Below are 55,558 nucleotides of genomic sequence, written 5' to 3' on the forward strand. Positions count from 1 at the left end.
CCGTCATGCTGACCGACCCCGATGTGCAGTCATCCACCCCGCGACCGACGCAGACGAACCTCTCGGGGCGGCTCGGCACCGGTGCCATCGTCTTCATGGTGATCGCCGCTGCCGCGCCCCTGACGGTGGTCGGCGGCAACGTACCGCTCGCCATCGCCGGCGGCCCCGGCGCCGGAGCCCCCGTGGGCTTCGCCCTCGCCTCCCTGATCCTGCTGGTGTTCGCGGTCGGCTTCGTCACCATGACACCCCACGTGCCGCAGGCCGGCGCCTTCTACGCCTACGCCACCCGTGGCCTGGGGGACCGTGTCGGAGTGGGCACGGCCGCCGTCGCGCTCGTCGCCTACACGGCGGTCCAGGTCGGCGTCTACGGCTATCTGGGATGGGCCGTGAACGATGTCCTCCACTCCTTCGGCGGGCCGACCCTGCCCTGGTGGGTGTGGGCGCTCGCGGCACTGGCCATCGTGGCCTTCCTCGGCTACCGCCATATAGACCTCAGCTCCAAGGTCCTCGGGGTCGCGCTCGTCCTGGAGATCGCGGTGGTGCTCGTCCTGGACGCGGGGATCTTCGGCCGGGGCGGCGCCCACGGCGTCAACGTCGAGTCGTTCACCCCGCATACGGCGTTCTCCGGCCCGCTGGGCGTGGCCGTGCTGTTCGCGATCACCGGATTCATCGGCTTCGAGGCCACCGCCGTCTTCCGCGACGAGGCCCGCGACCCGGAGCGGACCATCCCGCGGGCCACGTACCTCGCCGTCCTGATCATCGGCGCCTTCTACACGCTGTCCTGCTGGGCGCTGGTCCTGGCGGCGGGCACCGAGGACGCCACGGCCGTGGCCCAGAAGACCCTGGACGGCCAGGGCAACATGCTCATGGACACCGCCCAGACCTACGTCGGCACCGCGCTGCGGGACGTCATGCAGGTCCTGCTGCTCAGCAGCCTCTTCGCCTGTGTGCTCTCCTTCCACAACGTCATCGCCCGCTACACCTTCACCCTCGCCCGCAAGGACCTCCTCCCGGCCCGGCTGGGCGCGGTCCATCCGCGCCACCACTCGCCGTCCGTCTCCTCCATCGTCCAGACCGTCACCGCGCTGGTCCTGGTCGTCGCCTGCGCCGCCATCGGACTGGATCCGCTGGTGGGCGTCTTCGGCTCGATGGCGGGGGTGGCGACGGTCGGCATGATCGTGCTCATGGTCATCACCTCCGTCGCCGTGGTCACCTTCTTCGCGCGCAACGCCGAGCTCTCCTCGGGCAGGCGCTGGCAGACCCGGATCGCGCCGCTGCTGGCCGTGGCCGGACTGCTCACCGCGATGTGGCTGGTGTTCTCCAACTTCACGCTCGTCACCGGCGGTGGTGTGGGCGTGAGCACCGTCCTCGCCGTCATTCCCTTCCTCGCCTTCATCGCCGGTCTGGTCCGAGGGCCCGGCGCCGCACGCGGGCGGATGTGAGACGCCGCGCCCCGCTCGGCCGCCACGACAGCCGAGCGGGGCGTCAGGGGTCCTTGCACTATGCCCGCGCGACCCGGGCGGGCATAGTGCAAGGACCCCTCAGAGCGCGGTCCGCTCCACGGGGATCCACAGCTCCGCGTCCGCCCGCGCCGCGTCCTGGGACAGCCGGGTGCGCAGGATCTCCGGGCCCGGCCTGCTCTGGTACGGGTTGGACGGGAACCACTGGGTGAAGACGTCCCGCCACAGATACTGGAGCGCTTGCGGGAACGGCCCGGAGTTCTCGAATACGGCCCATGCCCCCGCCGGAACGGCGAGCGCGTCCAGGCCCTCCGGAGCGCCGGCCCCGGTCACCACCCCGTGGTAGTAGTCCAGTTCGGTGCCCTCGGCCCGGCTCGGGTCGAGGTTGTCGCTCACCCCCAGGATCCCCTCCGGCTCCTGATCCGACAGGGCGGCGATACGCCGCATCGTCTCCTCGTCGATGCTCCGGATGAACTCCGCGATCCGCGGATTCACCCCCTCATGGACGAGCGGGACACGGACCTTCTTGCCCACCACATGGAATCGCTCCTTCTCCACGACCCGGTATCGCATGCTGCTGCTCCCTTCGACAACGAGGCGGAAGGACATCCGCGGCTGGGAGTTCACGGCGGCACCCGCTCGCCGGGCCTCGCCCGGACCCACACCGTGCATGGCCCGGAACGCACGCGCGAACGCCTCTCCCGAGCCATAGCCGTAGCGCACCGCGATCTCCAGGAGCGTCCGCTCCCCGGCGAGCACCTCGGCCCCCGCGACGGTGAGCCGTCTGCGCCGGATGTACTCCGACAGCGAGATCCCCGCCAGCGCGGAGAACAGCCGGCGGAAGTGGTACTCCGACGTCACCGCGATCCGCGCCAAGTCGGCCACCTCGATCCGCTGATCGAGCCGCGACTCGATGTGGTCCAGGGCCTCGTTCAGCCGCTCCAGCACCTCGGTCTCCTTCCCTGACGCCCCTCACGCTAGGAAGTCCACACCCTGCCGGACCCGACATCCCGTGCCCGCTCCGGTCGGGTGGGCCGGATCGCCAAGGGCCGTCCCCGCCGCCGCTTTCCCCGGACTCGGTCGCGGGTTCATCCGTACGCCCGTTCGGTCACCGTTCCATCACAACGCATTCACGGCACTCCCACCCCGCCGCCCCCGCGCCGCATGATGCACCCCACCACACGCACCTGGGAGAGACATGCGCACCCGCACCGTCGAAGCCGCGGCACTCATCGCCATCAGCCTGCTTCTGACCGGCTGTTCCACCGGCGGCGACGCACGCGAGAAGACCACCCCGAGCGCCACCCCGGCCGCCGCCGAGAAGGCCGAGATCACCCGGCGCTGTGTCGATGCCATCGCCGACCGGGCGGCCGCCCACAAGGGCGGAGCGGTGCGCTCCCACCCCGTCCCCGAACCGTGTGCCCGGCTGTCGGACGCCGACTATCTGGACGCCTATATGGAAGGTCTCGAGCAGGCGCACCGCGCCGCGCGGAAGACATCTCAGAGCGAATCGGCCAAGCCGTCCGACGACTCGGGGCGCTGATCCGAGGCCCGGTCCGCCGCCCGGTCCAGATGGTCGGCGCAGGAGACCCGTGCGCTCGACCGGGAGCCGTCCGGGCAGAGGACGTTCTCCCAACTCGTCGTCGAGATATCCGCATCCCGCAGCCGCGCACCGCGGAGATCGGAGTCGGACACCGTGGCTCCGGCCAGATCGGCGCCGCTCAGATCCGCTCCGTTGAGGCCGACATGGGTGAGGGACGCCGCCCGCAGATACACGCCGTCCAGCCGTGCGCCCTCGAAACTGACATCGGTGAGCAGACCCCTGCCGAGCCTGGCGCCGCTCAGATCGGCGCCGCGCAGATCGACCTGCGAGAGGGTGGCGGAGGTGAGGTCCGCCCGCCGGAGGTCGGCGCCCCGCAGATCGACGTTCTCCAGCGACACCGCGGCCAGCCGTGCCGCGTAGAGATTGCCGCGCCGCAGATTGGCCTCGGACACCAGTCCGGTCAGGGTGGACCGTTCGAGATTCACGCACCGCAGCTTCTTCTGCCACAGGTCGCCACCGGCCACGGTGCGGCTGGAGAGATCCTTGCCCGTACGGCCGGAACAGCTCCGGCCGTGGGCGTCGTCCTCCCCGCACCCGGCGAGCAGGGCCGAGGACAGGGCGGCCACGACGAGGCAGGAGAGCGAGCGGGGCCACCGCGTGGTCATGGGCCGACCCATCACGCTGTCAGACGCCGATCAGATCCACCAGATCGTCGGCGTGCTCCTCCTCTTCCTCCAGGATCGACTCCATCAGCCGGCGGGTGGTCGGGTCGTGTTCGCCCAGCCAGCGGATGATCTCCTGATAGCTGGCGATCACGATGCGCTCGGCGAGCAGATTGTGCTCCAGCATCGCCTTCAGGTCGTTGTCGGGCGGTGCGGTGTAGTCGGTCTGGGCGCGCTGGGTGAGCGAGGAGGGGTCGAAGTCGGGGTCGCCGCCGAGCTGGGAGACGCGTTCGGCGGCGCGCAGCGCGTGCTGCATCTCCTCCTTCGCGTGCTCGGTGAACTCCGAGGACACCTGGGCGCGGTCAATCCCGCTGGCCGAGATGGCGTGGCGGGTGTAGCGCAGCCAGCACACCACCTCGGTCGCGATGACGTCATTGAGGATGCCGATGACCCGGTCCTTGTCCAGCCCGTAGGCGTCCGTGACCGGTCCGGCCGCCATCTTCTGCCGGGCCTCTTCACGGATCTTGGTCACGTCCAGCACGAAGTCGTCGCTCATCGGTGCCCTCTCTGCTCTCCTCGGGTTGGGCGAGTGTTCCCCGCCGGGCCCGGAGGGGCTCGGGCAGGGCGGGAAGATGACTGGATCGCCGCACAGCGCCAGCCGATCGGCGGTATCGGCCGATGGCGCCGCGTCAGAAGTGGCCGGCGGATGTGAGGCCCAGGTGCTCGTCTCCGACGTCGCCCGCCTACGAGTTCGGCGCCGGCCAGGAACCGCCCTGGCCGGCGCCGATCACTCCACTGCGGGGTCAGCCCGCGTGGCCGGGCTCCGCCACCTTCGTGCCCGCCGACAGCACCCGGTCCGGGCGGATCGGCAGGTTGCGGTGGCGGACGCCGGTGGCGTGCCACACCGCGTTGGCGACCGCCGCCGCGGCCCCCACGATGCCGATCTCGCCGATACCCTTGATGCCGACCGGGTCGTCCGGGTCCGGGTCGTCCACCCAGTCCGCCTCGATCAGCGGCACATCGGCGTTGGCGGCGAAGTGATAGCCCGCGAGGTCGGGGCTGACGAGGCCGCCCGAGGCCCGGTCCCGGATCGCCTCCTCGTGCAGGGCCATGGAGATGCCCCAGGTCATCCCGCCGATGAGCTGGCTGCGCGCGGTCAGCGGGTTGACGATCCGGCCCGCCGCGAAGATCCCGAGCATCCGCCGCACACGGACCTCTCCGCTGGTGATGTCCACGGCCACCTCGGCGAACTGCGCGCCGAAGGAGTGCCGTTCCTTACTGGCCAGGGCGCCGATCGCCTCGGTGGTGTCGGATCGCGCGGTGATGCCCTCGGGCGGGATGTCGCCGCCCAGGGCCAGCCGCCCGCGCAGTTCGTCCACCGCGATCGCCACCGCCCACGCCCAGGAGCGGGTGCCCATCGAACCACCGGCGAGCCACGCCGGACCGAGGTCGCTGTCCGCGATGACCACCCGGACGCGCTCCGGATCCACCTTCAGCCCGTCCGCGGCGACGAGGGTGATGGCGGTCCGGGCGCCCGTGCCGATGTCCGCCGCGTTGATGCGCACGGTGAAGGTGCCGTCCGCCTCCGCCGTCACCGCCGACGTGGACGGTGCGGCGCCGGAGTGGAAGCTGGCCGCCGCCATACCGGTCCCGAGCAGCCACCGGCCCTCGCGGCGCACCCCCGGACGGGGGTCCCGGTCCGCCCAGCCGAACCTGCGGGAGCCCTCCTCGTAGCAGGCGACCAGATTGCGGCTGCTGAACGGCAGGCCCGAGACGGGGCCCCGGTCGGGCTCATTGCGGACCCGCAGCGCGATCGGGTCGATACCGGTCTTCTCGGCGAGCTCGTCGAACGCGCACTCCAGCGCGAACGAGCCCGGTGCGTCGCCGGGCGCGCGCATGAAGGTCGGTGTCGGCACATCGAGCCGTACGACACGGTCGCTGGTGTGGTGCGCCTCGGCGTCGTACATCACGCGCGCCATCGTGGCGCCCCGCTCGATGAACTCGTGGACGGTCGAGGTGACGCACTCGGACCGGTGGTCGAGCACCCGCAGCCGCCCCGACGCGTCGGCGCCGAGCCTGACCCGCTGTGCGGTGGGGCTGCGGTAGCCGATGGTCGAGAACATCTGGCGGCGGGTCATGACGACGCGGACCGGACGCTGGAGCATGGTGGCGGCCATGGCGGCGGCCACCTGGTGCGGGCGGACCGTCTTGGAGCCGAAGCCGCCGCCGACGTGTTCGGACCGCACCCGTACCGAGGCCGGGTCGAGGGAGAAGATCTGCGCGAGCTCGGCGGCCACCATTGTGCTGCCCTGGTTGGAGTCCAGGACCTCCAGCCGGCCGCCGTCCCAGTGGGCCGTCGCCGCGTGCGGCTCCATGGGGTTGTGGTGCTCTTCCGGCGTGGTGTACTCGGCGTCCACGACGAACGTGGACGCGGAGAGCTCGGCCTCGACGTCCCCCTTCGTCGCCTCCGCGGGCCCGAAGGGCGAGTCCGCGGGGGTGTACATATCGGGGTGTCCGCCGAAGAACGCGCTGTCGTGCTGCTCCTGGTCGTACCGGACCACCAGGGCTTCCGCCGCCTCCCTGGCCTGCTCGGGCCGTTCGGCGACGACCAGCGCCACCGGCCAGCCCATGAAGGGGACACGGTCGTTCTGGAAGACCCCGAGGATCGGGTCGGGCCGCCCGATCGTGCCCATGTAGTCCAGGTTGACCCGCGGGGCGTTCTCGTGGTGGAGGACCGCGAGGACACCGGGCATGGCGAGGACCGCTTCGGTCTCCACCGAGCTGATACGGCCGAGGGCGACGGTGGACAGCACCATCCAGCCGTGGGCGAGGTCGGGCAGGGGGATGTCGCCCGCGTAGCGGGCCGCTCCGGTGACCTTCTCCCGGCCCTCCACGCGGGTGCGCGCGGCGCCGAAGGCCCCCGTCCTCGTGGTGGCTCCGGTCGTCGTGGTCATCGGGCGGCCTCCTCGGCGAGTTCGGTCAGCTGGGCCACGACGAGGTTGCGCATCAGCGGCACCTTGTATCCGTTGTGGGGCAGGGTCTCGGCGGCGGCCAGTTCCGCGTCCGCGGCGGCGGCGAACGCCTCGGCGGTCGCCGGGCCCCCGGTCAGTGCCCGCTCGGCCGCCAGGGCCCGCCACGGCCGGGGAGCGACCGCCCCGAAGGCGAGGCGGACATCCTGGACGACCCCGTCCCGGACGTCGAGGGCGGCGGCGATCGAGCCGATCGCGAAGGCGTAGGAGGCGCGCTCGCGGACCTTCCGGTACCGGGAGTGGGCGGCGACCGGGGCCGGGGGCAGGCTGACCCCGGTGATCAGCGCGCCGGACGGCAGCGCGGTCTCCAGATGCGGGGTGTCACCCACGGGAAGGTAGAAGTCCGCGAGCGGCAACTCGCCCGGCCCGTCGGCGGTTTCGTAATGTACGACGGCGTCGAAGGCGGCGAGCGCGACCCCCATGTCCGAGGGGTTGGTGGCCACACAGTGCTCGGAGGCGCTGAAGATCGCGTGGTTGTGGTGCTCACCCTCGATGGCCGGGCAGCCGCTGCCGGGCAGGCGCTTGTTGCAGGGCCCCGCCACATCGGTGAAGTAGCCGCAGCGGGTGCGCTGGAGGAGGTTCCCGCCGACGGTGGCCATATTGCGCAGCTGCCCGGAGGCACCGGCCAGGACGGCCTGGGTGAGGGCCGGGTAGCGGCGGCGTACCTCGGGGTGGGCGGCCAGATCGCTGTTGGTGACGGTGGCCCCGACGTGCAGGCCCCCGTCCGGCGTCACCTCGATGTGGTCCAGGGGGAGCTCACGTATGTCGACGAGCCGTCCCGGCCGCTCCACGCCGGTCTTCATCAGATCGACCAGATTGGTGCCGCCGCCGAGGAAACGCGCGTCGGGATCGGCGCCGAGGACGGCGATCGCTTCGGAGACTTCGAGGACGCGCTGGTAGCCGAACTCCTTCATGCCACGGCCTCCTCGGCTCCGGTCGCGCGCACCTCGGCCGCCCGCGCGACCGCCTGCACGATCGACACATAGGCGCCGCAGCGGCACAGGTTGCCGCTCATCCGCTCCCGGATCTCGTCGGGGCTGAGGGGCGGGGGTCCCGCTTCGGGGCTGACATCGGCGGTGACGGCGCTCGGCCAGCCCGCCTCGTGCTCCTCGAGCACGGCGAGGGCGGAGCAGATCTGCCCCGGGGTGCAGTAGCCGCACTGGTAGCCGTCGAGGTCGAGGAACGCCTGCTGCACCGGATGCAGCTGATCGCCTTCGGCGACGCCCTCGATCGTGGTGACCTCGCGGCCCTCGGCGGCCACCGCGAGCTGGAGACAGGAGACGGTCCGGCGGCCGTCGAGCAGCACCGTACAGGCCCCGCACTGGCCCTGGTCGCAGCCCTTCTTGGTCCCGGTGAGGTCGAGATGCTCACGCAGGGCGTCGAGCAGGGTGGTGCGGTGGTCGACGGGCAGCGTGTATTTCTCGCCGTTGATGTTCAGCGTGATGACGCTGGACGTCGATGGGGCCATGATCAGCCTTCTTTCGCGGGTGGGGTGCGCGTTGAAGTCGTCCGATGGATGGGGCCGGGGCCCAGGTGGGGGTCCCGGAAGTGTGTGATGCGCGACAATGCCGGTCAGCGCTCGGTTTCGGCCATCCACACCGGCCGGTTCTGCCGGTAAGGTAAGCCTATGCGGACAGCTGTCCGCTGTGCATGAAAACTTAGCGGACAGCTGTCCGGTGGGCAAGGCGGGCGCTATGCGATATCCGGAAGGAGGACGAGTGCGGGCAGACAGGCACGCACGTCTGCGCACGGACGCGCAAGCGAACCGTGAGCGCATCCTGGAAGTGGCGCTGGCGGAGCTGACGCGCTCGGCGGATGTCCCGCTGAGCACCATCGCCAAGAAGGCGGGCGTCGGGCAGGGGACGCTGTACCGCAACTTCCCCAGCCGCGAGGCCCTCGTACTGGAGATCTACCGCCATGAGATGCGGCAGGTCGCGGACACCGCGGTCGAGCTGCTCCGGACCCGCGCGCCGGACCAGGCGCTGCGGGAGTGGATGGGCCACCTCGCCCGGTTCGCCATGGCGAAGGCCGGTCTGGCCGACGCGCTGCACAAGGCCATGAGCGCATTCTGCGGCCAGGAGAAACCGGGGGACGGCCAGATGACCGAGGCCGTGGCGCTCCTGCTGCGGGCCAACGAGGAGGTCGGCACCATCCGCCCCGGCGTCACCACCGACGACTTCCTGCTCGCCATCGCCGGCCTGTGGCAGATCGGCCTCGCCGACGACCGGCAGGCGCGTGCGAAACGGCTTCTGGACCTGGTCATGGACGGGCTGCGCGTCGGTGCGCCCGGTGCGGCCGGGCCGGGGACGACGGCCGATACGGCGGGCTGAGCCCGGCCTGAGGCCGCCGACCGGCGGGGGCACGCCACAGACCGTGCCCCCGCTGGAATGTGTGCATCAGCCCGGGGCCGGAAGCGCGGTGCGGGGCCGGGGCGGGAAACCGGCGGTGTGGTAGCACTCGTCGATCAGGGACATGGTGGTCAGCGCGTCCTCCGCGTGCAGCGGAAGCGGTGTGCCGTGCCGCAGATGAGTGGCGTACGCCTCCAGCTGGTACGTGTACGAGGAGCGCTTGCCCAGCTCCTCGGTCCGCTCACCCGTGGGCGTGCGCACCAGGACGCGGTCGTCCAGATGAGGCTGGACGAAGTTCACGGCCGTGGCCTCGCCACGCGAGCCGACCACCCGGAAGCTCATGCGCCAGTCGCCGTGTGCCATATGGCAGCGAGCGGATCCGGTGGCACCGCCCGGGAAGGCCAGCTCCGCGTCTCATCCACGTCCGGCGCGCCGTCCCGGGCGCCGCCCCGGGCCGTGACCAGGCGCGGCGGACCACCGGCCCAGGGGGCGAGGGTGCGCTGGGCGTGCAGGCTGTAGCAGCCCAGGTCCATGAGAGCGCCCCCGGCCAGCGGGAAGGACCAGCGGGGGTCGGACCCGGGCGGAGCGGGCATGGCGACCATCGTCTCGACATGCCGGAGCTCTCCGAGCTCGCCGGAGTCGAGCAGTTCGTGGAGGCGGCGGGTGACGGGGTGGAAGAGGTAGTGGAAAGCCCTCCATGAAGACGGTGCCCGCCTTGGCGGCGGCGTCGCGCACCTCGGTGGCCTCCTCGGTGTCGCTCGCCGAGGGCTTCTCGGTCAGTACGTGCTTGCCCGCGGCGAGGGCGGCGAGGTTCCACGGACCGTGCAGGCTGTTGGCCAGTGGGTTGTAGACGACCTCCACCTCGGGGTCGTCGATCACATCGGCGTAGGAGTCCAGCACCCGCTCGACGCCGTGCTCGGCGGCGAAGGCTTCGGCCCGGCCGCGGGAGCGCGCGGCCACCGCGACGAGGCGGTGGCCGCACACCCGGGCGGGGCCGACGATGGAGAGCTCGGCGATCCGGGCGGCGCCCAGGATCCCGATGCGCAGCGGCTCGGCTGGCGTCATGCCTTCCGTACCTCTTCCATGTTCACGGGGCGGTGTTCACGCAGCGACAGGGTGCATGCCTCGGCGATCCAGCCTGCCTCGACCGCGTCGGCGACGGTACAGGGGGAGGGCCGCAGACCGGCCGCGACCTCGGTGAAGGCGGTGAGCTCGGCCCGGTAGGCGGTGGCGAAGCGGTCCATGAAGAAGTGGTGCGGTGCGGCCCCCGGGAAGGTGGCGCCGGGTTCGACGGAACGCAGCGGCAGCCTGTCCTCCAGCCCTGCGGCGACGCTGTCCGCCATGCCGTGGAGCTCCAGGCGGGCGTCGTAACCACGGGCGTTGTGCCGGGTGTTGGAGACCACGGCGAGGGTGCCGTCGTCGAGGGTGAGGAGAGCGGAGGCGGTGTCGACGTCTCCGGCGGCCGCGATGTACTCGGCGCCGCGGTTGGCACCTGTCGCGTAGACCTCGGTGACCTCGCGGCCGGTGATCCAGCGGACGATGTCGAAGTCGTGCACGGAGCAGTCGCGGAAGATGCCGCCGGAGACGGCCACGTAGGCGGCCGGGGGCGGCTCGGGGTCCAAGGTGGTGGACCGTACGGTGTGCAGCGGCCCGAGCTCACCGCTGACCACCGCCTTCCGCGCCGCCACGTACCCGGGGTCGAAGCGCCGGTTGTAGCCGATCTGGACCTCCACACCACTGTCCTGGACCGCGCGGAGGACGTCGAGGCTCTCCTCGATCGTGCTCGCCACGGGCTTCTCGCAGAAGACCGGCACGCCCGCCCGCACGGCGGCGAGGACGAGCCCGGGGTGGGCGTCGGTCGCCGCGGCGATCACGACGCCGTCCACGCCCGCGGCGAGCACGGCCTCCGGCGATTCGACCGCGCGGGCGCCGAACCGCTCGGCGGCGGCGGTGGCGGCCGCGGCCACCGGGTCGGTGACCACGAGGGAGTCCACCGAGTCGAGTGTGGACAGGGTCTCGGCGTGGAAGGCGCCGATCCGGCCCAGGCCCATGATGCCGATGCGCATGGGGAGTTGTTCCCTTTCTGATGGTGCGGGTTCTGACGGTGCGGGTCGGCGGGTCGGCGGGTCAGCCGGGTCGGCCTCGCGCATGCCCGGCCAGAAGTTCTCAGCTTCGGCCCAGCTGTAGATGATCACACTCACTGGGCGACTTCCATCAAGGCGGACCCGGTACACCCCTTTCTTGCTCCCCCCGGCGCAACCGGTCCACCGCGGCAACGCGGCATCCCGCTCCCAGTGCGTCACGCACGAGCCCCGACAGGTCTTCGATGTCCGCGAATTGCCGCATCCGCAGAACCTACTGAAGACATCTCCGCGCGTGCCACTGGATACCTCCTCCGCAGCCTTCGACTGCCGACGAACGGCCGACGCCCGGGAGGCCCTCCCAGCGACCGTCGGCAAGCAATCCCAGGTCGGTAACGATCAGCACGCGCTGAAAGGCCCCCCAATGCCCTCATCCGCTACGTCACGGACAACCACCGCCACGCAAACACACAGGTCAACAGCATGCCGAGTCGGCGAACTCAAGATAATCCAGGAGCAATTCAGCCACGAGCACGCCAGCATTACCGCGATCTACACCTGCGTCGGCTCGGGCATCCCCACGGTCGCCAGCCGCACCGCGGCCATCCGGCAGCACGTCCTGGAGACGACCTGCGGAAGAGCCATACGGCGCCCAGGGAGGCGTTCTCGCCAAAGGGATCCGACCGTGACGTCCGGGACACCTTCGGCGTTGCAGTCACCCGAGGCGACCGCCGCGCCGAAGGTGTCGCCCGGCTCGGCGACGCCCGGGAGACCCACTCGCCGAGCGCCAGGTCGTCGTGGCCGTCGCCGTTGAAGTCACCGGCAGCCAGGGCGGTCACGCCGGCGTTGTCCGTGTTCCAGGAGTTGGCCATCTCGGATCGGTCGGCGTCCCACTTCCACCGGCGCACGTGAGACTGCGTGTTGGGGTTGCGTGCGATCCAGTACGCCACGGCCAGGCCCTCCGTGCCGTCGCTGTCGAAGTCGCCGGTGGTCAGGACGGGGGGGCGCGGCCGCCCATGGGGGCGGCGACGGTGGTGATCATGCTGTCTTCACCCTGGATGACACGAGCGACGACTTTGCCCGTGCCGCCGATCACGATCTCCTTGTTGCCGTCGTTGTCGTCGCCGGTCAGCTGGGCTGCCGCGACCGGTGTGCCGTACGCAGCCGACGGCGACGGCCCGGTCAGGACCGTCGCCCCCGCCGCCCTTAGCGGCGAGGATGCGCGCGATGGCGCCACGAGTTTCGTAGCCGGCCCGCGATGTCCAGACTTCCGGACCGGTGACCTGTACGAGGCCAGCGAATCCCTGTGGGCCGGTGAGGTCGGCTCGGGGCCCTGCCGATGTTTCCATCGGTGGGTTTCCCCGAGCGGGCTCAGGAGGGCGTCACGAAGAGATCGATCTCAGCCGGTGTGCCGGGAACGAGTTCGTACTTCGCGAAGTCGGTGACGCCCTCTGCGCGCAGTACCTCTTCGTCGAGGAAGAAGTTGCCCGTGCATTCGGTGCTTGGGCGCGTGAGGACGGCGTGCGCCGCATCGGCCATGATCTCGGTAGAGCGGCAGCCCGCCCGGCCGAGACCGAAGACGGCGGAGGCGGCTGTGTGGATCATCGTTCTCGGCCACAGTGCGTTGACGGCCACGCCGCCGGTCCGTAGTTCTTCCGCCAATCCCAGCACCGTCATGCTCATCGCGAACTTCGACATGGTGTAAGCGGTTCGGTTCGCGAACCAGTCGGCCCGCAGGTCGATGGGTGGTGCCAAGGTCAGGATGTGCCCGTTGTCGGAACGTTCGAGGTACGGGATGCAGGCCTGCGACGCGGCGAACGTCCCCCGCACATTGATGTCAAACATCAGATCGAACCGTTTGAGCGGCGTGTCCGCGGCCCGCCCGAGGAACACCGCGCTCGCGTTGTTCACGAGCACGTCGATACCACCAAAGTGGCGGACGGCCGACGCCACCGCCTCTGCGACCTGGTCTTCCCGGCGTACATCGAGCGTCAGCGGGAGCGCCCGCCCGCCCGCCTCCTCGATCTCAGTCGCCACCGAGTGGATGGTTCCCGGGAGCTTGGGGTGCGGTTCGGCCGTTTTGGCAGCGATGACGACGTTGGCGCCGTCTGCGGCGGCCCTGAGCGCCATGGCACGTCCGATGCCACGGCTCCCGCCGGTGATGAAGAGCGTTCTGTCCTTCATGGAGGTCACGCTTGGCTCCGATCATTGGTCTCCGGCTTGAGTGGCCGACCGGCACGGCCGAGATACTGGTCGCGAAGCGCGAATTTCTGGATCTTCCCCGACGCGGTCTGGGGAAACTCGGGAACGAACTCCCAGACCTCCGGGATTTTGTAGCTGGCGATGCGGCCTGTGCAGTGGCTGATCAAGTTGTCCTGTGTGAGCGGCGCGCCCGGCCGGGCTCGGACGAACGCGGCCACGATCTCTCCCCATTCGGGGTGGGGCAGCCCTACGACGGCCACGTCAGCGACCGTGTCGTGGGTGAAGAGGAGTTCCTCGATCTCGCGGGGATAGATGTTCTCGCCACCGCGGATAATCATGTCCTTGATCCGTCCCTTGATGCACACGTATCCCGCCGCGTCCATGCTTCCCAGGTCGCCGGTATGGAGCCAGCCGTTTTTGTCGACGGCTCGGTCCGTAGCCTCCGGATCCTCGAAGTAGCCGCTCATCACGCAGATGCTCCGGGTACAGATCTCACCCAGCTCACCGAGGGCTGCCGGCTCGCCGGTGTCCCGGTCGGCGATCTTCACTTCCACGTGTGGCAACGGCCGCCCCACTGTCTCCGCCCACTGTGGATGTGTGTCGCCCGGGACGGTGTGGGTCACATAGGGCGCCGTTTCCGTCTGTCCGTAGCCAATCCCCACGTCGACGCCGAAATCGCACCGTGCCCGTCGGATGAGTTCGAGCGGCACCGGCGCGCCACCCAGTGTTGCGAGCCTCCAGGAGCTGAGATCACGCGCTGCCGTGTGCTGGGCGTCCAGCATGCGGATGAGCATGGTGGGCACGGACAGCAGAAGGGTCCCGTGGTGGTGTTCGAACAGGTCCAGCATGAGGTCGGCGTCGAACTTCGGCGGCAGCACGTGGACGCCACCGGTTTGCAGGGCGCCCAGTGTGACGAGCCCACAGCCGGCCGTGTGGAACAGCGGCATCGGATTGACCCATACGTCCTCCGGGGTCGCTCCGATCGTCTCCGCGTAGAGACGGCCGTTCATGGCAAGGGCTCGGTGGGAAAGCACGGCGCCTTTGGGGAAGCCGGTCGTCCCGGACGTGTATTGGATCTGCGCCGGGTCAGCGGAGCTGACCTGCGGCAGACGGGCAGTTTTGCCCGAGGAGAGGGACATGAAGTCGGCCCACTGGTCCAGGGATTGTATGAATCGGAGCTCGGGTAGTTCCTCGGCCGCACTCCGCGCCATGGCCAGCAAGTCGCGTGAATGGAGACGCGGTTGGACGAAAATGCCCTGTGCCCGCGACTGCCTTAGGACGAATTCGAGTTCAGCGGAGCGATAGGCGGGGTTGACGGTCACCAGAGTGATTCCCGCCAGCGCCGCTCCCATCTCCAGGAGAACCCACTCGGGCCTGTTCGCGGACCACACGGCCACCCGTTCACCCGGGCGGAACCGGGTCAGCAGAGCGCGCGCCACCGCCTCCGAGTCGCGAAGAAGCTGAGCGTAGGTCCAGGTACACGCGCCGCTGCTGACAATGCCTTCCACGAGTGCGGTCCGAGAGGGCCAGCGGACAGCTGCCTTCCGGAGTGCGTCACCGATCGTGTGGTGGGCATCGGGGGGTTCGGGAATCGCGGGCCAGTACGACACCATTGTTTCGTGGTCTGTCGGCGACACGTCTCCGTCATCCCTTCGGGCGATCGGGCGAGGTGGGCGTGGGCCGGCCGGTCCGGGGCCGCCGCCTGATGCGGTCCGCGTGCCTGTCGAAGGCCCGCACCGGAGGAAACGAGTCCGGGTCGATCACCACGTCCAGCACGGTCACCGTGGTGGACGCCAGGGCATCCTTCAGTTGTGGCTCCAGTTGGTCCGGGTCGGTGATCCGGATGCCGGCGGCCCCGACGGCCCGTGCCATGGCGGCATGATCGACGGGCTGGAAGTCGATACCGGTGGTCGTCTGCCCGAAGGCGGCCATCTCCGCGTGCCCCTGTGCGGCGAGCACCTGGTTGTTGAGGACGATCAAGGTCAGGGCGAGGTCCTCACGCACGGCTGTCTCCAGCTCGGACCAGACGTGGGCGAATCCACCGTCGCCGACGACCGCGACCACACGGGCATCGGGAGTCGCCAGCTTCGCCCCGAGTCCCAGGGGGAGACCCCATCCGAGTCCTGCCAGGCCGCGAGGCAGGACGAACCGCTGACCGGCCCGCTTGGCCGTCAGGTGGCTCGCCACCCAGAACGAGGAGTAGCTCGCGTCCGCGACGACGATGTCGTCGGGGACGAGCAGCTCGTCCAGCTCACGCAGGAGCCTCTCCGGAGCGATGGGCCGGGCGTCGAAGGGCACCGCGGCCTCGATCTCATCGGCGCGGCGTCGACGGCCGGTGGCGATGCGATGGCGGAGACTTTCCGCGGCTCGCTGTCGCCGCGTGAGGTCGCATCCCGCCAAAGCGTCCGCGAGGTCGCTGAGGGCCGATCGCGCGTCGCCCACGAGCCGCAGCGCCTCGTAGGTGCGGCCGACCTCCACCGGGTCCATGTCGATGTGGATGTACGTGGCGTCGGGCGAGGTGAGGGTCCACCCCTCCGTTCCGTTCTCATTGGTCCGCGTTCCCACCAGCAGGACGACGTCGGACTGCTGGATGAGCGGCAGATGGTGGTGTGCCGGGCCCCCCTGTCCCGTCACGTTCGCCGCGACACCCAGCGACAGGGTGTCCAGCTCGCTCACCGCTCCTTTTCCCATGTTCGTCGTCACGACGGGGAGGTGCGCCAGGCGTTGCAGGGCGGTCAGTTCCTCCACCGCGTCCGACAGGTGCACGCCGCCACCTGCGACCACCAGGGGTGAGCGGGCCTCGGCGACAAGACGAGCCGCCTCCGCGACCGCGGTGGCCTCGGGCCGGGGCCGGTCGAGCGGAAACGCGCCCAGGTCACGCCTGCGGCCGAAGCGCGGGGGCACGGCCGGCGCCTGCAGGATGTCCTTCGGGAGCAGCAGCACGACAGGGCCGGGACGGCCACTGTTGGCGACCGTCAACGCCATGTCGACGTTGTCCTCGACCCGTGAGGGGTCGTCGATTCGGCGTGTCCACTTCGAGACCCCGGCGAAGAGCGCGAAATGGTCCAGTTCCTGGAAGGCGTTACGGTCCCGGTCGGATGCGGGTACCTCCTGCACCAGGACGAGCATTGGGACCGAAGCCTTCAGGGCTTCCGCCATGGGCGGCACCATCAGGGTGGCCGCCGGGCCGTTCTGAGCGGCGACGACCGCGACGCGACGGCCGACCCGTGCGAAGCCGTCGGCCATCGCACCCGCGGCGTTCTCGGTGCGGTACAGGATCTGACGGATGCCTATGCGCTCTGCTGCCAGCATCAAGGCAGTCGGGTTGCTCTGACCAAAGATCGATGTCACCCCGTGCCGGGCAAGGGCGCCGGCGAGTGCGTCAGCGACGGTGTCACTCATGAGCTTCCTCCTCATCGCAGGTTTCAGAGTATGAAATATAAGTCAATAATTGAAGTGATGCGGGTGCGCGGTACGCCGGGGCTTCCCGGCCAGGGGCGCAGCCTGCTCGTCAGGCGCGTGTTCTCCGCGTGCTAGTTTCATAATGTGAACATGCGGTCAAGCAAGCAGCCGCCGCTCCAGACGGTCGAGCGCGCGCTGAACTTTCTCGAGTGCGTCGCAGGACGGGAATCGCCGCCCACGGTTCAGCAGGTCTCGTCGGAGCTGGGCTTGAACATCACGACGTGCTACCACCTGATGCGGACACTGATCGGTCGTGGTTATCTCGAACGACGACCGGATCTGACACTCACCCTCGGCCCGAGCGTCGGGGCACTGTTCAACCAGTACCAGCGCAGCTTCAACGTCAGCGAGAAGGTGTCTGCACTCGTGACGGACCTGGCGCGGAAGTCCGACGAGACAGCCTTCTTCTCCACTCTGGAGACCAATGACCGAGTGATCCTCAAGGTGCTTGTCGAAGCATCGCAGCCCCTGAGGGTCAGTGGTCTGTACGTCGGACTGACGGGCAGGGAGTACATGAGGGCCGCGGGCAAGGCCGTCCTCGCCCACCTGAGCCCCGTTCAGCAACGGGAGATGGTACTCAAGGACCTCGGTGAGTTCACGAAGGCCCAGCAGCGGGACCTGCTCGCGGCTCTGGACCATGAGTTCGAGGTGATTCGCAGCCAGGGCTGGGCAGCGGACGCGCAGGAGTCGAGCCTGGGAATCTCCGCCATCGGCTCTCCCGTGTTCGGCAAGGACGGAAAGGTGTACGGCGCCGTCGGCATTGTCGCCCCGACGACCAGGATGGCCCGCTCGCACTCCGAGCGGGTCCGGGAAGTCATGGACGCCGCCCGTCAGGCAACCGAACTCCTCAGCAGCTGACAGTGAGGGGCACGTACGTGACGGAGCGGAAGTCCGCGCGCCGCCACGCACGCGTGGCATACCGAGAAGCGGTGGCACCGCCTCGTCGTTCGTGGCGCGTCAGAGCCCGACGATCACCGATTTGGTCTCGAGGTAGTGATCAAGCACCTCATCGCCCTTCTCCCTGCCCCAACCACTCTGCTTGTAGCCGCCGAAGGGCGTCTCCGCCGCGAAGACGTGGTAGGTGTTGATGTGTACCGTGCCGGCCTTGAGACGTTTCGCGAGGCGGTGGGCCTTGGAGATGTCGGTCGTCCAGATGCCGGCGGCGAGGCCGTAGACGGTGTCGTTCGCCTGCGCAGCGAGATCGTCGATGTCGTCGAAGGGCAGAGCCGTCACAACGGGGCCGAATATCTCCTCACGAACCAGTCGGTGGTCCGGGTGCGGGCGTGCGATCACGCTCGGCTGTACGAAGAAGCCGGGCCCCTCCATGAGTTCCCCGCCGGCGAGTACCTCACCGCCGCACTCGTGACGCAGCTCCAGATACCTGCCGACACGATCCTGATGCTCCTTGGACACCAGCGGGCCCATCTGTGATTCGGGGTCCATCCCGTACCCCACCTTGATGCCGGAGGCGTAGGAGGCCAGGGCCTCGACCACCCGGTCGAACTGTGACTCCTGCACGAACAGCCGGGATCCGGCCGAGCAGACCTCCCCCTGGTTGTAGAACGCGCCCAGGGCAGCGCCCTCGATGGCGGCCTCGATGTCGGCATCGGCGAAGACGATGTTCGGCGACTTTCCCCCGAGCTCCAGCGAGACCCTCTTCAAATCGCCGGCTGACGCGCGGACGATCTCCCTGCCGACCTCGGTCGACCCTGTGAAAGCGATCTTGTCGATGCCGTGGTGTCGGGCCAGGTGGGCGCCGGCTGTCGCACCGAAGCCGGGCACGATGTTGACGACCCCGGCGGGAAGCCCCGCTTCGATGAGCAGTTCGCCCAGGCGAAGCGCGGACAGAGGCGTCTGCTCGGCCGGCTTCAGCACCACGGTATTGCCTGCCGCCAGGGCCGGTGCGAGCTTCCACGCCGCCATGAGAAGGGGCACATTCCAAGGAATGATCTGTCCGACGACGCCGACCGGCTCACGCACGGTGTACGCGTGGAATTCCTTGCCCGGCAGGTAAGGGACGGACGGGGCGATCGTGGCGCCTCGCAACCGTGTCGCCGCGCCGGCCATGTAGTGGAACATGTCGACGGCCAGGGGCACCTCGACCTGGAGCGCCGCGCTGAAGGGCTTGCCGTTGTCGAGGCTTTCCAGCTCGGCGAACTCCTCCGTGTGCTCCGCCAGCAGATCACCTATTCGATGGATCATGCGGCCACGCTCGCTGGGCGACAGACGGGACCAAGGACCGTCGAGTGCGCGGCGTGCGGCCGCGACGGCGCGGTCCACATCCTCCGCGGATGCTTCGGCGACCTCGACGAGGGGCTTGGCCGTGCCCGGGTCCACTGTAGTGAAAGTGCGTCCGTCCGCGGCGCCGACGAACTCTCCGTCGATGAGCAGCTTGACCGGCTGGGACAGGAAGCGCGTCCGCCGATCGGCTGCCAGTGTTACTGACATCCTCATCTCCTTACCGCGACAGCACGATTGCGTCTTGGGCGCCGACCGTACGGCCGAGATGTTGGCGAAATGTTGGTGCCGGGGAGACCGAGGCGGCCAGGCGTCCTGCCAGCAGGGTGAAGAGCGGATCCTCCCGGGGAGTGCGCTCCATCACGGTGCGAAGGACCTCCTCGTCCCAAGGGAAGATGCCGGCATACCGAAGGGCGTCGGCAGCGCACCCTGTCAGGAGCAGGCGATTACGAAATGCGACGCATACATGGGTGCACATCTCCCGGAGGTACGGCGAGGCCGAGCCCGGCAGCGGCTCTCCACGAAGCAGATCGAGGGCCTGACCGGTTTCACCCGCCGCGAGGTGTCCGAGTGCTCGGGACAGGTCGAGATCCACCTCCGCGTTCAGCCGGTACGGCCGACCGAGCAGCAGGTCACCTCCCAGGAGTGACCGCAGTTTCGACAACTCGGCCCGCAGTGTTGTGAAAGCGACGCGCCGGTCGCCGTACAGGTGACTATGCAACTCTTCGAGGGAGACACCGCCGGGCCTCGTCGCGAGGATGGCGACGATCTCCGTCTGCCGCGGGGAGACGGGAACGGGTGCTCCCCGCAGGACCACGTCCGGAGGGCCCAGCAGGCGTATGACCAGCTTCGGCCGCTCTCCGGAGCCGGAGGCCGTCGGTGCTTCCTGAGCGTCCTCGACCATGAGCGCGACGCTGCGCGCCAGTGCCGCACCCATCGGCACATGGTGGTTCCACGGAGCGGCAATGTTCACGACCCCGCCCGGAGCACCGGTGTCCCGGGCACGTAGGGGCACTGCCCAACAGGTCCAGTCGTGGAGTTCCCGAGCGGCGTGCTGGGTTGCGAACACCTGGGCGGGACAACCGGTACGCAGTGCGAGGCTCACGGCATTCGTACCCATCACATGCTCTGCCCAGATGCTCAGGGGTACCGCGTTCACACGCTCGGCTCGTTTGAGCATCTCCCGGCCCGCCGACGTATGGATCAGTGTTCCTGTCGCATCGGCGATCGCAATGAGGTAGCCGGATTCCACGGACACTGCGCGAATGTGCGGTTCCAGGTGGCGGACCGCCCTGTGCAGCGCCGAGCCGGCGTCACTCGTGGCCGGCCGGTACGCCGCGGCGGTCGTCGTCAGCGGCGCGCCGAACGCTTTGGTGCGGCCCCAGCTGTCGCGGATGTCCCGTGGCAGTGCGGGCGTAGCCCCCTCACCAGCCGACCCGAAGAACGCCGCCCAGTGGGAAGCCCATGTATCGCGCAGGGCACGCAGTTCCGGGGCTGAGGGCACCGCCCGTCCTGTGAAAGATCCCATAGTCGCTCTCCTCGCCCGCGCAATTCAATATATGAAATCAATGGCATATATTGACATGGGGTTAACCGCGACCATACACTCAAAACGGTGTGGTGGATACCACGTCTCGCCATCCAGCGGAATCGGGACCGAGCCGGAGCGACGCACCGGCGACGCGCTGCGGCTTCAAGCGGAGGATCTCGGAGTCCGCGCTCCGGGAAGGTATGGGACCGTGCTGAGCCCAACGAAGACGTCGGTTGCCGCCCGACGCGGTGGCACCTCGGGCGCCTCAGCCGAGGCGGACGACTGCGGAAGCACCCCGCGACAAGCCGAGGTACGGCAGTCGGCTGGTTCGGTACCCGCGCCCCGTGCAAGAGCCTTCCGCAATGTCCCCTTCGTGAGTCCGGCTTGTGACTCTTCGAGTACCCCAGCAGAACGACTCTCCACGCAGAAAGAAGCGCACCATGAACACAGCCCACCAGATCCAGGTGGCAGGGACCACCCTGCACGTGGACGACACCGGCGAGGCGTCACTGGAACCGGTCGTCTGTCTCCATTCACTCTTCCTGGACAACCGGATGTTCGACGGTTTCGCCGAAGCGGCCGCGGGCGCCGTCAGGCTGATCCGCCCCGACTTCCGCGGTCAGGGCCGGAGCGCCGGAACAGAGCGCGATGCCGTCACCATGGAGCAGTGCGCCGGAGACATCACGGCCCTACTTGATCGACTCGGCGTCTCCCGGGCTCACCTGCTCGTCTCCTCCATGGGCGGAGACGTCGCGGTACGGCTGGCCGCGTACCGTCCCGACCTCGTGAAGTCAATAATCTTCCTCGGCTCCTCCGCGAGGCCTGAACCCGCCGACAAGCTCGATGCGTACATGACGTGGATCGAGGACGTCACCCGGAACGGCTTCACGGGCGAGCGGCTCGACTTCCTTGTACAGGTCATGTTCGGGGCGTCGACGCGCGCCTCGAGCGAGATGAGGGAGACAGTCGCCTTCTGGACGGATCGCCTGGCTGAGCTCTCCCCTGCCCTGAGGCCGGCTATGGCCGGTGTCGCGTTGCGGGGAAGCGCCACCAATCTCCTGTCCGACGTGCGGGTCCCGACGCTGGTCATCAGCGGTGAGGAGTGCCCCGCACGGCCGCCGGAGTGGGCCAAGGAACTCGCACATGGCCTGCCCGACTCGGAACTGGTGATGGTGCCGGCCGTCGGACACAGCCCTCTGCTGGAACGGCCTGACTTCGTGATTCCGAAAGTCTTGGACTTTCTGCGAGCACATGGCTGAGCCGGTTCCGCCTTCACCGGGCCGATTGGTCGGCCCCGCTGCGCACCGAGACCGAGAGAAGTGACCTCATGACGAAAGTAATCCCCACCGCCAACGGCCTGATACGGCCCGGCGATCTCGGCAGGACCCTCGTACACGAACACGTCTTTGTGCTCGGCGAGGAGTATCGCAACAACTACCAACTGGACTGGGACGAGGAGGAGAAGGTCCGCGAAGCGGTCCGGGACCTGCGCGAGCTCAAGAGTCTTGGGGTCGACACCATCCTCGACCCGACGGTCCTCGGCCTCGGACGTTACATTCCTCGCATCCAACGGATCGCGGAGCAGATCGACCTCAACATCGTCGTCGCAACCGGGCTCTACACCTTCAACGACATCCCTCACCAGTTTCACTACCAGGGACCCGGCCTCATGTTCGACAGGCCCGAGCCCCTGACTGAACTGTTCGTGAAGGACCTCACCACCGGAATCGCGGATACCGGCGTTCGCGCCGGGTTCCTGAAGTGCGCTATCGACGAGCCGGGACTGACACCGGGAGTCGAGCGCGCGATGCGGGCGGTGGGACAGGCGAGCGTTGAGACGGGAGCCCCGATCACCGTCCACACGAACGCGGTGACCCGATCCGGCCTGGTGGCACAAGCCGTCCTGGAGAAGGAAGGCGTTGACCTGTCGAAGGTGATCGTCGGTCACTCGGGGGACTCCGACGACCTCGACTACCTGACACGGTTGGCGGAGCGGGGCTCTCTGCTCGGCATGGACCGGTTCGGACTCGATCCGTTTCTGCCCTTCGCCCGACGCGTCGATGTCATCGCCGAACTCGTGCGCCGGGGCTTCGTCGAAAGCCTCGTGGTCTCCCACGACGCCTCCTGTTTCATCGACTTCTGCGATCCCACGGCCAAACGGGAAATGCTGCCCAACTGGAACTACCGCCACATCAGTGAAGACGTACTCCCCGCTCTGCGGGAGCGCGGACTGAGCGAACAGGACATCGACACCATTCTCGTCGCCAACCCCCGACGGTACCTGGCCGGCTGAGGCCACCTCGGGCTCGGCAGCCGACGAGGCCCGGAGCACGGAACGGAACCGACCGGATCATGTTCACCACTCACCCCGTCCTCGGAGACAGCACGAACACCGCGCCCGTCGCCTCCTGGCCACTTCGTCCTGAATCTCTCTCCGCGTCCCGGGCGCGGCGGCTTGTGGCCGGGCAACTGAGCGACTGGGGACTGGAGAGTCTCACAGCCACTGTGCGGCTGCTCGTCAGTGAGACGGTCACCAATGCGGTTCGTCATGCCCCCGGCCCCATTCGGCTCAGCCTCTACAGGTACCCGATCGCTCTGCGGTGCGAAGTCGAGGACACCAGCCCTCGTGCGCCACACCACAGCCCAGCGCGGGACGAGGCCGAGAACGGCCGTGGCCTGGAGCTCCTGGACGCGCTCACTGATTCCTGGGGAAGTGACCCCACCAGGGACGGCAAGATCGTCTGGTTCGAACTGGCACTGCGCGGCACCAGCCCGGCGGAGTGACCGAGGCCCGGCCGAGCCGTCGATCGAGCCACCGCGGCCTCCTCGCGCCAGTCGTCGCCGGCGCCGTGGAAGGCGCGCTGGACGGCGTCCTCGCCCTCGGTCCCGGTCCAGCCGATGTTGAGGCCGTTGACGCGGACGCGGTCCCAGCGGTGGGCGTGGGCGGCGTTGCGGGTCAGGCCCGCGAGCCCGGCCTTCGCCGCGGAGTACGGCGTCAGGTGCGGATATCCGCCGTGTGCGCAGTTGGAGATGATGTTGACGATCGTGCCCGGGGCCTTCCTGGCCACCATGTCGGCGACGGCGGCCTGCATGGCGAAGAACGGGGCGCGCAGGTTGATCGCGATATGCGCGTCGAAGAGGTCGGGCGTGGTGTCCAGCAGTGTGCCGCGCGAGGTGAGCCCGGCGGAGTTGACCAGGCAGTCGATCCTGCCGTGGGCCGCCACCACCCGCTCCACGCTGCCCCGTGCCTGCGCGGGATCGGCCAGATCGGCGCGGAGGAAGGCGGCCGTGGCCCCCTGGGCCGTGAGCTCCTCCGCCAGCGGCTCACCGACGCCGGGGCGACGTCCGGTGAAGGCCACCGTGGCCCCTTCGCGGACGGCGGCGCGGACGATACCGGCGCCGACTCCCTGGCTGCCGCCGTTGACCAGGACGATCTTGTCCTCCAGCAGTCCCATGAACGGTCCGCCCCCTTCAGCTCTGGCGGCGCTCGGCGCCGGACCGCAGCTCGGCGCGCAGGGCATCCGGGGTCCGGTCCCCCTCCAGGGCGCGCCGGACGAGGTCGGCCTGGGAGTCCGGGGCCAGGCCGTCCACGGGCGGGTCGAGGTCCAGGTTGGTGGGGAAGGGGTAGCCCTCGGCGCAGGCCGCGACCACGTTGTGCAGCCACTCCTCGGTGGCGCCTTCGGCCTTGCGCCGCCGCAGCACCGGGAAGACGGCGTTGACCACCGCCTCGCGGTCGACGGTCTCCATGGCTCGGCCGAACGCGGAGGAGATCTGCAACAGGTTCGCCATCCGCCGGATGTCCGCGGAGCGATTGTGCCCGGCGGCGTGGAACAGCGCGGGGTTGAAGAAGACCGCGTCGCCCGCCTCCAGTGGCAGCTGGACGTGGTGCTCGGCGAAGTAGGCCATGAACTCCGGGCGGCGCCAGGCCAGATAGCCGGGTTCGTACGTCTGTGAGTACGGCAGATAGAGCGTCGGACCGGATTCGACGGGCATGGCGCAGTGGGCGACCGCGCCCTGCAAGGTCAGGGCGGGGGAGAGCCGGTGGACATGGGCGGGGTAGGCCGCGGCCCGCGCCTCGGAGAGGAAGCCGAGGTGATAGTCGCGGTGCACGCTCTGGGCCGCGCCACCCGGGTTGACCTGGTTGATCTGTGAGGTGATCTGGTAGCCGGGGCCCAGCCAGGCGGTGGCGACCAGGGCGATGAGGTCATTGGCGTAGTAGTCGGCGAAGACCTCCGGTGCGGTGCGGGCCAGCTTCTCCAGCGCGTTCCAGACCCGGTCGTTGGCGCCGGGCTTGGCGAAGTGGTCACCGCGGGCGGTGCCCGCCGCCCGCTCCTCCTCGATCAGCGCCGTGAACGCCTCGGTGGCCCGGCCGAGGACCGACGAGTCCGGAAAGGCACCCTTGAACACCACGATGCCGGGGCCGTCCAGCAGGGCGTGTACCAGCTCCGCCTGCGCCTCCCGGCGGCCGGGCCCGGTGGCGGCCCGGGCCCGCAGGCGCTCGCCGTCGTAGACGGGCACGTTCTGCTCCACGGCGTCGGCGCCGGGGTGGTCGCCGGGGTCGGTGGTCCGCTCGACCAGGGCGCGGAAGGTGTCGAGGGCGCAGTCGGCCGCACTGAGCCAGGTCTGGGACCTCGGGGCGACAACGGACATGATGTTTTTCGATCCTTCCCGTGGGCTGCGGCTTTCTGTCAGTGTTGTGATCGGCCGAGCATCGGGCAATCCTCAGCAACCCATCAAAAACCCCTCAGGGAGGCGTACCGATGGCCCATCCGTATCCGATCCGGGAGATCGCCCGGCAGGCGGGCCTGAGCGAGGCCACCGTCGACCGGGTGCTGAACGACCGCGGTGGTGTGCGCGAGAGCACCATCCGCGAGGTCCGCCAGGCGATCAAGGACCTGGACCGGCAGCGGACCCAGGTCCGCATCGGCGGCCGCACCTTCATGATCGACATCGTGATGCGGGCGCCGGAGCGCTTCTCCTCGGCGGTCCGCGCCGCCCTGGAGGCGGAGCTGCCCTCGCTGCGCCCGGCGGTGATGCGGTCGCGCTTCCACTTCCGCGAGACCGGTCCGGTGGAGGAGCTGATCGCCACGCTGGACCGCGTCGCGGCCCGCGGCCAAGGCCGGGCGGCCGCCCTCCTCCAAGGTCACCGGACAGCGCCGCGCCGGGTCGGTGGAAGCGGAGGGCTGAGAGCCGATACGCCGGGGGTCCGGTGCCCTCTGCGCTCCCTCGATCAGTGGCCCACCGCGAGACTCAACAGAACCGGCTCAGACGAATTGCTGGATCACCAGCACGGTCGCGCTCGCCACCGCGAGCACCATGGCGATGCCCCTGGTGCGCCGCATGTCCAGTCTGCTCGACAGCGGGCGGGCCAGCAGCACCCCGAGCGCCGCGGCCGGGGCCAGCAGGACGGTGTGGCACAGGCTGTATGTGTGCACCGCCCCCGTCGCCGCCAGGGTGGCCAGACTCATCACCGAACCGGCCAGGAAGAACGCGCTCATCGTGGCACGCAGCCGCGGTCCGCTCAGGCGCTGCCAGACCATCGCCATCGGCGGCCCCCCGATGGAGGTCGCCGTGCCCATCAGCCCCGACACCAGTCCGGCCAGCAGCACCGACCGCCGTCTCGGCGCCGGTACGAAACCGCGCAGGCTCACCGCCACACCCGCGAGGACGACCGCCGCCACCAGGAGGGCGAGGTGCCGGGCGGGCAGCACGGCGACCAGCGCCGCGCCGCCCACCGCGCCCGGCAGCCGGCCGGCCAGCGCCCACCCCGCGCCCCGCAGGTCCAGATGTCCGCCCTCCAGGACCAGCACCGCGGCCGTGACCCCGGTGGCGAGCAGCAGCACCACCACCGGGGTGAGCGACGGATCGAATATCGCGATCACCGGGGCGGCCAGCAGGCCGAGCCCGAAGCCGATGGAGACCTGGAGCAGCGCCCCGACCGCCACCGTGACGAAGAGCAGGGTGAACTCCGGCGGGCTCATGCTTCCATCGGCCCGGTGCCCAGCGGGAAGTGGCACAGACCCTCATGCGGCTCCTGCCCGGTGTCCGCCGTGCCGTCGCGGACGACGACCGGGGGAGCGACTTCGGCGCACCGGGCCTCGCTCTTCCAGCAGCGGGTGCGGAACCGGCAGCCCGACGGGATGTCGTACGGGGACGGGATCTCCCCGCGCAGCTGGATCTCCTCGTCCCGCTCCCGCCCGGAGACGTCGAGTGTGGGCGCGGCGGACATCAGGGCGGCGGTGTAGGGATGCAGGGGGCGGTCGAAGACGTCCTCGGTGGGGCCGTGTTCGATGACCTTGCCCAGGTACATCACCGTCACCCGGTCGGAGACATGCCTGACCACGGACAGGTCATGGGAGATGAAGACATAGGAGACACCGAGCCGTTCCCGCAGCTCGGAGAGGACATTGAGCACTTGGGCCTGCACCGACAGGTCCAGCGCCGACACCGGCTCGTCGCACACGATGAGGTCGGGGTCGAGCGCCAGCGCGCGGGCGATGCCGATGCGCTGCCGCTGCCCGCCGGAGAACTCGTTCGGGTAGCGGTGGGCGTCGCTCTCCCGCAGCCCGACGAGGGACAGCAGCTCACGGACCCGCCGCTCCCGCGCCGGTGCCGTGGGCACGATGTCGCGGTGGGTGCGCCACGGCTCGCCGATGAGGTCGGCCGCGGACATCCGGGCGTTGAGCGAGGCGAAGGGGTCCTGGAACACCATCTGCACCCGGCGCCGCCAGGCCGGCAGCTCCTTGCCCTTGAGGGTGAACGGATCGGTGCCGTCGAAGCGCACGGTGCCCGAGTCCGGCCGCTCAAGACCGAGCACCACTCTGGCCAGGGTGGATTTGCCACATCCGGACTCGCCCACCAGCCCGAGCGTCTCCCCGCGCTCGACCCGTACATCGACTCCGTCCAGCGCGGTCAGGCGCCGGCGGCCATGACCGAACGACTTGGTCACACCGCGCACTTCGAGCAGTGGCGGGGGAGTGGCCGAGCCGTCGGCCCGCGGGTCGGCGGCGGTCGCGGTGAGGGGCGTCTCAGACACGGTCGAGCTCCTCGGAGAAGTGGCAGGCGGCCGAGCGTGCGGCCCCGACGGACAGCAGAGGAGGACGTTCCCCGGCGCAGCGCTGCCCGGCCAGCGGACATCTGGCCTGGAAGACACAGCCGGACGGGACCGCGCTCAGCTCGGGCGGGCTCCCCGGTACGGCGGGCAACGGGCGGCCTCTGACGGCGTGTTCGGGGACCGAGTCGAGCAACCCCTTGGTGTACGGGTGACGGGGGCGAGAGAAGACCTCCGCCACAGGGCCGGTCTCCACCACATTGCCCGCGTACATGACCACGACATCGTCCGCGCGCTGGGCGACCACCGCCAGATCGTGGGTGATCAGCACGAGCGCCATGTCCCGTTCGGTCTGGAGGTCCCGCAGCAGCCGCATGATCTGCGCCTGCACGGTGACGTCGAGCGCGGTCGTGGGCTCGTCGGCGATCAGCACATCGGGGTCCAGCGCGACGGCCATCGCGATCAGCAGCCGCTGGCGCATACCGCCGGAGAACTGATGCGGATACGCACGGGCCCGCAGCCGCGGCTCGGGGATGCCGACGCGGGTCATCAGCTCGACCGCCTTCTCCCGGGCATCGCGCCGCGACAGCCCGCGGTGGATGCGGAACGGCTCGGCGAGTTGTCTGCCGACCGGCTGTACCGGGTTGAGCGCGGTCAGCGCGTCCTGGAACACGATCGACAGCACGGGGCCCGCGAGCTTTCTGCGGCCCGCTCGGCCCAGCCGCAGCACATCGGTACCGGCCACCTTCACGGAGCCGCCGGTCACCTCGGCCGTCGGATCCAGCAGCCCGGCGATGGACAGCGCGGTCATCGACTTCCCGCAGCCGGACTCGCCCAGCAGCGCCAGGGTGCGCCCCTTGCGCACGCTGAAGCCGACGCCGTCCACGGCGCGTACGGTGCCCGAGGGGGTGCGCAGATCGACACAGAGCCCCTCGACCTCGAGTGCGGGACCGCCGGTCTTGGCGGGCGAGGGCAGGGTGGAGGACTTCACGCGATCATCTCCGAGGGGACGGCGGCCCGGTCGCCGCGCCGCTTCCTGGGCAGCGTCAGACGCCAGCGCTGGGCGGGGTCGGTGGCCAGGCGGACCCAGGCGGCGAGCACCGTGGCCGACACCGTGGTGAGCACGATCGCGACACCCGGCAGCACGGCGATCCACCAGGCCGTCTGAAGGTACTGGCGCCCTTGGGCCACCATCAGCCCCCAGCTCACATCGGGGGGCTGGATGCCGATGCCGAGGAAGCTCAGGCTGGACTCGGTCAGCATGACGAAACAGAAGTCGAGCGTGGCCACGGTCAGCAGCGTCGGCAGCGCGATCGGCAGAATGTGCCTGATGATGATGTTCCGGCTCGGGGTGCCGAAGGTCCGGGCCGCGTCGACGAACAGACGGCTCCTCAGCTCGGCCGACTCCGCGCGGGCGGTGCGCAGATAGACCGGGACGCGTGCGATGGCGAGGATCAGCACGATGTTCATCGCGCTGGGCGCGAAGACATACAGCACCACCACCGCGATCAGCAGGGACGGGAAGCTGAGGATGACATCGGCGACACGCATCGCCACGTTCTCGCGCAGGCCCCCGTGGTATCCGGCCCACAGCCCCAGCGCCGAGCCGATCAGCAGCGAGCACAGCACCGCGGGCACCGCGACGGACAGCGTCGTCCCGGCGGCGTCCACCAGCCGGGCCAGCACGCTGCGCCCCAGCACATCGGTGCCGAGCAGCCCGTAGAAGCCGTGGTCGAGGGAGGGCGGGCGCAACGAGGCGCGGAGGTCCTGCCGTACGGCCCGGTCCCCGATGAACAGCCGGCCGAACAGCGCCACGAGGAACACCACGGCGAGGATGACGGCCGCCACGGCCGCGGCCCGGTCCCGGCCGAGCAGCAGCCACCAGCGGGGCGGACGGGTGCGCGGCGGGGCGGCGGCCGCGCCGGACGAGCGGTCCGCGGAGTCGGCGGCGGGGTCGGTCATGGTGGCTCCTTCGCTCACGCCGGCACCGCCTGGCGCACTCGGGGGTCGATCAGGGCGTGGCAGACATCGACGAGGATGTTCAGCGCGAAGATGGTCACCGCCGTGAGCAGGACGGCGGCCTGCAACACCGCGAAGTCGCGCTGCAAAATCGAGTCGATCATGAGCTTGCCGATCCCGGGCCAGCCGAAGATCGTCTCCACGACCACCGCGCCGTTGACCAGACCGACGGTGAGATCCCCGGCCACGGTCAGCACGGGCGTGATGGAGTTGCGCAGGGCGTGCCCGAACACCACGCGCTTGGGGTCGGCGCCCTTGCTGCGCGCGACCTTGACGTAAGGCGCGGACAGCGCGCCGACCATGCTGCCGCGCACCACCTGCACCAGCACGCCGAACGGGCGGATCAGCAGGGTGGCGATGGGCAGCACCCAGATCTCCGGGCCGCCCAGGGTGCCGGAGGTCGGCAGCCAGTCCAGACCCACGCCGAAGACCAGCACACCCACGATGGCGAACCAGAAGTCGGGGATGCTGGCCGCGGTCATCGACAGCAGCCCCGCGATCCGGTCGATGACCGAGTTGGGCCGGTAGGCGGCCAGGCTGCCGACCAGCAGGGCGCCGAGGATCGCCAGGAGCATGGTCATCCCGGCGAGTTGGAGCGTGACGGGGAACGCCTTGAGCACCATCGACCCGGCCGACTCCCCGGTGCGCAGCGATGTGCCGAAGTCGAGTTGGGCGGCGTTGGTGAGGTAGTCCCACAGCTGCGCCGGAATGGAGTCGTCGAAGCCGTGGGCGGCGGAGAATTCCGCGCGCTGCTGGGCAGTGGCGCTCAGCGGCAGGTAGAGGTCGACGGGGTTGCCGGTCAGCCGGGCCAGGCAGAACACGCCCAGCACCACGAACACCAGCGGGATCGCACTGGAGACGATGCGCTTGCGCAGGAAGGACGTCATATCAGTGCCCCCGTGCCGTCGCGGGGCTGACCTCGGCCAGCCGCATCTCGTCCCCGGTGGCCGAGTCCGGCCGGTAGCGCACCTTCGGCGACAGCCCGAGCAGCCCGCGCATATGGGCCAGGTAGGCGTACTGCACAACCGTCTTGTTCTGGTAGGAGAGCACTTCGGCGAACGCCTTCTGCCGGGCCTTGCCGGACAGCGCGTCCGCCGCGGCGATGCGCCGGTCGAGCTCCTTGGTGCCGAACGTGGACTGGGGGCCGTCGCTTTGCAGGTACTGACTCGTGGTGAAGGCCGCGTCCCCGGCCTGGTTGCCGTGCATGATCAGCAGCGCGATCGGCCCGACGCCACGGGGCAGCGGGCGCAGCTGGTACTGGAGATGGGTGGCGGTGTCCGCCATGCGTATCCGCACGTTCAGCCCCACCTTCGCCATCTCGTACTGAAGCGCCTCGGCCACTTCCGCGATCCCGGCGAACATGCCGTTGCGCGCCACGAGGGTGATCCGCCGGTGTACCGGGACGCCGTCGGCGGCCGCCTGTTTCACCAGCGCGCGGGCGGCGGCCACTTTGTACGGGGCGGGGGCGAGGTCGTCGTTGTGGCCCACCACACCGGGCGGGACGAGTTGTGCGGCGGGCTTGGCCAGTCCGCCGAGAAGAGCCTCGATGATGCCCTCGCGGTCGACGGCCAGGCCGATCGCCTTGCGCACCCGGATGTCGTTGAGCGGCGCCTCGCGGCCGTCCAGCCGCAGGGCGGTGGTCTCGTTGTTGGGGTAGGCCACGGTGTTGCCCTGGTCGGCGCTGGTGTGGTCCAGCGCCGTCGCGATATCGGCCTCGCCCTTGTCGATCATCGCGGCCCGGACGCTGGCGTCGCTGCGCCAGACGTATCTGGCCCGGGGGTAGGCGGGCGCCTTCCCCCAGTAGTCGTCGTTGCGGGCGAGGGAGATGGAGACACCGGTCTGCCATGCCTTGACGGCGTAGGGGCCGGTCCCGACCGGGATGCGCACCTTGGCCTCGGTGCTGGTGGTGTGCGGCACGATCTCGACGAAGCTGAGCCGCAGCGGGAGGATGGGGTCGGTCTTCTCGGTGGTGACGGTCAGCCGGGTGGGGCTGACAGCGCGCACATCGAGCTTCTCGTCGCCGAAGACATAGCCCTCCACGTTGCAGGCGAGATCGGAGTTGACGGCGCGGTCGATGGAGAAGGCGGCGTCCTTCGCCGTGAACGGCCGCCCGTTCTGGAAGTTCACACCGGAGCGGATGTCGAAGGTCCATGTCCTGGGCTTCGTCTGCCGCCAGCCGGTGGCCAGCAGCGGCTGGAGCCTGCCCGAGGTGGGGTCCCGTTCGACCAGCGGTTCGGTGATGTTGGAGCGGACCACGACACCGGTCGCGGTCAGCGATGACTCGCAGGGCTCCAGCGTCGGGGGTTCCTGGGTGAGGACCACACGCAGGGTGCGGCCGTCCGCACTGCCGGCATCACCCGCCGTGTCACTGTTCGCCACGGCGCACGCGCTGGTCAGCAGCATCGTGACCGAGGCCAGAAGGGCGAGAACGGTACGGGCCCGACCCCGTTCGGGGCGCGGGCCGGAGGGTGTGGAGGGTACGGAGGACTTCATCGTCGGCGTATCTCCGAGGGTGCTGGCGGGTTGCCGCCCGAGAACGACGGTCGACATATGGTGTTGTCTACACTTGCGTACCCGGTCTGCATTTGTGGACGCCGAAGCTAAACCTGAGGTGCCGGGGCGTCAAGAGATCTGACAACAGACGCAGATGGGGAGCGCCGCGGCCGGAACAGGCCGAGCATTGACAGCCTCAAGGATCACATGCACAAATGAAGACAGCGGCTATATATGAGGACGGTGGACATGGTCAGGACGGCTGCCCCCGATGGTGACCGCGCGCTGCGCATCATGCTCAACCACCGGATCCTGAGCAGGTTCACGGAGCGGTTGCGGGCGCGGATCGAGGGGCCGCACGAGTGGCTGGACGCCTCGGACTGGGACGCGGCGCGGATCTCCGACGCCATCGCCTCCGTCGATGTGTACGTGGGCTCACAGCTCGCCGAGGACCATGCGCGGCGCGCCCGGCGGCTGCGCCTCGTGCATGTCGTCGGCGCGGGCTACGACGGCATCCCCCTGGAGGCGCTGGGGCCGGATGTGATCGTGGCCAACACCCATCACCACGGCAAGTCCATCGCCGAACACGTCCTGATGTGCGTTCTGATGCTGTCCCGGCGTGTGCTCGCGGCCGATCGGGAGCTGCGTGCCGGGCGGTGGCGCAACGTGGCCGTCGATTCCACGCTGCCCTTCGGGGACACCCTGCGGGGCCGCCGGGTCGGAGTCATCGGCTTCGGCGAGACGGGGAGGGAGATCGGCCGGCTGTGCCAGGCGGTCGGCCTGGGGGTGCGGGCCGTGCGCCGCGATCCATCGGCCCCGCTGCCGGACGATCTGCGCCCCGACTGGGTGGGTGGCACGGAGCGGCTCCCGGATCTGCTAGCGGACTCCGACATCGTCGTGGTCACCGTTCCGCTGAGCCCCGCGACCCGCGGGCTGATCGGCCCGGCCGAACTGGCCGCGATGGGCCCGCACTCACTCCTCGTCAATGTCGCCCGTGGCCCGGTCGTACAGGAGGAGGCGCTGTACGAGGCGCTTTCGGCCGGCACCATCGCCGGTGCCGCCCTCGATGTGTGGTGGTCGGGTCCTCCGCTCGCGCCGAGCGGCCTGCCGTTCCACACCCTGCCCAATGTGGTGATGACACCGCACAATTCGGGTCACACCGAGGAGACCTTCGCCGCCCGGGCCGTGGACATCGCGGCCAATATCAACCGCCTGGCGGCGGGGAGCCCCCTCGGCAATGTGGTCAGGGGGCGATGATGAGGTGGCTGATCAGGCCCTGGTCCAGGGTGAAGCGATAGCGAAGGTCGACGGTGCCACCGGGGAAGTTCCCCTCCAGCCGCTGGGTGACGGTGCAGCGGTCCGGGCCGTCCTGCTCGGCCCCGAGGAATGCGGTGGTGTAGGTGTACTCGGAGACGGCGCGGTCCAGCCATCGCTCGATGGCCGGGATCCCCTCGTAGGTGTGGCCGCCGTCGACGACCGTCGCGTCCGGCGTCAGCGAGGCTGAGGCCGCCTTCACATCGTGCTCGTTGTGCGCCGTCAGATACCGCTTGACGACGTCGGGCAGATCGGTGGCGGCGAAGAGCGTGGTGTTGTCGGTCATGGGCACAGATTCGCCGAGATCCAGTCGTCGCTCGGCGTCGCGCCGAACCTGCTCAGTGCCCGGCTCAAACTGCTCGTGGAGGCCGGGGTGTTGCGTACGCGGACCTATCAGGAGCCGGGCAGCAGACATCGGCTGAGCTACCACTTGAGACCGGCCGGGGAGGAGCTGCGGATCGTGCTGGCCGCGCTTCAGCAGTGGGCCGACCGCCACCGCCCCCGCCCGTCGGGCCCCTCGGCCCTCCGCCGCGTGCGCTCCACCGGTGAGGCGGTGGGCGTCGGGTTCGTCGACGAGGAGGGCCGGGAGGTGCCGTACGCCGACGTGGACTTCATGGTCGATCCGGCGTCGGGGGGCTGATCCGGTTCCATCTGGATGCCACTTCAGTAGTCAGTGCCCGGAGAGAGGAAGCACGATGGACATCAAGCTGATGAGCCGGCCCACCCCGCTGGAGGCCGCGCCACGGCTGGCCCGTGCGATCGGGCTGGAGCCCGGTGATCTGTGGGTCAAGCGTGACGATCTGATCGGGCTGGGCGGCGGGGGCAACAAGGTCCGCAAGCTGGAGTGGACCGCCGGTGCCGCCCGCGCCGAAGGCGCCACCACGCTGGTGACCAGCGGAGCCGCGCAGAGCAACCACGCGCGTCTGACGGCCGCGGCCGGGGCACGGCTGGGCATGGACGTGGTCCTCGTCCTCGCCGGTGCGCCCAGTGAGGGGATGACCGGCAACATCGTGCTCGACGGCCTCTTCGGCGCCCGCGTCGTATGGGCGGGGGAGGTGAACGAGGCGGAACTCGCGGCCGCCGTGGAGGACGTGGCCGGGGAACTGCGCGAGCGGGGCGCCCGGCCCGCGGTGATCCCCTTCGGCGGATCCAGCGTGCTGGGCGCCCGGGGCTACGCCGAGGCGGGGGCGGAGCTCCTGGAGCAGGCCCCGGATCTGTCCACGGCGGTCGTGGCGGTCGGATCCGGCGGCACCATGGCCGGTCTTGTCCACGCCCTCGGCGCCGAGCGGGTGCTCGGGGTGCACTGCGGGGCCGTCGCCGATCCCGAACGCACCGTAGGACACCTGGTCGATGGACTGGCCGGACGGCCCGTGGCCACGTCCCTGCGGCTGCGCCTGGACCAGGTCGGCCCCGGCTACTCCGCGCTCACCGAACCGGTCATGGACGCCATCACCACGGCGGCCCGCACCGAGGGCATCGTCCTCGACCCCGTCTACACCGGGCGCGCCCTGGCCGGTCTCATCGCGGCCGTCCGCGATGGCCAGGTGCGGCCCGGACAGCGCACGGTCTTCCTGCACACCGGCGGTCTGCCCGGTCTGTTCGGGCACCCCGAGGCGCTGGAGCGGGCGCGTTCCGCCGTGGCCGACAGCGCCGTACGGCGGCCCCGCGGCTGAGCGCCGCCCCGGCCGCGGCCGGTCGGCCTCTGTGGTGCGGAGGTCACTCCGTTCCTTCCGTGGTGTCGGCGACCGTTCCCTCCGCGGTGTCGGCGACCGCGTCGGCGCAGGTGGCGAGGCGGCGGGCCAGGGTGTGCACATGGTCGCGCAGGGCGTCCGGATACTCGATCACGAACGGGAGGTCCAGCCAGGCGAGTACGGAGGGTACCCACTCCAGCCGCTCGGCCCGAAGCCGGACCCGCACCCATCTGCCGCCTTCCTCCTCCCGGGAGGCGGCTGATGGCCCGGCCGTCTTCGCCAACTCCCCACCCGCCTCCGCCCCGGCGTCCCGCGCCGGGGCGTCCGTGAGCTCCCGCACGGTGGCGAGTCCGGGCGGGAGCCGGTGGCGGACCTGCTCGACCGTGCCCTGGACCCGCAGCGACACCTCGTGCAGATAGGGCACTCCGGCGAGCCCGGACAGCACCCGCCCGGCCGGGTCGAACCCCTCGGGCACATCGAACGACCCCGGCAGCGCCGTCGCGGTCTCGATCCGGTCCAGCCGGAACGTGCGGACCTCGCCGCTGTCCGAGTCCGCCCCCGTCACGTACCAGCGCCCGGAGTGCGCGACGATCCCGTACGGATGCACGGTGCGTTCGCTGCGCCGCCCCTTCCAGGCGGTGTAGCCGATGGCGACGGGCCGGCGGTTCCGCGCGGCCTCCGCGAGCATCAGCAGCACGCTCGTCTCCGGGACGGCCATGGGGCGGGCCGGGGCGGTGAAGTCGGCGGTGGCCAGCAGCGCGTCCAGGCGGCGGCCGAGCGCCTCGGGCAGCACCCGGCGCACCTTGGCCGCGGCGCTCTCCGCCGCCGCGACGGACGTGGTCACCAGCCCGGCCCGGCGGCCCGCGACCAGGCCGAGCAGTACGGCCAGCGCCTCCTCGTCAGTGAGCATCAGCGGGGGCATCCGGAAGCCGGGGGCGAGCCGGTAGCCGCCGTAGCGGCCGCGCACCGACCGGACCGGGACGTCCAGGTCGATCAGGTGGCCGACGTAGCGCCGGACGGTGCGCTCGTCCACGCCGAGCCGGTCGGCCAGGTCGGCCACGGTGCGGGTGCCGCCGGCCTGGAGGATCTCCAGCAGGGCGAGCACTCGGGCGGTGGGTCGGTTCATGCCCGGAAGTATCCCGCGAATACCGGGCGGATGCTGTCCGGTATCCCTTCTAGCGTTCGGGCCATGGCGACTTACGTACTCCTTCCCGGGTTCTGGCTCGGGGCCTGGGCCTGGCGCCCGGTGGCGGACGATCTGCGCGGCCGCGGGCACGATGTCCACGCGCTCAGCCTGACCGGGACGGGCGAGCGGGCGCATCTGGCCCGGCCCGACACCGACCTGGAGACACACATCACCGATGTGCTCAACCTGATCCATTACGAGGACCTGCACGATGTGGTGCTGGTCGGGCACAGCTATGCCGGTGCGGTGGTGATCCCGAGCGTCGCGGACCGGATGCCGGAGCGGATCAATCGGCTGGTGTTCATCGACAGCGGACCGCTGCCGGACGGGATGTCCCACAGCGAGTTCGTCCCGCCGGAGGAGCGGACGCGCAACGCCGAGCTGGTCCGTACCGAGGGAGACGGCTGGCGGCTGCCGCCACCGCCGTGGCGGCAGCTGGCCTCCGATGTGGCCGGGCTGCCCGGCGACACGCTCGAACGGCTGGTGCGGCTGTCGGCGCCGCAGCCGTGGGCCACCGCCACCACCCCGGTCCGGCTGACCGAGGCGTGGGAGAAGCTGCCCCGGCTGCATGTGCTGTGCAGCTTCCCGGTGGAGGAGGTCCAAAAGCGGATCGCCACCGTTCCGGCCTTCCGTCATATGGCGACCGAGGGCTGGGCGTACCGGGAGCTGCTCGGCTGGCACTGGCCCATGTTCGACCGGCCCGCCGAACTGGCGGCGATCCTGCACGAGGCGGCCTGACGAGCACCCCGGCCGTCGGCCCCTGACCACACGGCCCGCCGCACGGCGGGCCGTGTGGTCTTTCCCGGCCCAAGAGTGATCGCTTCCAGATTCGCCTGCGTTCGACTCTAGACAGGACTGAACATGTATGGCTAACGTCCGGACATGCCTAAACAGGTCCTCAAGCATCAGCGCATCGCCCGTGTCCTGGCCCGCGAGATCCACAGCGGCGCCCTGGAGCCGGGCAGCAGGCTGCCCGGCGAACACGCGCTCACCCGGCGCTTCGCGGTCAGCAGGGCCACCGTTCGCCAGGCGCTGGACGAGCTCAGCAAACAGGGGCTGATCTCCACGCACGCGGGCGTCGGCTCGTTCGTCACCTTCGACGGCGGACTGCTGGACAACCGCCTGGGGTGGACCAGGGCGCTCGCCGACCAGGGCGCTCAGGTCACCACCGAGGTCCTCCGTCTCGAAGCGGTGCGCGATGCCCGGCTGGCCGGGGAACTCGGCATCGAGGGCGCCGAGTTCATGGCGCTGGACCGGTTGCGTGTGCTGCCGGAGGGCACTCCGGTCGCGCTGGAGCGCAGCAGGGTTCCGATGGTCGCGGCCCTCGCCGACATCCCGCTCGGCGGGCTCCTCGACGGTTCGCTGACCAAGACCCTCGCCGCGGCCGGCATCCGCGCCACGCACGGGGACGAGTGGGCGTCCGTGCGGCAACTGGCCGCCGACGAGGCGACCCTGCTCCGCCGCCAGGAGGGGGAGGTCTGGCTCAACACCCGCCGGGTCAGCCGCGGGGCGGATGGCCAGATCGTCGAGCAGGTGACCAGCCTGCTGGACCCCGCCCGCTTCCAGCTGCACCTCGGCTTCGGCGAACAGCCCCAATGAGGCGGCGCCGAACGGGCCCCGACGAGGCAGCCCCGAACAGCTCCGACGAGGCGGTCCCGAGCGGCTCCGACGAGGCAGCCCGCCCGCATGGCGCGGCCCCGAGCGGTGGTCCCCATGGGGCAACCCCGATGAGACCGCACGCGGCAGCGCCCGCCCATGCCCGACGTACCGCCTCCGCGCACTGACCTCCGCGCACTGACAGGAAGACCGAATGAACCACCAGCACGACCGCGCGCTCGGCGCTCTCTACGGCCTGGCGATGGGCGACGCCCTCGGTATGCCCACCCAGATCATGTCCCGGCGGTCCATCGTCGCCCGCTTCGGCACCGTCACCGGTTTCGAACCCGGCCCGGAGGACAACCCGGTGAGCGCCGGAATGCCCGCCGGTTCGGTCACCGACGACACCGACCAGGCCGTTATCGTCGGGCGGCTGCTGACCGGGTCCGGCGGGCGGATCGAGCCGCTGCGGCTCGCGCACGAGCTCCTGGAGTGGGAGCGCGCCATGAAGGCCAAGGGCTCCTTCGACCTGCTCGGCCCCTCCACCAAGGCCGCCCTGGAGGCCGTCTCCCGCGGCGTACCGCCGGAGGAGGCGGGCAAGTCCGGTGCCACCAACGGCGCGGCGATGCGGATCACCCCCGTCGGCGTCGCCTTCCCCGACACACCGCTGGAGCCCTTCCTCGACCGGGTCGCGGAGGCGTGCCAGGTCACCCATGACACCTCCATCGGCATCGCCTCCGCGGCCGCCGTGGCCGCCGCGGTGAGCCGTGGCATCGACGGCGGCGACCTGGAGGACGCCATCGGCGCGGCGATCACGGCGGCCAAGGCCGGTGCCGAGCGCGGCCACTGGGTCGCCGGCGCCGATATCGCCGCCCGTATCGGCTGGGCCGTGGAGCTGGTCCGCGGGCTGCCCGAGCGGCAGGCCCTGGACCGCGTCTGCGACCTGGTCGGCACCAGTGTCGCCAGCCAGGAGTCGGTTCCCGCCGCCTTCGCCGTGCTGGCCCTCGCCGAGGGCGAGCCATGGCGGGCCTGCCTGCTGGCGGCCAACCTCGGCGGTGACTGCGACACCATCGGCGCGATGGCCGGTGCCGTCGCCGGTGCCGTCAGCGGGGCCTCCGCCCTGCCCGACGAGGCCCTCGCCACCGTGCGCTCGGTCAACGGCCTCGACCTGGAACCCCTGGCCAAGTCCCTGCTCGCGCTCCGCGCCGGCAGCACGGCCCAGTGACCCCCACGCCCGACCCCACATCCGCACCGGAGCGCCCCCGGACAGAAAGACAGGTACCACCATGGCGGCTTCAGAGAACGAACGCGTCGGAACCGTGGAGACCCGAGGCATCGAGCCGGTCCCGGACGCCGAGCGCCACGGCCGGGCGAACCAGATGTTCTGGACCTGGTTCGCCGCGAACATCAGCATCCTCGGCCTGCCGCTCGGCGCGGCGCTGGTCAGCTTCCGCGGCCTGAACATCTGGCAGGCGGCCGTCGTGGCCATTCTCGGCTCCTTCGGCTCCTTCGCCCTGGTGGGCGCCCTCAGCATCGCCGGGAAGCGGGGCGGGGCGCCCGCACTCACCCTCTCCCGCGCGGTGTTCGGGGTCCGCGGCAACGCCGGTCCCACGCTGGTCACCTGGCTGAGCCGGCTCGGCTGGGAGACCATCAACACCACCACGGCCGCCTTCGCCCTGCTGGCACTGCTCGACGCCGCCTTCGGCATCCGGCGGAATACCGTCCTCACCGTGGTGTGTCTGCTGGTCTTCATCGGCTGCACCCTGCTGATCAGTGGCCTGGGCCATGCCACCATCATGTGGATCAACAGATGGGCCAGCTATCTCTTCGGCCTGCTCAACCTGGTCGTGATCGCCTTTCTCGCGACCACCGTGGACTGGGACAAGGTCTTCCACGCCCAGGTCGGGCCGGTGAGCTCGATGGTCGTGGGCGTCGGGATGATCGCCGCCGGTACCGGGATCGGCTGGGCCAACACCGGCGCCGACTACGCCCGTTATCTGCCCCGCCGGATTCCCGGCGGCAGGCTGGTGGCCGCTTCCGCCTTCGGCGCCGGTATCCCGCTGGTCGTGCTGATCTCGCTGGGCTCACTCCTCGCGGCGGGCGAGCCCAGCCTGGCCTCCGCCTCGGACCCCGTCTCGGCGATCAACACGATGCTGCCCTCGTGGATGTCCATCCCGTATCTGATCGCCGCGTTCGGCGGACTGCTGCTCTCCAACCACCTGTCGGTCTACTCGGCCGGACTCACCATGATCACCCTGGGCATCCGGGTCCGGCGCACCCTCGCGGTCGGCCTGGACGTGGTCGTCACCTTCGCGGGCGGGATCTACTTCATCCTCATCGCCAAGGACTTCTACGGCCCGTTCATCACCTTCCTCACCCTCCTCGCCGTCCCCATCAACGCCTGGGTGGGCGTCTTCGCGGTCGACCTGATACTCCGCCGGTCCTACGACGGCGCGGCCCTGATGGACGTCGGCCGGTCCAGCCGCTACTGGTTCCGGGGCGGGATCGCCTGGGCCGCGATGATCGCCTGGGCGGCGGCCATCGTGGTGGGCCTGCTGTTCACCGAGGCCAGCACCAGCGCGACCGATGTGTGGTTCTCCGGACCGCTCGCCCACAGCTGGATCGGCTCCAACGGGCTGGGCTGGGTGGTGACCCTGCTGCTCGCGGCCGCCGTCTACGCCGTGCTGCGCCGGTTCGACGGCACCGTCCGCGACGAGGCGTCCGGGCAGGCCCCCCAGCAGCAGGTGCTGCCCGCCCCGGCCGCACAGGAGCTCTCATGAGCGGCCACGACGGCGTCCAGGGCGCCTCGGGCGAGGCCATGGGCGGCCGGCTGGTCCTGCTCGGCAACGCCATCGTGGACCTGGTGATGCGGGTGCCCGCACTGCCCGAACGCGGCGGTGACATCCTCTCCGAGGACACCACCCTCACCACCGGTGGCGGATTCAACGTCCTCACCGCCGCCCGCCGCCTGGGCCTGCCGGCCGTGTACGCGGGCGCCCATGGCACCGGGCCGTTCGGCGACCGGGTGCGGGCGGACCTCGCCCGGGAGGGCGTCGAGGTGGTGCTGGCCCCGCTCGCGGAGGAGGACACCGGATTCTGCGTGGCCTTCGTCGACGGCGGTGGCGAGCGCACCTTCGCCACCAGCCTCGGCGCGGAGGCCCGGCTGACCGAGGCCCACGCGGCGGCCGTGCTCGCCGCGCTGCGCCCCGGCGACCTGGTGCAGATCTCCGGATACGGGCTCGCCTATCCGGTCAACGGCCCGGTGCTGGCCTCGCTCGTGGCGCGGCTGCCGGAGCACATCCGGGTCTTCCTCGACCCGGGACCCCTGGCCGACCAGATCCCGGAAGAGGTGCTGGCACCCGTGCTGGCGCGCTGCGACTGGGTCAGCTGCAACCAGCGTGAGGGGCGGCTGCTGACGTGCCGGGACGACGCCCGGGAGGCCGCGGCCGCGCTCGCCGCCCGGCTGGGCCCGCGCACCGGGGTGCTCCTGCGGGCCGACGCGGACGGCTGCTGGGTGGTCCCGCCCGGCGGTGAGGCCACACACGTCCCCGGCCGCCGGGTGACCGCGGTGGACAGCAACGGCGCGGGCGACGCCCATACGGGAGCGTTCCTGGCGCTCCTCGGCCGGGGGCTGGACCTGACCACCGCCGTACGGGGCGCCAACGCCGCGGCCGCCTTCGCGGTCACCCGGCACGGCCCCGCCACCGGGCCGACCCTTGATGAGCTGCTGGAGTTCCTGGCCGGTGAGCCGCTCGCGGCCCGGCTGACCTCGGCGCTCGGGCGGTAGCCCGCCCTCGGCCGGGCCCGTCACGAGGCGGGCGCCAGGTGAGTGCGAACCCCTGACGCGAAGGCGCTTCACCCGTCGGTTCCGGACGAGTCCTTCGTGTCGGGGGTGTCCTCATGTCCGCCGAGGACACGGTCGCGCGCCGCGGTCAGGATGCGGTCCGACAGATCGTCGCCCGCGCAGGCCCGTGACAGGACCAGCGCCCCGAGCATGGTGGACAGCTCGACGAGAACGGACTCCTCGTCGGCCGCGGTGCCGCCGGACCTCCTCGCGTTGCGCTGCATCCCGCCGATCAGGTTGCGCATACCCTCGGCGAACGCCTCTTTCAGCGGGTCACCGGGCTCCGCGCGTGCGGCGTCCACCGCCAGTGCCGCCGCGGCGCACCCCAGCCCGGGGTTGTCGCGGTGCCGGGCGGAGAGATAGCCGGTGAGGAAAGCGGTCCGGGTGCCCCCGGTGTCCTCGCCCTCGGGGGGTTCCTCCATGGCCGCGAGGCGTTCGGCGAACGCGGCCGAGCACGCCTGGGCGATCAGATCGTCCTTCGAGGCGAAGTGGCGGTAGAACCCGCCGTGGGTCAGACCCGCCGCCGCCATCGCCTGCGGAACGCTCACCTTGTCGGTGCCGTGGGTGCGTACCAGCTTCGAGGTGGCCGTGATCACCTGCTCGCGATGGCGCTCGGCCTCGGCTCGGGATGCTCGGGGCATGGTCGGTACTTCCTTCTGCTTGTGATGCCGGACTCGGGTACCGGCTGCCGGTACCGCGTCGATGATATTTGCGGCTCCTTTTAGATGATGCTAATAATCTATTTTAGACGCGCCGCTGGGTCCTGGCCTCATGGGCCGCCCCTGCCGGTTCGAGCGCGCGATTCGACAAGGAGGTCCGACATGGTGGCGATCGATGGTTCCGTGGTGCTGGTGACCGGAGGCCAACGTGGCATCGGCAAGGCATTCGTGGACGCACTGCTGCGGCGCGGAGCGGCGAAGGTCTATGCGACCGCCCGCAAGCCCGGCCCCGGTGAGGACCCGCGGGTCGAGGCCGTTTCCCTCGATGTGAACGACGCGGACGCGGTGGCAGCGCTCGCCGCCCGGGCCACGGATGTGAACATCGTCATCAACAACGCGGGCGTGGTGTTGCCCGCGCCGCTGCTGAAGGCGGACATGGCCGATGTGGTGGCGACGTTCGAGACGAATGTCTTCGGGCCCCTTCGGGTGGCACGCGACTTCGCCCCGGTCCTGTCGGCGAATGGCGGCGGCACGCTGGTCGATATGCACTCCGTGCTGTCCTGGGGCGCCGGCGCGGCTGCCTACGGCGCCTCCAAGGCCGCCCTGTGGTCGATCACCAACTCTCTCCGGATCGAGCTGGCGGGGCAGGGGACCCAGGTGGTCGGCGTGCACCTCGGCTTCGCCGACACCGATATGACCACCGAAATCCGGGCCCAGAAGATCGCTCCCAGGGAGGTCGCCGAGGCGGTCCTGGACGGTGTCGAGAACGGCGCCAGCGAGGTGCTCGTGGACGATGTGACCAGGCAGATGAAGGCGGCGCTCGCCGGGCCGGTGGAGGGTCTCACGGTTTCCATCGGGCGCTGACCGGCCGCGGCGGACAGCCGCTCGTCACCCCAGCTCATCGCCGCAGCTCGTCACCACCGTTCGACTTCGTCGGTCTTCAAAGGTCTTCAAAGGAGAAGAGAGCAATGCCCCTCTGGCACGTCTACCATCCGGTCGACGCCTACTCCGCGGAGCAGAAGCGCCAATTCGCCGCGGACGTCACGGAGTTCTACACCCGGGCCGGACTGCCGAAGTTCTACGTCGTCACCCTCTTCCACGACATCCCCGAGTCCTCGTTCCTGGTCGGCGGGGAGCCGTCGGACAACACCGTCCGGGTCGTGATCGAGCACATCGCCCGCCACCTGACGGACCCCGACAGGAGGAGGAAGAGCGCCGAGGCGCTCAACCGCCTGCTGGCCCCCCACACCCTGGACCGCGGGCTGCACTGCGAGTTCCACATCGATGAGACACCCCGGGACCAGTGGATGATCGACGGGATGTGGCCTCCTCCCGCGGGCAGTGAGGCGGAGCGGCTCTGGGTGAGCGAGAACCGTCCAGTGGCGTACTGACCGGCGGCCACCGGCCGGGACCGCGCACGGCAGTGCGGGGCTGCCGACGGCGACCGGCGGCCGCGCCGCCGCGAAACCCGTGGCCGGGCGGGGCACGGGTCTGATTGGATCGTGGCATGGCCCAGGAAGACACGCGAAAGATCGGGATCCTGCTGTTCCCGGATGTGGAGGAGCTCGATGCCATCGGTCCATGGGAGGTGCTGTCGTACTGGACGCGCACCTTCCCCGAGGACGGCTGGCAGGTGTTCTGCTTCTCCGCCGACGGCAAGCCCGTGGCCTGTGCGAAGGGGCTCACCGTCGAGGCGCATCACGCGATGGCCGACCTGCCGGGGCTGGATGTGCTGCTGCACCCCGGCGGCCGGGGGACCCGTCCTCAGCTCGAGGACGACCAGCACCTGGAGTGGGTCCGCTCCCAGCGGCGATCGGTTCCCCTGATGACGAGCGTGTGCACGGGTTCGCTGGTCTACGCGGCGGCCGGACTGCTGGCCGGGCGGCCCGCGACCACGCACTGGGCGTCGCTGGACCGGCTCGCGGAGCTCGACCCGTCGATCGATGTGCGGCCCGATGAGCGGTTCGTGGACGACGGCGACATGATCACCTCCGCGGGGATCTCGGCCGGTATCGACATGGCCCTGCACCTGGTGGCCAGGCTGGTGTCGCCGGAGCGCGCACGTCAGGTGCGGCGTGGCATCCAGTACGACCCGCAGCCGCCGGTGTGACCTCGCCACATCGGCGGTGAGCGGATCGGGCTCGCCCAGGGCGGGGGCCGGGGTCAGCCGGGGCTCGAGCGGCCGTGCCGCCAGTACCCGAAGAACGCGATGTCCGGCTTCGGTACGCCGCGGTCGCGCACCAGGTGGCGGCGTACCCCGGTGGCCAGCCCGGCTTCCCCGGCGACCCAGGTGTAGAACCGGCCAGGGCGCAGCGCCGACTCCTTGATCGCGTCGAGGGCCAGGCTCCCGGGCAGGGTGTCCGCGCCGTCCCTGGCCAGCCACCGCACCCGGACACCGTCCGGAGCGGTGATGTCCGTGCGTATGTCGTCGGCCCCGGGCACCTCCAGGAAGACCTCCGCCACCAGTGACGCGGGGGCGTGTTCGAGGATGGCGAGGATCGCCGGTACGGCGCTCTCGTCCCCGGCGAGCAGCTGCCATTCGGCATGGGCCGGCGGCAGGTAGGTCAGGCCCATGTCGAAGATGCCCGCCGGGTCTCCGGGCCGGGCGCGCCGGGCCCAGGTGGAGGCCGGGGTGTCGCCGTGCAGGGCGAACTCGATGTCCACTTCGCCGAGTTCGGGCCGGGCGCGCCGGATGGTGAAGTTGCGCACCCAGGGTCTGCGGGACTTCGGCAGGAGGAGCAACTCCGCCATCCACGCCTCGCTGGAGAGCCTCGGCATCCTCAGCCCCTCCTGCCCTTCGCGGGGGAAGAACAGCCGTACGGTCTGGTCGAAGCCCATGGGCTTCAGATGCTCCAGCTCGGGACCGCCGAGCGTGATGACCGAGAAGGCGGGGGTCGGTTTGGTGGTCCCGCGCACCTCCAGTGTGATCATCCGCCGTGACTCGGGTGTGCGCATCTTGGGCAACATCTCTGGTCTGGCCTTCCGTTCGGGTCCGACGGCCGTCGGGTCACAGGTCCACGACGAGCCGTGGGGACAGGGCGCGGGACACACAGGCGTAGACGCGGCCCGCGAGGGCGCCGATCTCGTCCCGGTGCTCGGGCTCCCCGTCGAGCACGGTCAGTTCGCAGCTGCCGCAGACACCTTCGCGGCAGCCCGACGGCACGGCGTATCCGGCGTGGGTCAGGACGTCCAGCAGCGACTCGTCCGCGGGCACCTGAACGGTCCGCCCCGACCGGGCACACACCGCCTCGAACTCCGTGTTGGGGGCGAATGACCTGGGCGCCGGGCGGAACCGCTCCGCGTACAGCCGCCCGGCGGGGAACGCGGCCTCCGCCGCGGTGAGCATCGGTCCGGGACCGCAGGCGTAGACCACGGCACCCGGGTTCAGCGCGGAGCCCAGTGCGGCGAGGTCCGGCCTGCCCTGCTGCCGCGTGGCGACGATCCGCACCCGCTCGCCGTAGGCGGACCGCAGTCCGTCCGCGAAGGGCATGGACGCGACCGACTGCCCCACGTACACGAGCGACACCGGGACGTCCGACGCGGCCGCCGCCCGCAGCATCGGCAGGATCGGGGTGATGCCGATCCCACCGGCCAGGAAGAGGTACTCCGGCGCGGGCAGGAGCGGGAAGTGGTTCCGCGGCAGCGATACGTCGAGGGCGCGGCCCCGGCGCAGGAAACGGTGGATGTACTCCGAACCGCCCCGGCTGAGGCGGTCGTACCGCACCGCGACGCGATAGGACTCCCGGTCCGCCGGGTCTCCGCACAGCGAGTACTGCCGGGTCAGCCAGTTCGGCAGCGTCAGATCGACATGGGCGCCCGGCTCCCAGGGCGCCAGTGGGCCGGTGGCGCCTCGCAGGACGAGGGAGACGACGTCGTCGGCGACCGGCTCGATCTGGTCGACGATGGTCTGTTGCATCGGATTCACCTTGTGGCGTGGTCAGGGTCAGGGTCAGTAGAGTTTCCGGTAGCTCTCTTCGAGAGCCTGTGTGATCGCCATCGGATCGAAGTCCATCCCGAATTGGGCGGCGGCGATCTCGCCGACCGACGGGATCTCGTCGGCCAGCGCCTGGCTCGCCGGATCCCACAGCCGGGAGCGGATCAGCGCGCGGCCACAGTGGAAGTACGCCTCCGCCACCTCCACGACGATCGCCAGCACCGGCTCCTTGGCCTCGATCTGCGTCCGGGCGAGTACCCCGGGGTCGTCGGTGGGATAGGCGTGGCCGTTGACCCGCAGGGTCTCCCGCAGTCCGGGGATGAGGAAGAGCAGCCCGATCCCGTCGTTCTCGGCGAGGTTGCGGAAGGAATCGGCGATCTTGTTGCCGGGGCGGTCGGGGATCGCGAGTGTGCGGTCGTCGAGGACCTTCACAAACCCCGGGTAGTCGCCACGGGGCGAGCAGTCGGCGCGCCCCTCCGCGTCCGCCGTGGCCATGGTCAGGAAGGGGGAGTGGGCGATGAAGAGGCGGAAGTGTTCGTCGATACGGTCCTGGATCTTGGCCTTGACCATGGCTTCCGGCTCCCCGAGCCGGGCGCGCACCTCGGCCGGCGACAACCGACGGGGGCGTGTGCTGGTCTGCGTCACGAAGACTCCTTCCGGGAGGGGCGGGGCGGCGGGCGCGGGGCCCGTGCCGGTCGCCTCCCGCCTTCCTGCCGACGACGGTGGCTCACCGCTCCGCCGCAGTTCATGGCACTATTGTGAGCAATTACTCAGGTCCCGCGCCACTCGCATTCGAGGCGCCGTGCAGGAGGGGTCATGACGTCAGGCCGTCGCGGACTTCAGCCACGTAAACAGCCACGGCAGGCTCGGGCCGAGCTCACCAGGCAGCGCATCCTCACCGCCGCTGCTCACGTTTTCGCCGAGTACGGCTATGCCGCCGGGACCACCAATCGCATCGCCGAGCGCGCCCGGATCTCGATCGGATCGCTGTACCAGTACTATCCGAACAAGGATGCGATCCTGGCCGAGCTGCTGATCCGTCATCTCGATGCCGGAGGGGATGCCATCAAGAGCCGCCAGGACGAAGAGCAGCCCGACTCCCTCGAAGAGATCATGCGCGGTTTCGCGCGCACCGTGATCGCGAACCATCTGGACGACCCTCAGTTGCTCCGCGTCATGATGGAACGGGGGCCACGGACACCCGAGTTGCTCGAGAAGATCGCCCGGCATGAGCGAGACCGGATCGCCTACACCCGGGAGTTGCTCGAGCGCCATCCCGAGGTCCGGGTCGAGGACACCTATGTCGCCGCCCGGCTGGTGGTGTCCACGGTCGAGCTCGTCGTCCACCAGCTCATCGCGGCGCCCAACTCCGTGGACACCGCCCGGCTGGAGAACGAACTCGTCGCGATGCTCACCCGCTACCTCACGGCCGCACCGGCCGCGGCCACGGAAGGACCCGCGCGAGAGGGCGCCTGATCCGGGGCCATCGCGACGACGGACGGGCACTTGGTGGGGTCCAGGTGCCCGTCCGCCGTCCCGGTGGCGCGGTCGTGCCGCGGGTGTCAGTCGACCGTGATGGTGGGTTTGCGCAGGTCCATCCATGTCGCCAGGTCGAGGGCGCGTTCGATGGTGGCGCGCTGCTGATTGGTGATGGCCTCCGCCGGTGCGGCGAGCGCCTCCTTCAGCGTCTCGGTACGGCACAGCTCCATGGCCTGGTGTCCCGAGGCGATGAGGTCGCCCGCCTGCTGTTTGATGGCGGAGAGATAGGCGGGGTCGAAGCTGCCGGGGTAACCGCTCTTCTTGCGGTTGGCCACGGACTCGGGCAGCACATCGCGGGTGGCCTCGCGCAGGATGCTCTTCTCCCGCCCGTCGAATGTCTTCAGCGACCAGGGGGTGTTGAAGACATAGGAGACGAGGCGGTGGTCGCAGAACGGCACCCTGACCTCCAGGCCGACGGCCATGCTCATCCGGTCCTTGCGGTCGAGCAGTGTGTTGACCATGCGGGTCAGATGCAGATAGCACACCTGCCGCATGCGCTTCTCCAGGCCGGTCTCACCGTCCTTGAGAGGCGCTTCGTCCAGGGCGGAGAGGTAGTGGTCATGGAGGTAGGTGTCCAGGTCCAGCTTCTCGGTGAGCTCCGGGGAGAGCAGGCTCTTGGTGTCGCCGAGCGTCAGTCCTCCGGCGAGCCACGGGAAGGTGTCGGCCTCGCGCCGCTCGTCGTGGAACCACGGGTAGCCACCGAAGACCTCATCGGCCGATTCGCCCGACAGGGCCACGGTCGACTGTTCGCGAACGGCCTTGAACAGCAGGTACAGCGAGTTGTCCCGGTCGCCGAGCCCGATGGGCAGATCCCTTGCCGCGATGGCCGCCCGCCGGACGGCCGGGTCGGACAGGGCGGAGCCGTCGAGCATGATGTCCCGGTGGTCGGATTTCACATGCTCGGCCACGGCGTGCACATACGGTGTGTCGACGCTGGGCACCACGTCGATCGCGCGGAAGTTCTCCGCCTGTCCGGGGAAGTCCACGGCGAAGCTGCGGACGGTCTCGCCGTGCTCGCCGAGCTTGCGGGCGGCCAGCGAGGTCATCGCCGAGGAGTCGAGTCCCCCGGAGAGCAAGGTGCAGCGGGGCACATCGGCGACGAGCTGCCGGGCGATGATGTCCTCCAGGAGCTCCCGCACATGGGCGACGGTCGCCTCCTGGTCATCGGTGTGCTCGGAGACCTCCAGACGCCAGTACGCCTGCTCACGAAGCCCGTTGCGGTCCGCGACGGCGATATGGCCGGGGCGCAGCTCCTTCATGCCCTTCCAGATCGCATGGCCCGGTGTCTTGGCGAAGGCGAAGATCTCCCGCAGCCCGTCCAGACCGACCTCGGGGGCGGCGAGCGGGTTGGCGAGGATGGCCTTGGGCTCGGATCCGAAGAGGACGCCGTCGTCGGTCTCGTAGTAGTAGAACGGCTTGATGCCCATCCGGTCCCGGATCATCACCAGCTTCTCGGTGCGGGAGTCCCAGATGGCGAAGGCGTACATGCCGTTCAGCTTCTCGGTGAGGGATTCGCCCCACTCCACGTAGCCCCGCAGCACGACCTCGGTATCGGAGTCGGTGGTGAAGCCATGGCCCCTGCGGCGCAGTTCGTCGCGCAGCTCGGTGAAGTTGTACGCCTCACCGGAGTAGACCATGCTGACCGGCCCGTCGGCGGTGTCGACGGTCATGGGCTGCGCCCCGCCGGGCAGGTCGATGACGGCCAGCCTGCGGTGGCCGAGCGCCGCCCGGTCGGTCACCCACGCCCCTGCCGCGTCGGGGCCTCGGCAGGCCATCGTCTCCGTCATGGTGTCGAGGATCTGGCGGTGCGAGGTCAGATCGCGGCGGTAGGAGACCCATCCGGTGATGCCGCACACAGTGATCATCCCTTTCACTCAGCGGGAGATAGTTGCCTGTGAAAACCATCTACCTCTCCGGAGGGGGATCGCTACCGTCCGCTCACCCCCGGGTGAGTGGTATTTCTCACTGGTAAATTCCTGTTAATGGTAAGTTTCGCCATGGCCGTTGGCCGAAAAGCAGCGCCCACTAAGTTCCCATTTTACGGTCGATATCCGCGTCGCAATTCACAAATGAAAAACGCCGGTCGTATACGAAATGGCGGAGCCGATGCGTTCCCTTGCGCCTTACCGGATTACGGCTTCGCGGCGGCCTCAGCTCGCCGCGGCGGGGCGCACTACCCGCACGGCGGCCGGGTCCCCGGGCCCTTGGATCAGCTGCCGGAAGGCGTCGGCCATGGCGTCGGGCCCGGTCCGGGTCGTCACCCGGAACCAGTCGGCGGCCCGTTCGGTGAAACGCTCCTCGGCGGCTTGGTATTCGCGGCGGCGGGCCTCGGCTCCGCCTGCCCCCACGGCCCGCCGGGCTTCCTCCTCGGCGCTCGGGGCGAAGAAGCGCTCCGGTGCGGGGCCCGGCAGCCCCGCGGGATCCAGTGGCCGGGAGGCGTGGGTGCCGCCGACCAGGATGGAGCGGATGAGCCGCCCGGCCAGCCGGTGGTGCACGGCCGACACCACGTCCTGATTGCGGGTGAGGTCGGCGAACACCGCGGGCCCGGCCGGATCGAGCTCCGCCACGGCGGTGTAGGGGCGCACCTCGTCGTAGCACCCCGTGGCGTCCACGAAGGCCCGGTTGGCCGGTGAGGTGAGGCCGTACGTGACCACATCGGACTCGGCGCCGAGCCGCTCCGCGAGCCCCAGCGCGGTCTTGCTCGAGGCGCTGGAGACCACCACGGAGAGCGGCCGCCGATCGGTGGCCGCCGTCACGGACCCGGCGAGCAGCAGCGATGAGCGATACGCCGGCCGCAGGGCCGTGCGCAGATCGTCGGACGGCTCGTACGGCCCCACCCTCCGATAGTCGCTGTAGAAGTCGTGCAGCCGGCGCCGGTGCGGCGCCGTGTCGGTGAAGCCCGTGGCGCTGGGGGCGGGGTGCACGGTCAGATGGGTCGAGAGCGGGAAGTACCCGTAGAACCGCTCGCCCACGCTCACCTCGGGATGCGCCGTCTCCTCGACCACCCCGAAGCCCCAGGCCGGGATCCGTCCGAAGCCCTCGGGGGCGGGGAACGCGGTCCAGTATCCGGCGCGCTCGCCCAGATGGGCGTAGGTGACGTTGTTGGCGGTCAGCGCTATGCGCTCGACCGCGAGCCGCGCGGTACCCGGCTCCAGCGGCGCCGGATCGGCGGGTACGCATTCGAACGCGGTCAGATTGTCCCGCCGGACGAGCAGATCCCACGCTGTTGAGGAAGCCATGGCGGTCCAGCCCTTCTTTACTTGCGTGTCGTTCAGCAAGTATATGTCCTGGCGTCGGCGGCCGGGCGGACGACACGCGGCCCCGGCCGGGTCGGCGGCCCCGTGATGGGCCTCCGGGCGTGTCCGGATGGGTGGAATCGGGGTGCCGGATGCCCCTGTGACCTGGGGGGCTAGCATATGAGCGCCACCTAGCTCGAAAGATAAACTTGTGACTCTCAACGAGGACTCGTTCACCAACTGGAAGCACCGCGAGGAGATCGCGGAGTCGATGATCCCCCTCATCGGGAAGCTGCACCGGGAGCGGGACGTCACCGTCCTGCTGCACAGCCGCTCCTTGGTGAACAAGTCGGTCGTCAGCATCCTCAAGACCCACCGATTCGCCCGTCAGATCGCCGGGGTGGAACTCTCGGTCACCGACACCCTGCCGTTCCTCCTGGCGCTCACCGCGCTCGACCTCGGCCCCTCCCAGATCGACATCGGCATACTCGCCGAGCTGTACCGGGCGGATGACCGCGGTCTTTCGGTGGGGGAGTTCACCACCGAGGCCGTCGCCGGGGCCACCGGGGTCAACAAGATCGAGTGCCGTGAGGGGCGTGATGTCGTCCTCTACGGGTTCGGCCGCATCGGCCGGCTGGTCGCCCGGCTCCTCATCGAGAAGGCCGGGTCCGGCAACGGTCTGCGGCTGCGCGCCATCGTCGTGCGCGGGGGCGGCGGCCGGGCCGCGGAGGATCTCGTCAAGCGCGCCTCGCTGCTGCGCCGCGACTCCATCCACGGTCAGTTCCAGGGCACGATCACCGTCGACGAGGCGAACAGCAAGATCGTCGCCAATGGCAACGAGATCAAGGTGATCTACGCCGACGACCCGACGTCGGTGGACTACACGGCGTACGGCATCAAGGACGCCATCCTCATCGACAACACCGGCAAGTGGCGCGATCGCGAAGGGCTGTCCAAGCATCTGCGCCCCGGGATCGACAAGGTGGTGCTGACCGCGCCGGGCAAGGGCGACGTCCCCAACGTCGTCCATGGCGTCAACCACGACACCATCAAGCCCGATGAGCGGATCCTGTCCTGCGCGTCCTGCACCACCAACGCGATCGTCCCGCCGCTGAAGGCGATGGCGGACGAGTACGGCGTTCTGCGCGGCCACGTGGAGACCGTCCACTCGTTCACCAACGACCAGAACCTGCTGGACAACTACCACAAGTCCGAACGCCGTGGCCGCTCGGCACCGCTGAACATGGTCATCACCGAGACCGGTGCCGCCTCCGCCGTCGCGAAGGCCCTGCCCGACCTCGAAGCGAAGATCACCGGCAGTTCGATCCGTGTCCCGGTGCCCGATGTCTCGATCGCGATCCTCAATCTGCACCTCGCGCGCGAGACCACCCGTGAGGACGTCCTGGACTATCTGCGGGAGGTGTCCCTGACCTCGCCGCTCAAGCGCCAGATCGACTTCACCAGCGCCCCGGACGCGGTCTCCAACGACTTCATCGGCTCGCGCCACGCCTCGATCGTGGACGCGGGTGCCACCAAGGTCGAGGGCGACAACGCGATCCTCTACCTCTGGTACGACAACGAGTTCGGCTACTCCTGCCAGGTCATCCGCGTCGTCCAGCACGTCTCCGGCGTGGAGTACCCGACCTACCCGGCCCCGGTGGTCTGACACCGGACGACGACGGCCCCCGTCCCACGCTCCCCGCTGCCACGGGGGCTGGGGCGGGGGCGGTCGGGCGTCAGGCGGTGAACAGCGCCCGGGGGCGCTCACATGTACTGGTCAGCGTCACGGACCGGCCCTGCCGGGCGGAGCCCTCCAGCGAGCAGAGCGCTTCGAGCACATGGAAGGCGAAGGCGGCGTTGGCGCGGTGCGGGCCGCCCTCGACGGCGTTCGCGAGGTCGCGGACGCCGAGCCCGCGGCGGGCCTGCTCGGGGGTGCCGACGGCGCCGAAGAGTTCGAGCGCCGGTTCCAGAACCGTCCAGTCGCCGTCCCCATGCCGCCGGACCCGCACATCTCCGTCGAAGTGGTTCGGGTTGGCCGGCGAGAGGGTGCCCTCGCTGCCGTAGATCTCGAGGTACGGCAGTTCGCTGTGCCAGACGTCGAAACTCATCTGGCATGTGGCGATGACGCCCGAGGCGAAGGTGAGCACGGCTCCGGTGTGGGTGGGAACGGTGACCTCGACGGTGTCGACGGTCCGTCCGGGCGCGGTGACCGTGCGCTCGGGTACGCCTATGCGGCCGGCCGCGGAGATGGTGGCGACGGGGCCGAGGCAGTTGACGAGCGCGGCCAGGTAGTACGGGCCCATGTCCATCACCGGGCCGCCTCCGGGCTGGAACAGGAAGGCCGGATCGGGGTGCCAGGTTCGGGCTTGCTGTGCCCGATGAAGGCGGACGCGCCGATGGGCGTTCCGATCAGGCCCGAGTCGATCGCCTTGCGCGCCGTCTGAGCGGCGCTGCCGAGGAAGGTGTCCGGCGCGGAGCCGAGGACGCGCCCGGTGCGGGAGGCCGTCGCGAGGACCGCTTCGCCGTCCGCGACCGTGGTGGCCAACGGCTTCTCGACGTAGACGTGTTTGCCCGCCTCCAGGGCGGTGACGGTCGTGCGGGCGTGGTGGACCGGCGGCGTCAGGTTGACCACGATGTCCACCGAGTCGTCGGCGTACAGCGCCGCGTCATCGCCCCAGGCGGGGATGGCATGTTCGGCGGCCCCCCGTTTCGCCCGTGCCACATCGATGTCGCCCACCCGCACGATGTTCAGCTCCGGGTAGCGGGCGAGACCGGTGACATACCGGCCGAAGATGTTGCCGCTGCCCAGGATGCCGATGCGATAAGTCTGTTCGGCCATGGCCGTGATTCCTCTCCCAGGAGTGGTGCACGGAATGCCCGGTGGCCCTCGCCACCTGGACGTCTTCGGCGAGCGGGGACGGCCCGGCCGCCGGTCGGCTGAGGGGCTACGGCTCGGCGCGGTACGCCTCGATCACCGCGAGACGGGTGGTGACGGCCTCCGAGGCGGTCCGCAGCGCCGTCAGTGTGCGGGGGAGGTTGTGGCGTGCCGTGGCGGCCACGACCGACAGGGCGCCCAGATAGGCGCCGTCATGCGGTCCGCGCACCGGCACGGCCACCGCGGAGTAGCCGAGCCGGTGTTCTTCGAAGTCGGTGGCGTAGTCCTGTTCCTGGATGCGCAGGAGTTCCACCGGGAGCCGGTCGGCGGTGAGGGTGCGGGCGGTCATCCGGCGCATGCGGGGAGCCGGCCGCGCCAGTGGGTACTGGTCGGGCAGCAGCGCGAGGGTGAGCTTTCCCGGGGCCGTGCTGTGCAGTTGGAGCAGCCGCCCGCCGACCGTGGCACCGGCCCGGTTGCGGTGGCGGCCTGCGTTGTCGATGCACAGCAGGTCGCTGCCGTTGGGCACGGACAGGCTCACGGGGCTGTCGAGGGCCTGCGCGAGGTTCTCCAGGAGCGGCCGCGTGGCGTGGCGCAGGGTGCGCTGCCGGGGCGCGCGCAGACCGATCGCGTACAGCAGCAGGCCGAGCCGGTAGTGGGAGCCGTCCCGCTCCAGCAGTTCGCAGGCGACGAGGTCCTGGCACAGCCGGTGCACGGTGGCCTTGGCGACCCCGGTGCGCGCCGTGAGCTCCGTGAGGCTGAGGGAGAGGTCGCCGTCGCCGAAGGCCGACAGGATGAGCCCGGCCTTACCGAGCACGGACTTGGGGGACCGCCCGTCCGGCCGGGCCTCCTCGCCGTTGCCACGGGTACCGCCGCGGTCGTCACGACATGCCCTCCTCGCCCGCCGGTGTGTTTCGACCAAGGCCGCCATGAGATCTGAGGATGGCCAATATAGAGATCTTTTTGCCTGGTAGGAATGGTGTGAGTGGTGAGAATTCGCCGGGGGCCCGCCCGATTCCGCGGCCGGGGATCCGCTCATCGGCCCTCCACCAGGGCCGTGTCGACCCCCAGCGGGCCGACCGGACCGGCGCCGCCGGGGGTGCCCAGCGGGGCGTCCCGGCCGGGCAGGACGTCCGCGGAGAACCGCCGGTTGTCGGCGCGGTGCTCGGGGTCCGCCTTCCGGTCCTACGAGGGCGGGCGCAAGCTGTACATCAACCCGGTGGAGTGCAGCGCCGCCTCCGGGTCGATGACCGTGGCGGCGTTGTTGACGGCGGTGGCGGCCTCGCCGAAGCCGACGGAGATCAGGCGCACCTTGCCCGGGTAGTCGGTGGTGTCGCCTGCCGCGAAGACACGGGGGAGGCTGGTGGCCATACGGGTGTCCACGGCGATCCGGCGCGCCCGCAGGGTGAGGCCCCACTCCCGCAGCGGGCCGAGGTCCGCGAGGAAGCCGAGGGCCGCCACCACGGTCTGCGCCGGGAGCCGGTGGACGTCCGTGGTGACGCGGTGGCGGATCTCGACCTCCTCCAGCCGCGCCGCGCCGTACAGGCCGGTCACCTCGGAGTCGGTGA

55 protein-coding genes and 3 pseudogenes (2 of these 58 running past the window's edge) are annotated in these 55,558 nt (G+C 70.2%); 23 read left to right on the plus strand and 35 right to left on the minus strand.

Features of this window, described 5'->3' with window-relative positions:
* Together NQU54_RS07855 and NQU54_RS07860 are read left to right on the plus strand one after the other, a co-directional pair.
* A protein-coding gene (locus NQU54_RS07855; protein WP_257630418.1) for a carbon-nitrogen hydrolase family protein crosses the window boundary here: on the plus strand, positions 1-12 show its final stretch. Its footprint begins 834 nt before the window's first position; 12 of the gene's 846 nt are visible here — the last part of the coding sequence; the start codon falls outside the window, past its left edge; the stop codon is at positions 10-12.
* Positions 6-1,442, plus strand: a complete 1,437-nt coding sequence (locus NQU54_RS07860; protein WP_257630419.1) for an APC family permease — start codon at positions 6-8, stop codon at positions 1,440-1,442. Before NQU54_RS07855 ends, NQU54_RS07860 begins: the two co-directional genes overlap by 7 nt.
* A gap of 99 nt (positions 1,443-1,541) precedes the next feature.
* Here NQU54_RS07860 and NQU54_RS07865 read toward each other — a convergent pair whose 3' ends face one another.
* Complete coding sequence (locus NQU54_RS07865; RefSeq protein WP_257630420.1) at positions 1,542-2,408, minus strand: AraC family transcriptional regulator; 867 nt, start codon at positions 2,406-2,408, stop codon at positions 1,542-1,544.
* Positions 2,409-2,658: 250 nt separating this feature from the next.
* On the opposite strand from NQU54_RS07865, the gene NQU54_RS07870 reads away from it, so the two are divergent.
* Positions 2,659-3,003 (plus strand): hypothetical protein, encoded by a 345-nt coding sequence (locus NQU54_RS07870; RefSeq protein ID WP_257630421.1) that lies wholly within the window; start codon positions 2,659-2,661, stop codon positions 3,001-3,003.
* Here NQU54_RS07870 and NQU54_RS07875 read toward each other — a convergent pair.
* The 5 genes from NQU54_RS07875 to NQU54_RS07895 form a co-directional block, all read right to left on the minus strand.
* Entirely contained in the window at positions 2,961-3,668 is a 708-nt protein-coding gene (locus tag NQU54_RS07875; protein WP_257630422.1) for a pentapeptide repeat-containing protein, read from the minus strand. The two genes, NQU54_RS07870 and NQU54_RS07875, sit on opposite strands and share 43 nt — an antisense overlap.
* A gap of 19 nt (positions 3,669-3,687) precedes the next feature.
* Positions 3,688-4,221 carry a ferritin-like domain-containing protein gene (locus tag NQU54_RS07880; RefSeq protein ID WP_257630423.1) on the minus strand — a complete coding sequence of 178 codons (534 nt, stop codon included), beginning with the start codon at positions 4,219-4,221 and terminating at the stop codon, positions 3,688-3,690.
* 247 nt (positions 4,222-4,468) lie between these two features.
* Positions 4,469-6,619, minus strand: a complete 2,151-nt coding sequence (locus tag NQU54_RS07885; RefSeq protein WP_257630424.1) for a xanthine dehydrogenase family protein molybdopterin-binding subunit — start codon at positions 6,617-6,619, stop codon at positions 4,469-4,471.
* Positions 6,616-7,608, minus strand: coding sequence for an FAD binding domain-containing protein (locus tag NQU54_RS07890; protein ID WP_257630425.1), 993 nt, complete (start codon positions 7,606-7,608; stop codon positions 6,616-6,618). Before NQU54_RS07890 ends, NQU54_RS07885 begins: the two co-directional genes overlap by 4 nt.
* Entirely contained in the window at positions 7,605-8,162 is a 558-nt protein-coding gene (locus NQU54_RS07895) for a 2Fe-2S iron-sulfur cluster-binding protein (protein WP_257630426.1), read from the minus strand. Before NQU54_RS07895 ends, NQU54_RS07890 begins: the two co-directional genes overlap by 4 nt.
* Positions 8,163-8,412: 250 nt before the next feature.
* Between NQU54_RS07895 and NQU54_RS07900 the strand changes: the two genes are divergently transcribed.
* Positions 8,413-9,024, plus strand: coding sequence for a TetR/AcrR family transcriptional regulator (locus NQU54_RS07900; protein ID WP_449353761.1), 612 nt, complete (start codon positions 8,413-8,415; stop codon positions 9,022-9,024).
* Between the two features lie 66 nt (positions 9,025-9,090).
* Here the strand turns inward: NQU54_RS07900 and NQU54_RS07905 are convergent.
* The 7 genes and pseudogenes from NQU54_RS07905 to NQU54_RS07935 form a co-directional block, all read right to left on the minus strand.
* Positions 9,091-10,107, minus strand: a pseudogene (locus tag NQU54_RS07905) (Gfo/Idh/MocA family protein).
* A complete protein-coding gene (locus tag NQU54_RS07910; protein ID WP_257630428.1) occupies positions 10,104-11,108 on the minus strand; it encodes a Gfo/Idh/MocA family protein in 1,005 nt (334 codons plus the stop codon). Before NQU54_RS07910 ends, NQU54_RS07905 begins: the two are co-directional and overlap by 4 nt.
* A 557-nt stretch (positions 11,109-11,665) precedes the next feature.
* A complete protein-coding gene (locus NQU54_RS07915; protein ID WP_372505819.1) occupies positions 11,666-11,995 on the minus strand; it encodes an FG-GAP repeat protein in 330 nt (109 codons plus the stop codon).
* Between the two features lie 119 nt (positions 11,996-12,114).
* Positions 12,115-12,360: a hypothetical protein gene (locus NQU54_RS07920; protein WP_257630430.1), complete on the minus strand. Its 246-nt coding sequence runs from the start codon at positions 12,358-12,360 to the stop codon at positions 12,115-12,117.
* A gap of 134 nt (positions 12,361-12,494) precedes the next feature.
* Positions 12,495-13,307 (minus strand): SDR family oxidoreductase, encoded by an 813-nt coding sequence (locus tag NQU54_RS07925; protein ID WP_257630485.1) that lies wholly within the window; start codon positions 13,305-13,307, stop codon positions 12,495-12,497.
* 5 nt (positions 13,308-13,312) lie between these two features.
* A complete protein-coding gene (locus tag NQU54_RS07930) occupies positions 13,313-14,962 on the minus strand; it encodes an AMP-binding protein (RefSeq protein ID WP_257630431.1) in 1,650 nt (549 codons plus the stop codon).
* 7 nt (positions 14,963-14,969) lie between these two features.
* Positions 14,970-16,742, minus strand: a complete 1,773-nt coding sequence (locus NQU54_RS07935; protein WP_257630432.1) for an acetolactate synthase catalytic subunit — start codon at positions 16,740-16,742, stop codon at positions 14,970-14,972.
* 135 nt (positions 16,743-16,877) lie between these two features.
* On the opposite strand from NQU54_RS07935, the gene NQU54_RS07940 reads away from it, so the two are divergent.
* On the plus strand, positions 16,878-17,645 hold the full coding sequence (locus NQU54_RS07940; protein ID WP_257630433.1) for an IclR family transcriptional regulator: 768 nt from the start codon (positions 16,878-16,880) through the stop codon (positions 17,643-17,645).
* A 99-nt stretch (positions 17,646-17,744) separates the two neighbouring features.
* Here the strand turns inward: NQU54_RS07940 and NQU54_RS07945 are convergent, their stop codons facing one another.
* Positions 17,745-19,241, minus strand: a complete 1,497-nt coding sequence (locus tag NQU54_RS07945) for an aldehyde dehydrogenase family protein (RefSeq protein ID WP_257630434.1) — start codon at positions 19,239-19,241, stop codon at positions 17,745-17,747.
* Between the two features lie 4 nt (positions 19,242-19,245).
* On the minus strand, positions 19,246-20,529 hold the full coding sequence (locus tag NQU54_RS07950) for a sigma-54-dependent transcriptional regulator family protein (RefSeq protein ID WP_257630435.1): 1,284 nt from the start codon (positions 20,527-20,529) through the stop codon (positions 19,246-19,248).
* Positions 20,530-21,041: 512 nt separating this feature from the next.
* Here NQU54_RS07950 and NQU54_RS07955 point away from each other — a divergent pair.
* The 3 genes from NQU54_RS07955 (at position 21,042) to NQU54_RS07965 (ending at position 23,340) form a co-directional block, all read left to right on the plus strand.
* Positions 21,042-21,815 carry an alpha/beta fold hydrolase gene (locus NQU54_RS07955; RefSeq protein ID WP_257630436.1) on the plus strand — a complete coding sequence of 258 codons (774 nt, stop codon included), beginning with the start codon at positions 21,042-21,044 and terminating at the stop codon, positions 21,813-21,815.
* Positions 21,816-21,883: 68 nt separating this feature from the next.
* On the plus strand, positions 21,884-22,849 hold the full coding sequence (locus tag NQU54_RS07960; RefSeq protein ID WP_257630437.1) for a phosphotriesterase family protein: 966 nt from the start codon (positions 21,884-21,886) through the stop codon (positions 22,847-22,849).
* Positions 22,850-22,908: 59 nt separating this feature from the next.
* Complete coding sequence (locus NQU54_RS07965; protein ID WP_257630438.1) at positions 22,909-23,340, plus strand: ATP-binding protein; 432 nt, start codon at positions 22,909-22,911, stop codon at positions 23,338-23,340.
* Positions 23,341-23,345: 5 nt separating this feature from the next.
* Here the strand turns inward: NQU54_RS07965 and NQU54_RS07970 are convergent.
* Positions 23,346-24,011 (minus strand): annotated as a pseudogene (locus NQU54_RS07970) (SDR family oxidoreductase); the annotation flags it as partial.
* 16 nt (positions 24,012-24,027) lie between these two features.
* Positions 24,028-25,206: a phytanoyl-CoA dioxygenase family protein gene (locus NQU54_RS07975; protein ID WP_257630439.1), complete on the minus strand. Its 1,179-nt coding sequence runs from the start codon at positions 25,204-25,206 to the stop codon at positions 24,028-24,030.
* Positions 25,207-25,316: 110 nt separating this feature from the next.
* Between NQU54_RS07975 and NQU54_RS07980 the strand changes: the two are divergent.
* A pseudogene (locus NQU54_RS07980) lies at positions 25,317-25,670 on the plus strand (helix-turn-helix domain-containing protein); the annotation flags it as partial.
* Positions 25,671-25,820: 150 nt separating this feature from the next.
* On the opposite strand, the gene NQU54_RS07985 reads toward NQU54_RS07980, so the two are convergent.
* Genes NQU54_RS07985 through NQU54_RS08010 form a run of 6 tightly spaced genes read right to left on the minus strand, consistent with a single transcriptional unit; the run spans position 25,821 to position 32,176 of the window.
* Positions 25,821-26,537, minus strand: a complete 717-nt coding sequence (locus NQU54_RS07985) for a sulfite exporter TauE/SafE family protein (protein ID WP_257630440.1) — start codon at positions 26,535-26,537, stop codon at positions 25,821-25,823.
* Complete coding sequence (locus tag NQU54_RS07990) at positions 26,534-27,592, minus strand: ABC transporter ATP-binding protein (protein ID WP_257630441.1); 1,059 nt, start codon at positions 27,590-27,592, stop codon at positions 26,534-26,536. Before NQU54_RS07990 ends, NQU54_RS07985 begins: the two co-directional genes overlap by 4 nt.
* Entirely contained in the window at positions 27,585-28,598 is a 1,014-nt protein-coding gene (locus tag NQU54_RS07995) for an ABC transporter ATP-binding protein (protein WP_257630442.1), read from the minus strand. The genes NQU54_RS07990 and NQU54_RS07995 overlap by 8 nt, the downstream gene beginning before the upstream one ends.
* Complete coding sequence (locus NQU54_RS08000) at positions 28,595-29,569, minus strand: ABC transporter permease (RefSeq protein WP_257630443.1); 975 nt, start codon at positions 29,567-29,569, stop codon at positions 28,595-28,597. The genes NQU54_RS07995 and NQU54_RS08000 overlap by 4 nt, the downstream gene beginning before the upstream one ends.
* 14 nt (positions 29,570-29,583) lie before the next feature.
* Positions 29,584-30,513 carry an ABC transporter permease gene (locus tag NQU54_RS08005; protein WP_257630444.1) on the minus strand — a complete coding sequence of 310 codons (930 nt, stop codon included), beginning with the start codon at positions 30,511-30,513 and terminating at the stop codon, positions 29,584-29,586.
* A 1-nt stretch (position 30,514) separates the two neighbouring features.
* Positions 30,515-32,176 (minus strand): ABC transporter substrate-binding protein, encoded by a 1,662-nt coding sequence (locus NQU54_RS08010; RefSeq protein WP_257630445.1) that lies wholly within the window; start codon positions 32,174-32,176, stop codon positions 30,515-30,517.
* Here NQU54_RS08010 and ndhL point away from each other — a divergent pair.
* Positions 32,095-32,310, plus strand: coding sequence for an NAD(P)H-quinone oxidoreductase subunit L (gene ndhL, locus NQU54_RS50005; RefSeq protein ID WP_351373636.1), 216 nt, complete (start codon positions 32,095-32,097; stop codon positions 32,308-32,310). The two genes, NQU54_RS08010 and ndhL, sit on opposite strands and share 82 nt — an antisense overlap.
* Positions 32,311-32,368: 58 nt before the next feature.
* The gene (locus NQU54_RS08015; protein WP_257630446.1) at positions 32,369-33,376 is read left to right on the plus strand and encodes a 2-hydroxyacid dehydrogenase; all 1,008 of its coding nucleotides are present in this window, start codon (positions 32,369-32,371) and stop codon (positions 33,374-33,376) included.
* Here NQU54_RS08015 and NQU54_RS08020 read toward each other — a convergent pair.
* Positions 33,363-33,719, minus strand: a complete 357-nt coding sequence (locus tag NQU54_RS08020; protein WP_257630447.1) for a nuclear transport factor 2 family protein — start codon at positions 33,717-33,719, stop codon at positions 33,363-33,365. The genes NQU54_RS08015 and NQU54_RS08020 overlap by 14 nt on opposite strands.
* Here NQU54_RS08020 and NQU54_RS08025 point away from each other — a divergent pair.
* Positions 33,648-34,073: a winged helix-turn-helix transcriptional regulator gene (locus NQU54_RS08025; RefSeq protein ID WP_257630448.1), complete on the plus strand. Its 426-nt coding sequence runs from the start codon at positions 33,648-33,650 to the stop codon at positions 34,071-34,073. The genes NQU54_RS08020 and NQU54_RS08025 overlap by 72 nt on opposite strands.
* A 55-nt stretch (positions 34,074-34,128) precedes the next feature.
* Positions 34,129-35,106 carry a D-cysteine desulfhydrase family protein gene (locus tag NQU54_RS08030; RefSeq protein ID WP_257630449.1) on the plus strand — a complete coding sequence of 326 codons (978 nt, stop codon included), beginning with the start codon at positions 34,129-34,131 and terminating at the stop codon, positions 35,104-35,106.
* A 43-nt stretch (positions 35,107-35,149) separates the two neighbouring features.
* Here the strand turns inward: NQU54_RS08030 and NQU54_RS08035 are convergent, their stop codons facing one another.
* Positions 35,150-36,250: a helix-turn-helix transcriptional regulator gene (locus NQU54_RS08035; protein WP_257630450.1), complete on the minus strand. Its 1,101-nt coding sequence runs from the start codon at positions 36,248-36,250 to the stop codon at positions 35,150-35,152.
* 63 nt (positions 36,251-36,313) lie between these two features.
* Between NQU54_RS08035 and NQU54_RS08040 the strand changes: the two genes are divergently transcribed.
* From NQU54_RS08040 to NQU54_RS08060, 5 genes are all read left to right on the plus strand, one after another.
* A complete protein-coding gene (locus NQU54_RS08040; protein WP_257630451.1) occupies positions 36,314-37,048 on the plus strand; it encodes an alpha/beta fold hydrolase in 735 nt (244 codons plus the stop codon).
* A gap of 144 nt (positions 37,049-37,192) precedes the next feature.
* Positions 37,193-37,909, plus strand: a complete 717-nt coding sequence (locus NQU54_RS08045) for a GntR family transcriptional regulator (protein ID WP_069874924.1) — start codon at positions 37,193-37,195, stop codon at positions 37,907-37,909.
* Between the two features lie 211 nt (positions 37,910-38,120).
* Positions 38,121-39,131 (plus strand): ADP-ribosylglycohydrolase family protein, encoded by a 1,011-nt coding sequence (locus NQU54_RS08050; protein ID WP_257630452.1) that lies wholly within the window; start codon positions 38,121-38,123, stop codon positions 39,129-39,131.
* A 61-nt stretch (positions 39,132-39,192) separates the two neighbouring features.
* Positions 39,193-40,686 (plus strand): purine-cytosine permease family protein, encoded by a 1,494-nt coding sequence (locus NQU54_RS08055; protein WP_257630453.1) that lies wholly within the window; start codon positions 39,193-39,195, stop codon positions 40,684-40,686.
* Positions 40,683-41,693 (plus strand): PfkB family carbohydrate kinase, encoded by a 1,011-nt coding sequence (locus NQU54_RS08060; RefSeq protein ID WP_257630454.1) that lies wholly within the window; start codon positions 40,683-40,685, stop codon positions 41,691-41,693. Before NQU54_RS08055 ends, NQU54_RS08060 begins: the two co-directional genes overlap by 4 nt.
* Positions 41,694-41,761: 68 nt before the next feature.
* On the opposite strand, the gene NQU54_RS08065 is transcribed toward NQU54_RS08060, so the two are convergent.
* Entirely contained in the window at positions 41,762-42,391 is a 630-nt protein-coding gene (locus tag NQU54_RS08065; RefSeq protein WP_257630455.1) for a TetR/AcrR family transcriptional regulator, read from the minus strand.
* 180 nt (positions 42,392-42,571) lie between these two features.
* Here NQU54_RS08065 and NQU54_RS08070 point away from each other — a divergent pair, with 180 nt between their 5' ends.
* The 3 genes from NQU54_RS08070 to NQU54_RS08080 all read left to right on the plus strand — a co-directional run bounded on the left by NQU54_RS08070 (position 42,572) and on the right by NQU54_RS08080 (position 44,519).
* The gene (locus NQU54_RS08070) at positions 42,572-43,273 is read left to right on the plus strand and encodes an SDR family oxidoreductase (RefSeq protein WP_257630456.1); all 702 of its coding nucleotides are present in this window, start codon (positions 42,572-42,574) and stop codon (positions 43,271-43,273) included.
* 104 nt (positions 43,274-43,377) lie between these two features.
* Positions 43,378-43,800: a tautomerase family protein gene (locus NQU54_RS08075; RefSeq protein WP_099016090.1), complete on the plus strand. Its 423-nt coding sequence runs from the start codon at positions 43,378-43,380 to the stop codon at positions 43,798-43,800.
* 116 nt (positions 43,801-43,916) lie between these two features.
* Positions 43,917-44,519: a DJ-1/PfpI family protein gene (locus NQU54_RS08080; RefSeq protein WP_257630457.1), complete on the plus strand. Its 603-nt coding sequence runs from the start codon at positions 43,917-43,919 to the stop codon at positions 44,517-44,519.
* Positions 44,520-44,572: 53 nt separating this feature from the next.
* On the opposite strand, the gene NQU54_RS08085 is transcribed toward NQU54_RS08080, so the two are convergent.
* Genes NQU54_RS08085 through NQU54_RS08095 form a run of 3 tightly spaced genes read right to left on the minus strand, consistent with a single transcriptional unit; the run spans position 44,573 to position 46,988 of the window.
* Positions 44,573-45,364, minus strand: coding sequence for a siderophore-interacting protein (locus NQU54_RS08085; RefSeq protein WP_257630458.1), 792 nt, complete (start codon positions 45,362-45,364; stop codon positions 44,573-44,575).
* A 52-nt stretch (positions 45,365-45,416) separates the two neighbouring features.
* Entirely contained in the window at positions 45,417-46,325 is a 909-nt protein-coding gene (locus NQU54_RS08090; RefSeq protein ID WP_257630459.1) for a PDR/VanB family oxidoreductase, read from the minus strand.
* A 33-nt stretch (positions 46,326-46,358) separates the two neighbouring features.
* A complete protein-coding gene (locus tag NQU54_RS08095; RefSeq protein ID WP_257630460.1) occupies positions 46,359-46,988 on the minus strand; it encodes an MSMEG_1061 family FMN-dependent PPOX-type flavoprotein in 630 nt (209 codons plus the stop codon).
* A gap of 171 nt (positions 46,989-47,159) precedes the next feature.
* Here NQU54_RS08095 and NQU54_RS08100 point away from each other — a divergent pair, with 171 nt between their 5' ends.
* Positions 47,160-47,819, plus strand: coding sequence for a TetR/AcrR family transcriptional regulator (locus tag NQU54_RS08100; protein WP_257630461.1), 660 nt, complete (start codon positions 47,160-47,162; stop codon positions 47,817-47,819).
* Positions 47,820-47,905: 86 nt separating this feature from the next.
* On the opposite strand, the gene asnB is transcribed toward NQU54_RS08100, so the two are convergent.
* A complete protein-coding gene (gene asnB, locus NQU54_RS08105; RefSeq protein WP_257630486.1) occupies positions 47,906-49,738 on the minus strand; it encodes an asparagine synthase (glutamine-hydrolyzing) in 1,833 nt (610 codons plus the stop codon).
* Between the two features lie 294 nt (positions 49,739-50,032).
* Positions 50,033-51,121, minus strand: a complete 1,089-nt coding sequence (locus tag NQU54_RS08110) for a DUF2855 family protein (protein ID WP_257630462.1) — start codon at positions 51,119-51,121, stop codon at positions 50,033-50,035.
* A 208-nt stretch (positions 51,122-51,329) separates the two neighbouring features.
* Between NQU54_RS08110 and NQU54_RS08115 the strand changes: the two genes are divergently transcribed.
* Complete coding sequence (locus tag NQU54_RS08115) at positions 51,330-52,784, plus strand: glyceraldehyde-3-phosphate dehydrogenase (protein WP_257630463.1); 1,455 nt, start codon at positions 51,330-51,332, stop codon at positions 52,782-52,784.
* A gap of 70 nt (positions 52,785-52,854) precedes the next feature.
* Here NQU54_RS08115 and NQU54_RS08120 read toward each other — a convergent pair whose 3' ends face one another.
* From NQU54_RS08120 to NQU54_RS08135, 4 genes are all read right to left on the minus strand, one after another.
* Positions 52,855-53,454, minus strand: coding sequence for a Gfo/Idh/MocA family protein (locus tag NQU54_RS08120; protein WP_372505820.1), 600 nt, complete (start codon positions 53,452-53,454; stop codon positions 52,855-52,857).
* The gene (locus NQU54_RS08125) at positions 53,427-53,957 is read right to left on the minus strand and encodes a Gfo/Idh/MocA family protein (RefSeq protein WP_257630465.1); all 531 of its coding nucleotides are present in this window, start codon (positions 53,955-53,957) and stop codon (positions 53,427-53,429) included. Before NQU54_RS08125 ends, NQU54_RS08120 begins: the two co-directional genes overlap by 28 nt.
* A gap of 106 nt (positions 53,958-54,063) precedes the next feature.
* Positions 54,064-54,921 carry an IclR family transcriptional regulator gene (locus NQU54_RS08130; protein WP_257630466.1) on the minus strand — a complete coding sequence of 286 codons (858 nt, stop codon included), beginning with the start codon at positions 54,919-54,921 and terminating at the stop codon, positions 54,064-54,066.
* A gap of 254 nt (positions 54,922-55,175) precedes the next feature.
* Positions 55,176-55,558, minus strand: the 3' portion of a protein-coding gene (locus tag NQU54_RS08135; protein WP_308408470.1) for an NAD(P)/FAD-dependent oxidoreductase. The gene runs 94 nt beyond the window's last position; 383 of the gene's 477 nt are visible here — the last part of the coding sequence; its start codon lies beyond the right edge, outside the window — the gene reads right to left on this strand; it ends in the stop codon at positions 55,176-55,178.

This window comes from Streptomyces malaysiensis subsp. samsunensis (genome assembly GCF_024519315.1).
Taxonomy (GTDB): domain Bacteria; phylum Actinomycetota; class Actinomycetes; order Streptomycetales; family Streptomycetaceae; genus Streptomyces; species Streptomyces malaysiensis.

Coding starts and splice junctions, on each gene's coding strand:
- NQU54_RS07860 (WP_257630419.1), top strand. CDS start 6: ATGCTGACCGACCCCGATGTGCAGTCATCCACCCCGCGACCGACGCAG.
- NQU54_RS07870 (WP_257630421.1), top strand. CDS start 2,659: ATGCGCACCCGCACCGTCGAAGCCGCGGCACTCATCGCCATCAGCCTG.
- NQU54_RS07875 (WP_257630422.1), bottom strand. CDS start 3,668: ATGACCACGCGGTGGCCCCGCTCGCTCTCCTGCCTCGTCGTGGCCGCC.
- NQU54_RS07880 (WP_257630423.1), bottom strand. CDS start 4,221: ATGAGCGACGACTTCGTGCTGGACGTGACCAAGATCCGTGAAGAGGCC.
- NQU54_RS07885 (WP_257630424.1), bottom strand. CDS start 6,619: ATGACCACGACGACCGGAGCCACCACGAGGACGGGGGCCTTCGGCGCC.
- NQU54_RS07890 (WP_257630425.1), bottom strand. CDS start 7,608: ATGAAGGAGTTCGGCTACCAGCGCGTCCTCGAAGTCTCCGAAGCGATC.
- NQU54_RS07895 (WP_257630426.1), bottom strand. CDS start 8,162: ATGGCCCCATCGACGTCCAGCGTCATCACGCTGAACATCAACGGCGAG.
- NQU54_RS07910 (WP_257630428.1), bottom strand. CDS start 11,108: ATGCGCATCGGCATCATGGGCCTGGGCCGGATCGGCGCCTTCCACGCC.
- NQU54_RS07915 (WP_372505819.1), bottom strand. CDS start 11,995: ATGGCCAACTCCTGGAACACGGACAACGCCGGCGTGACCGCCCTGGCT.
- NQU54_RS07925 (WP_257630485.1), bottom strand. CDS start 13,307: ATGAAGGACAGAACGCTCTTCATCACCGGCGGGAGCCGTGGCATCGGA.
- NQU54_RS07935 (WP_257630432.1), bottom strand. CDS start 16,742: ATGAGGAGGAAGCTCATGAGTGACACCGTCGCTGACGCACTCGCCGGC.
- NQU54_RS07940 (WP_257630433.1), top strand. CDS start 16,878: ATGCGGTCAAGCAAGCAGCCGCCGCTCCAGACGGTCGAGCGCGCGCTG.
- NQU54_RS07945 (WP_257630434.1), bottom strand. CDS start 19,241: ATGAGGATGTCAGTAACACTGGCAGCCGATCGGCGGACGCGCTTCCTG.
- NQU54_RS07960 (WP_257630437.1), top strand. CDS start 21,884: ATGACGAAAGTAATCCCCACCGCCAACGGCCTGATACGGCCCGGCGAT.
- NQU54_RS07965 (WP_257630438.1), top strand. CDS start 22,909: ATGTTCACCACTCACCCCGTCCTCGGAGACAGCACGAACACCGCGCCC.
- NQU54_RS07975 (WP_257630439.1), bottom strand. CDS start 25,206: ATGTCCGTTGTCGCCCCGAGGTCCCAGACCTGGCTCAGTGCGGCCGAC.
- NQU54_RS07985 (WP_257630440.1), bottom strand. CDS start 26,537: ATGAGCCCGCCGGAGTTCACCCTGCTCTTCGTCACGGTGGCGGTCGGG.
- NQU54_RS08000 (WP_257630443.1), bottom strand. CDS start 29,569: ATGACCGACCCCGCCGCCGACTCCGCGGACCGCTCGTCCGGCGCGGCC.
- NQU54_RS08005 (WP_257630444.1), bottom strand. CDS start 30,513: ATGACGTCCTTCCTGCGCAAGCGCATCGTCTCCAGTGCGATCCCGCTG.
- NQU54_RS08010 (WP_257630445.1), bottom strand. CDS start 32,176: ATGTCGACCGTCGTTCTCGGGCGGCAACCCGCCAGCACCCTCGGAGAT.
- NQU54_RS08015 (WP_257630446.1), top strand. CDS start 32,369: ATGGTCAGGACGGCTGCCCCCGATGGTGACCGCGCGCTGCGCATCATG.
- NQU54_RS08020 (WP_257630447.1), bottom strand. CDS start 33,719: ATGACCGACAACACCACGCTCTTCGCCGCCACCGATCTGCCCGACGTC.
- NQU54_RS08030 (WP_257630449.1), top strand. CDS start 34,129: ATGGACATCAAGCTGATGAGCCGGCCCACCCCGCTGGAGGCCGCGCCA.
- NQU54_RS08035 (WP_257630450.1), bottom strand. CDS start 36,250: ATGAACCGACCCACCGCCCGAGTGCTCGCCCTGCTGGAGATCCTCCAG.
- NQU54_RS08040 (WP_257630451.1), top strand. CDS start 36,314: ATGGCGACTTACGTACTCCTTCCCGGGTTCTGGCTCGGGGCCTGGGCC.
- NQU54_RS08045 (WP_069874924.1), top strand. CDS start 37,193: ATGCCTAAACAGGTCCTCAAGCATCAGCGCATCGCCCGTGTCCTGGCC.
- NQU54_RS08050 (WP_257630452.1), top strand. CDS start 38,121: ATGAACCACCAGCACGACCGCGCGCTCGGCGCTCTCTACGGCCTGGCG.
- NQU54_RS08055 (WP_257630453.1), top strand. CDS start 39,193: ATGGCGGCTTCAGAGAACGAACGCGTCGGAACCGTGGAGACCCGAGGC.
- NQU54_RS08060 (WP_257630454.1), top strand. CDS start 40,683: ATGAGCGGCCACGACGGCGTCCAGGGCGCCTCGGGCGAGGCCATGGGC.
- NQU54_RS08065 (WP_257630455.1), bottom strand. CDS start 42,391: ATGCCCCGAGCATCCCGAGCCGAGGCCGAGCGCCATCGCGAGCAGGTG.
- NQU54_RS08070 (WP_257630456.1), top strand. CDS start 42,572: ATGGTGGCGATCGATGGTTCCGTGGTGCTGGTGACCGGAGGCCAACGT.
- NQU54_RS08075 (WP_099016090.1), top strand. CDS start 43,378: ATGCCCCTCTGGCACGTCTACCATCCGGTCGACGCCTACTCCGCGGAG.
- NQU54_RS08080 (WP_257630457.1), top strand. CDS start 43,917: ATGGCCCAGGAAGACACGCGAAAGATCGGGATCCTGCTGTTCCCGGAT.
- NQU54_RS08085 (WP_257630458.1), bottom strand. CDS start 45,364: ATGCGCACACCCGAGTCACGGCGGATGATCACACTGGAGGTGCGCGGG.
- NQU54_RS08090 (WP_257630459.1), bottom strand. CDS start 46,325: ATGCAACAGACCATCGTCGACCAGATCGAGCCGGTCGCCGACGACGTC.
- NQU54_RS08100 (WP_257630461.1), top strand. CDS start 47,160: ATGACGTCAGGCCGTCGCGGACTTCAGCCACGTAAACAGCCACGGCAG.
- NQU54_RS08110 (WP_257630462.1), bottom strand. CDS start 51,121: ATGGCTTCCTCAACAGCGTGGGATCTGCTCGTCCGGCGGGACAATCTG.
- NQU54_RS08125 (WP_257630465.1), bottom strand. CDS start 53,957: ATGGCCGAACAGACTTATCGCATCGGCATCCTGGGCAGCGGCAACATC.
- NQU54_RS08130 (WP_257630466.1), bottom strand. CDS start 54,921: ATGGCGGCCTTGGTCGAAACACACCGGCGGGCGAGGAGGGCATGTCGT.